The 57,671-nt window shown below is 41.3% G+C and carries 32 protein-coding genes (2 of these 32 running past the window's edge); 31 read left to right on the top strand and 1 reads right to left on the bottom strand.

The genetic code is table 11. The features are described from left to right. The 18 genes from B4A24_RS01005 to B4A24_RS00920 all read left to right on the top strand — a co-directional run. Nucleotides 1-2,248 carry the 3' portion of a DUF5703 domain-containing protein gene (locus B4A24_RS01005; protein WP_293941497.1) on the top strand. 77 nt of this gene lie to the left of the window's left edge, so only the last 2,248 of its 2,325 coding nucleotides appear in the window; its start codon lies beyond the left edge, outside the window; it ends in the stop codon at nt 2,246-2,248. 265 nt (nt 2,249-2,513) lie between these two features. Then, nucleotides 2,514-3,590, top strand: coding sequence for an L-rhamnose/proton symporter RhaT (gene rhaT / locus B4A24_RS01000; RefSeq protein ID WP_293941494.1), 1,077 nt, complete (start codon nt 2,514-2,516; stop codon nt 3,588-3,590). Between the two features lie 23 nt (nt 3,591-3,613). Continuing rightward, nucleotides 3,614-5,722: a bifunctional aldolase/short-chain dehydrogenase gene (locus B4A24_RS00995; RefSeq protein WP_293941491.1), complete on the top strand. Its 2,109-nt coding sequence runs from the start codon at nt 3,614-3,616 to the stop codon at nt 5,720-5,722. An 81-nt stretch (nt 5,723-5,803) separates the two neighbouring features. Further along, nucleotides 5,804-7,078 carry a sugar isomerase gene (locus B4A24_RS00990; protein ID WP_293941489.1) on the top strand — a complete coding sequence of 425 codons (1,275 nt, stop codon included), beginning with the start codon at nt 5,804-5,806 and terminating at the stop codon, nt 7,076-7,078. Nucleotides 7,079-7,092: 14 nt separating this feature from the next. Further along, on the top strand, nt 7,093-8,460 hold the full coding sequence (locus tag B4A24_RS00985) for an FGGY-family carbohydrate kinase (protein ID WP_293941486.1): 1,368 nt from the start codon (nt 7,093-7,095) through the stop codon (nt 8,458-8,460). Nucleotides 8,461-8,708: 248 nt separating this feature from the next. Next, nucleotides 8,709-9,776: a hypothetical protein gene (locus B4A24_RS00980; RefSeq protein ID WP_293941483.1), complete on the top strand. Its 1,068-nt coding sequence runs from the start codon at nt 8,709-8,711 to the stop codon at nt 9,774-9,776. A 267-nt stretch (nt 9,777-10,043) separates the two neighbouring features. Continuing rightward, entirely contained in the window at nt 10,044-11,351 is a 1,308-nt protein-coding gene (locus tag B4A24_RS00975; RefSeq protein WP_293941480.1) for a rhamnogalacturonan acetylesterase, read from the top strand. Between the two features lie 569 nt (nt 11,352-11,920). After that, entirely contained in the window at nt 11,921-14,341 is a 2,421-nt protein-coding gene (locus B4A24_RS00970; RefSeq protein ID WP_293941477.1) for an alpha-L-arabinofuranosidase C-terminal domain-containing protein, read from the top strand. Nucleotides 14,342-14,370: 29 nt separating this feature from the next. Further along, a complete protein-coding gene (locus tag B4A24_RS00965; RefSeq protein ID WP_293941474.1) occupies nt 14,371-16,767 on the top strand; it encodes a glycosyl hydrolase 115 family protein in 2,397 nt (798 codons plus the stop codon). A gap of 55 nt (nt 16,768-16,822) precedes the next feature. Then, the gene (locus tag B4A24_RS00960; RefSeq protein WP_293941471.1) at nt 16,823-17,764 is read left to right on the top strand and encodes a glycoside hydrolase family 43 protein; all 942 of its coding nucleotides are present in this window, start codon (nt 16,823-16,825) and stop codon (nt 17,762-17,764) included. Nucleotides 17,765-17,989: 225 nt separating this feature from the next. Beyond that, nucleotides 17,990-19,414, top strand: coding sequence for a sialate O-acetylesterase (locus B4A24_RS00955; RefSeq protein ID WP_293941468.1), 1,425 nt, complete (start codon nt 17,990-17,992; stop codon nt 19,412-19,414). Between the two features lie 473 nt (nt 19,415-19,887). Next, nucleotides 19,888-20,472 (top strand): RNA polymerase sigma factor, encoded by a 585-nt coding sequence (locus B4A24_RS00950; RefSeq protein ID WP_293941466.1) that lies wholly within the window; start codon nt 19,888-19,890, stop codon nt 20,470-20,472. A 56-nt stretch (nt 20,473-20,528) separates the two neighbouring features. Next, complete coding sequence (locus tag B4A24_RS00945) at nt 20,529-21,674, top strand: FecR family protein (protein ID WP_293941463.1); 1,146 nt, start codon at nt 20,529-20,531, stop codon at nt 21,672-21,674. A gap of 31 nt (nt 21,675-21,705) precedes the next feature. Beyond that, the gene (locus B4A24_RS00940) at nt 21,706-25,311 is read left to right on the top strand and encodes a SusC/RagA family TonB-linked outer membrane protein (RefSeq protein WP_293941460.1); all 3,606 of its coding nucleotides are present in this window, start codon (nt 21,706-21,708) and stop codon (nt 25,309-25,311) included. A 12-nt stretch (nt 25,312-25,323) separates the two neighbouring features. Further along, nucleotides 25,324-26,748 carry a RagB/SusD family nutrient uptake outer membrane protein gene (locus tag B4A24_RS00935; protein WP_293941457.1) on the top strand — a complete coding sequence of 475 codons (1,425 nt, stop codon included), beginning with the start codon at nt 25,324-25,326 and terminating at the stop codon, nt 26,746-26,748. Between the two features lie 20 nt (nt 26,749-26,768). Continuing rightward, on the top strand, nt 26,769-29,219 hold the full coding sequence (locus B4A24_RS00930; RefSeq protein ID WP_293941454.1) for a zinc-dependent metalloprotease: 2,451 nt from the start codon (nt 26,769-26,771) through the stop codon (nt 29,217-29,219). A 1-nt stretch (nt 29,220) separates the two neighbouring features. Continuing rightward, the gene (locus B4A24_RS00925; protein WP_293941451.1) at nt 29,221-29,763 is read left to right on the top strand and encodes a hypothetical protein; all 543 of its coding nucleotides are present in this window, start codon (nt 29,221-29,223) and stop codon (nt 29,761-29,763) included. A gap of 98 nt (nt 29,764-29,861) precedes the next feature. Next, a complete protein-coding gene (locus B4A24_RS00920; protein ID WP_293941448.1) occupies nt 29,862-32,723 on the top strand; it encodes a glycoside hydrolase family 2 protein in 2,862 nt (953 codons plus the stop codon). A gap of 191 nt (nt 32,724-32,914) precedes the next feature. On the opposite strand, the gene B4A24_RS00915 is transcribed toward B4A24_RS00920, so the two are convergent. Beyond that, complete coding sequence (locus tag B4A24_RS00915; protein ID WP_293941445.1) at nt 32,915-34,285, bottom strand: glycoside hydrolase family 28 protein; 1,371 nt, start codon at nt 34,283-34,285, stop codon at nt 32,915-32,917. Nucleotides 34,286-34,911: 626 nt separating this feature from the next. Here B4A24_RS00915 and B4A24_RS00910 point away from each other — a divergent pair. The 13 genes from B4A24_RS00910 to B4A24_RS00850 form a co-directional block, all read left to right on the top strand. Next, entirely contained in the window at nt 34,912-36,234 is a 1,323-nt protein-coding gene (locus tag B4A24_RS00910) for a rhamnogalacturonidase (protein WP_293941442.1), read from the top strand. A 38-nt stretch (nt 36,235-36,272) separates the two neighbouring features. Then, nucleotides 36,273-38,120 (top strand): rhamnogalacturonan lyase, encoded by a 1,848-nt coding sequence (locus B4A24_RS00905; RefSeq protein ID WP_293941439.1) that lies wholly within the window; start codon nt 36,273-36,275, stop codon nt 38,118-38,120. Nucleotides 38,121-38,181: 61 nt separating this feature from the next. Then, nucleotides 38,182-38,952, top strand: a complete 771-nt coding sequence (locus tag B4A24_RS00900) for a rhamnogalacturonan acetylesterase (protein WP_293941436.1) — start codon at nt 38,182-38,184, stop codon at nt 38,950-38,952. Nucleotides 38,953-38,960: 8 nt separating this feature from the next. After that, nucleotides 38,961-39,740 carry a rhamnogalacturonan acetylesterase gene (locus B4A24_RS00895; RefSeq protein ID WP_293941433.1) on the top strand — a complete coding sequence of 260 codons (780 nt, stop codon included), beginning with the start codon at nt 38,961-38,963 and terminating at the stop codon, nt 39,738-39,740. Nucleotide 39,741: 1 nt separating this feature from the next. Next, nucleotides 39,742-41,337, top strand: coding sequence for an arylsulfatase (locus tag B4A24_RS00890; RefSeq protein WP_286862093.1), 1,596 nt, complete (start codon nt 39,742-39,744; stop codon nt 41,335-41,337). Nucleotides 41,338-41,452: 115 nt separating this feature from the next. Then, entirely contained in the window at nt 41,453-42,607 is a 1,155-nt protein-coding gene (locus B4A24_RS00885) for a glycoside hydrolase family 88 protein (RefSeq protein WP_293941428.1), read from the top strand. A gap of 130 nt (nt 42,608-42,737) precedes the next feature. Continuing rightward, the gene (locus tag B4A24_RS00880) at nt 42,738-45,695 is read left to right on the top strand and encodes a sugar-binding domain-containing protein (protein WP_293941425.1); all 2,958 of its coding nucleotides are present in this window, start codon (nt 42,738-42,740) and stop codon (nt 45,693-45,695) included. A 38-nt stretch (nt 45,696-45,733) separates the two neighbouring features. Continuing rightward, nucleotides 45,734-46,045: an L-rhamnose mutarotase gene (gene rhaM / locus B4A24_RS00875; protein ID WP_293941423.1), complete on the top strand. Its 312-nt coding sequence runs from the start codon at nt 45,734-45,736 to the stop codon at nt 46,043-46,045. A 12-nt stretch (nt 46,046-46,057) separates the two neighbouring features. Beyond that, entirely contained in the window at nt 46,058-48,799 is a 2,742-nt protein-coding gene (locus tag B4A24_RS00870; RefSeq protein ID WP_293941420.1) for a glycosyl hydrolase, read from the top strand. 355 nt (nt 48,800-49,154) lie between these two features. Beyond that, nucleotides 49,155-51,368 carry a fasciclin domain-containing protein gene (locus B4A24_RS00865; RefSeq protein ID WP_293941417.1) on the top strand — a complete coding sequence of 738 codons (2,214 nt, stop codon included), beginning with the start codon at nt 49,155-49,157 and terminating at the stop codon, nt 51,366-51,368. A gap of 13 nt (nt 51,369-51,381) precedes the next feature. Further along, nucleotides 51,382-54,663 (top strand): SusC/RagA family TonB-linked outer membrane protein, encoded by a 3,282-nt coding sequence (locus B4A24_RS00860; RefSeq protein WP_293941414.1) that lies wholly within the window; start codon nt 51,382-51,384, stop codon nt 54,661-54,663. Nucleotides 54,664-54,673: 10 nt separating this feature from the next. Then, nucleotides 54,674-56,131, top strand: a complete 1,458-nt coding sequence (locus tag B4A24_RS00855; protein ID WP_293941411.1) for a RagB/SusD family nutrient uptake outer membrane protein — start codon at nt 54,674-54,676, stop codon at nt 56,129-56,131. Nucleotides 56,132-56,266: 135 nt separating this feature from the next. Then, nucleotides 56,267-57,671: the 5' portion of a fasciclin domain-containing protein gene (locus tag B4A24_RS00850; protein ID WP_293941408.1), read on the top strand. Its footprint extends 386 nt past the window's final position; the window shows 1,405 of its 1,791 coding nt (coding positions 1-1,405); its start codon is at nt 56,267-56,269; its stop codon lies off the right edge, out of view.

The raw sequence follows: 57,671 nt of genomic DNA, 5'->3' as shown, positions 1-57,671 counted from the left end.
CAATTGGAAGGATTACAATGTATCTTGGACCACACAGAGCAAAAATTCATCTGAATCCATGCCTGTAGGTGGTGGAGATATTGGATTGAACGTTTGGGTGGAAAACGGTGAATTATTTTTGTATCTGGGAAAAACAGGCGCATTTGACGAGAACAATACCTTGTTGAAGCTCGGCCGCATCCGCCTCCATCTATATCCCAACCCCTTTGCAGACGGAAAATTCCAGCAGGAATTGCAGTTGGATAAAGGTCATATTGTCCTGAGGGGCGAAAGCAAAGGCGTCAAGGCCGAAGTACTGGTTTGGGTAGATGTGTTTAATCCCAATGTACATCTCGAAGTAAGTGCCAATCGGAAGATCAAGGTGGAAGCAGCTTACGAGAGCTGGCGTTTTCAGGATCTGTTTCCTAAGAAGAAGGAAAATAATGCGAATTCTTGGAAGTGGGCACCGCCAAAACCAGTGGTGACGCATAAAGATCAGATTGTGGCAGAAGCAAACAATATTATTTTCTATCATCAAAATCAAGCGACTACAGCGTTTGACCTTGTCGTCGATCAACAAGGCCTGACAACCATTAAAGATTCGTTATATAATCCCTTGAAAAATAGGATTTCAGGCGGTCTTTTAAAAGGTGAGGGTTTTGAATACGTTGGCCAGCGTGCAGGCACCTATATGAATACGCCGTACCAATCTTGGATACTCAAAAGTAAAGTGGCAAAGACCAATCATGCGCTTCAAGTGACGTTGCATGTAGGGCAACAAGGAGACTTGCAACACTGGAAAACAGCACTGGAGGATCTGGCTACGCCCAAACCTACCTTTGTATCGCTAAAACGAGCGACAGAATCCTGGTGGAAATCCTTTTGGGATAGAAGTCATATCGTCATCCAGCCTGGCTTAACAGATCCCAATAATGAAGCTTGGCAAGCTGGTCGAAACTATCAGTTGTTTCGATTTATGCTGGCTTGTAACGCTTATGGGGACTATCCGACAAAATTTAACGGGGGGTTATTCACCTATGATCCTGTCACAATTGATAGTACGTTTACGTTCACACCGGATTTTCGTAATTGGGGTGGAGGTACGCACACGGCACAAAATCAGCGTTTGGTCTATTGGCCATTATTGAAGAGCGGCGATTTTGATCTAATGACGGCACAATTTAAGTTTTACCAACGCCTTTTGGGGAACGCCGAATGGCGATCCAAATTTTATTGGGGTCATTCCGGTGCAAGCTTTACCGAGCAGATTGAAAATTTTGGTTTACCCAATCCAGCAGAATACAATTGGAAACGGCCAAAAGATTTCGATAAGGGCCTAGAATATAATGCTTGGCTGGAATATGAGTGGGATACCGTACTGGAGTTCTGCATGATGATGCTGGAAACCGAACGTTACAATAAATCCGATATTCAGGCTTATATACCGCTAATCGAGAGCTGCCTACGCTTTTTTGACGAGCATTATCAATACCGGGCACGGCAACGGGGCAGCAAGGTATTGGACGATGCAGGTCATCTTGTCTTGTATCCAGGTTCCTCTGCGGAAACCTATAAAATGGCGTATAATTCGGCAACGACGATTGCGGCTTTGCAGCAAGTAACCAAAGGATTGCTGGCATTACCCGACACGTATGTCAATTCAGAATCACGTAGTTATTTTCAGGGTTTTTTGACCAGAATCCCGCCTTTGCCGCAACGTGAACTTGGAGGCAAAAAGATGTTGGCGCCAGCACAGCTATGGGCCCGGATCAACAATACCGAATCGCCACAGCTATATGGCGTTTATCCTTGGGGAATTTACGGTATTGGTAAACCCGACATGGATATTGCGCTCAATACCTATACGTATGATCCCGATGTGCTTAAATTCAAAAGTCATATCGGCTGGAAGCAGCATAATATCTTTGCCGCACGGTTGGGATTGACGGACGAAGCGAAGCAATTGACTGTCTCGAAACTCAAAAATGCAGAACGGCGATTTCCAACCTTTTGGGGGCCGGGCTTTGACTGGGTTCCGGATCATAACTGGGGCGGTTCGGGCATGATCGGTTTACAGGAAATGCTTTTGCAGGCAGTGGATGATAAAATTTACCTTTTCCCCGCATGGCCCAAAGATTGGGATGTGGATTTTAAGCTGCATGCTCCCGGGCAGACCACCGTCGAGGGGAGGTTAAAGGATGGTAAATTAGTGGATCTAAAAGTTTTTCCAAAAGAACGGGAAGCAGCTATTATCAACCTCTTGAAATAGGCTATTCGTGGATTGCTAAGGGTATATTATCGCTTATGAATTGATTTAAGCATTGCGAGCCAGAGCAAAAGTATACACTTTTGAATGCTTGAATCCTACATTGTAAAAAATACAAGGCTAAATAAATAAAACTGGGCTGTCCATTATTTTGGGGAGCCCAATTTGTGTTTTTGACCCCTTTATGGAAAGAAGGTCATAACAGTGCATAACAGTTCTAAAAAACCAATGAATTAACTTAGTTGCTAAGAACCTAAATAACGTTTATATGAATGCAGTTTTTGGAGTTATATTTCATTTCATAGGCGGATTCGCCTCGGGAAGTTTTTATGTGCCGTACAAAAAAGTAAAAGGATGGTCCTGGGAATCCATGTGGATTTTAGGAGGGCTTTTTTCGTGGATTATTGTGCCGCCTATAGCGGCGATGTTAACCATACCCAATTTTGCTGAAATTATTAAAAGTACAGATAACACCATATTAGGTTATACTTTTTTGTTTGGTTTACTTTGGGGAATTGGTGGATTAACCTACGGTCTTGGTGTGCGCTATCTCGGTGTTTCGTTAGGTAGCAGCATTATTTTGGGGCTTAGCATGGTCTTTGGTTCTTTGATGCCCAGCATCTATTATTTTTTCAATAAGGCCGAGGGCAAACATGGCATAGATTATTTTTTTACTACCCAATCTGGTATCTGCATTCTTCTTGGACTTTTGGTCTGTGTGCTTGGCGTCTATCTATGTGGTAAAGCTGGTGTTTCAAAAGAAAAACACTTATCCACATTATCCACAGAAAGCAAGTCTGATTATAATTTTGGTTTAGGGATCGTTGTGGCTATTGTTTCAGGAATATTGAGTGCTTGTTTCAATTTCGGTATTGAAGCAGGAAAGCCCATGGCTGATGTGGCAAATATATTGTGGAAGTCTACTAATCCAAATCAAGGCGAATTTCTTTATCAGAATAATGTCACTTACATTGTGATTTTATGGGGTGGTTTTACGACTAATTTCCTCTGGTGTCTTTACCTTTTGATCAAGAACAAAACGTTTTCGGATTATACGAAATCTGATGCACCTAAAGGCAAAAATTTCCTTTTATGTGCTTTAGCAGGAACGACTTGGTATTTACAGTTTTTCTTTTACGGTATGGGCGAAAGCCGTTTAGGTAATGGAGCTAGTTCTTGGATATTGCATATGGCGTTTATCATTTTGATATCAAATGCTTGGGGTGTGGTCCTCAAAGAATGGAAAGGTGTAGATCGGCCTACCTATCGTTCCATAATAGCTGGTATCGTGACAATTATCATCTCCATTTGTATCGTGGGATTTGCTAAAACATTAGAAAATTAATATTAAAACAAAATATAGAAGAAGTGAAAACGTACAAACATGTCAATTATTTATGGGACGATCAGAAAGCTCAAGCACTTAGTGGTGATGAGGTAGCTTTGTTGTTATATCGTTCAAATATTCTAGGTGCAGATTTAAGAATCACAAATTATGGCGGTGGTAATACGTCTTGTAAAGTTGTGGAAAAAGATCCGTTGACGGGCGAAGAAGTTGATGTGATGTGGATTAAAGGATCTGGTGGAGACATCGGAACGTTAAAAAAGTCAGGTCTTGCGGCTCTTTATTTGCAACGTCTCCGCAATTTGGAGAATGTTTATCGTGGTCTTGAACATGAAGATGAAATGGTTGAGTTATTTAACCATTGTATCTATGATTTAGCGTCAAAAGCACCTTCTATAGATACGCCTTTACATGGATTCTTGCCATTTAAACATATTGATCATTTACATCCCGATGCTGCGATTGCGATTGCTGCGGCCAAAGATGGTAAAAAAATTACGCAGGAATTGTTCGGCGGAACTATTGGCTGGGTAGATTGGCAACGTCCGGGATTCGATCTGGGGCTGCAATTGCGTGCCTGCTTGGAAGAAAATCCAGGTATCCGTGGTATTATGTTGGGTTCACATGGTTTATTTACTTGGGGCGATACAGCATACGAATGTTATATCAATTCCTTGGATGTAATCGAAGCTTGCGCGGAATATCTTGAGCAAAACTATGGCAAAAAAGCACCTGTGTTTGGTGGGCAGAACGTAACTAGCTTGAGCAAGGAGGAAAGAACGTCACAGGCAGCCAAACTCGCTCCGGTTTTACGAGGTTTCTGTTCAAGTGAACGTCACATGATCGGACACTTCACGGATGATGAGCGTGTATTGGAATTTATCAATTCAAACGATTTAGAACGTTTGGCTCCGCTTGGTACCAGCTGTCCGGACCACTTCTTAAGAACTAAAATTCAACCGTTGGTATTGAATCTGGATAAATCAGAAGATTTGGACAACGTGGAGGAACTAAAAGCGAAATTGACGCCATTGTTTGAAGCATACCGTGAAATGTATGCACAATATTACGAAAACTGTAAACATGAAAACAGCCCAGCTGTACGTGATAAAAACCCGGTCATTGTTTTGTATCCAGGTGTTGGTATGTTTGCTTTTGCCAAAGACAAACAAACGGCACGTGTAGCGGCAGAATTCTATACCAATGCGATCAACGTAATGAAAGGGGCCGAAGCCGTAAGCGAATACACTGCTTTACCTCGTCAGGAAGCGTTTGATATTGAATATTGGTTACTGGAAGAAGCGAAGCTTCAACGTATGCCAAAGCCAAAAGCTTTGTCTGGAAAAATTGCCTTGGTCACTGGAAGCGGTGGCGGTATCGGAAAAGCAATTGCCAAAAAGATGGCTCAAGAAGGTGCTGTTATTGTCTTAAATGATATCAATACAGAACGTTTGGAGTCGAGTAAAGCAGAATTTGTAGCCGAATTTGGAAAAGATGCAGTCATTGCTACGATCCTTGATGTAACCAATGCGGAATCTATTAAGGACGCCTTAAAAGATGCTGCTTTAGCATTTGGTGGTATCGATATTGTCGTAAATAATGCGGGATTATCGATTTCCAAGACAATCGAAGATCATACAGAGAAAGATTGGGATTTATTGTACAATGTATTGGTAAAAGGCCAATTCTTAGTTACTCAAGGAGCGACTTCACTCTTAAAAGGCCAAGCAATCGGTGGCGATATCATCAACATCGTCAGTAAAAATGCCTTGGTTAGTGGTCCCAATAATACAGGATACGGGAGTGCAAAAGCTGCACAATTGCATTTAAGTCGTTTATGTGCAGCAGAATTGGGGCCAGCAGGAGTACGTGTGAACGTTGTGAATCCAGATGCAGTTATTTCGGACAGTAATATCTGGGCAGGTGGATGGGCTGAAGGTCGTGCTAAGGCTTATGGCATCACGGTCGCTGAATTACCAGCTTACTATGCAAAACGCACGCTTTTGAATCAGATCATCCTTCCAGAAGACATTGCAAATGCATGTTTTGCTTTTGTCGGTGGATTATTGAATAAATCTACTGGAAATGTTCTAAACGTTGACGGAGGTGTTGCTATGGCGTTTGTACGCTAATTTTTATATCTTAGGTGTCGCGTTCAGAAAGGGAAAAGATGTGCGCGACACCTAGTATTTTTACACGATAACCATTAAATCATGATTTTAGATAAGAAAATTATAGATCAGCACAATAACCAATTAAAAGATAAGCATAAAAGAGCATTTGACTATGTGTCGGGAGATATTGCACAGGTAGATGAAATTCTGGATAAACTTCAAAAGTTTCAAATTGCCATACCAAGCTGGGCATTAGGTACAGGTGGAACTCGTTTTGGCCGTTTTTCCGGTGCTGGTGAACCGGCTACTTTAGAGCAAAAGCTTGAGGATGTTGGGTTGTTGCATGCACTTAACAAATCGAGTGGAGCAATTTCGCTGCACATCCCTTGGGATATTCCTTCAGATGCAGCGAAAATCAAAACATTAGCATCTTCCTTGGACATTGGATTTGATGCAGTAAACTCTAATACTTTTCAAGATCAGGCAGGCCAGGAGCATAGCTATAAGTTTGGCTCCCTACACCATGTCGATCCAAAAGTTCGTCAGCAAGCTGTAGATCATAATATTGAAGTAATCAACTATGGCAAAGCAGTTGGTTCTAAAGCGTTGACAGTTTGGTTGGCCGATGGATCATCCTTCCCCGGACAGTTGAATTTCAGAGAAGCTTTCCAAAATACCTTATCAAGCTTACAGGAAATCTACAAACACTTGCCGGAAGATTGGAAACTTTTTGTAGAGTACAAAGCATTTGAACCGTATTTTTATTCCATGACAATTGGTGATTGGGGACAATCCCTGTTGTTGGCAAACAAATTAGGACCGAAAGCATATACATTAGTTGATTTGGGACACCATCTCCCAAATGCAAATATTGAACAAATTGTTTCTTTATTGTTGATGGAAGGCAAATTGGGCGGATTCCATTTCAATGATAGCAAATACGCAGACGATGACCTGACTGCGGGTAGTATCAAACCTTATCAGCTATTTTTGATCTTTAATGAATTGATCGACGGTATGGATGTGAAAGGTATTGATCATGCGAGCGGACTGGGTTGGATGATTGATGCCTCTCATAATTTAAAAGATCCATTGGTAGACCTTTTACAGTCAGTTGAAGCGATTAAGATTGCATATGCTCAGGCTTTGCTGGTCGATCGTAAAGCGTTGAAACAGGCACAGCAAGCAAACGACATCGTGAAGGCGCAGGAAATCTTGCAGGATGCATTCCGTACTGATGTCAGACCGCTTGTTGCAGAAGCAAGGCTAAGAAGTGGCGCAGCCCTAAATCCAGTTCAATTATTCAACAAAGAAAATTTGCGGAATAAACTTATCGAGGAACGCGGGGTAAATTCTATAGCTACAGGTTTGTAATAGGGGAAAAAAGAATGAAGGGGAAACCAATACCAGTAGTCGCAATATTCGACGTTGGGAAGACGAACAAGAAATTATTTCTCTTTAACGAGCAGTATCAAATTGTATTTGAACGGTCTGCTCGTTTTTTGGAGACTGTAGATGAGGATGGCGATCATTGTGAGAATTTGGAGAGTTTGCGTCTGTCAGTATTTGATTCTTTACATGAAGTATTCCGAAAAGGGGAATTTGAAATTAAAGCAATTAATTTTACATCCTACGGGGCAAGCTTTGTGTACATTGATAAGGATGGACGCCCATTGACACCCCTGTATAATTATCTAAAAGAATATCCGAAAAAGTTATTGGAATCCTTTTATGCGCAATTTGGTGGTAAGGATAAATTTTCAATTGAAACATCATCACCTAGTTTAGGTAGTCTAAATTCAGGACTGCAGGTCTACCGTTTGTCAAAACTTAAACCAGCAGTATTTAAGGAAGTAAAGTGGGCGCTACACCTTCCACAATACTTGAGTTATCTGATCTCGGGGCAAGCTTATTCGGATATGACAAGTATTGGATGTCATACAGCGCTATGGGATTTTAGTAAAAATAATTATCATAAGTGGGTAGAAGATACAGGAATTATTGAAAAAATGGCTCCGATCGTTCAGGGAGATCGTCTTTACAGAGCGACATTTCCGGGCAGTGGTTATCTCGTAGGTAGCGGTTTGCACGACAGTTCGTCTGCATTGATCCCCTATTTATTGAATTTTCACGAACCTTTTATATTGATTTCGACAGGAACCTGGTGTATTTCTTTCAATCCGTTCAACATTGATCCGCTCACTAAAGAAGAACTTCACAGTGACTGTCTTTTGTATATGACCTATACAGGGAAACCTGTGAAAGCATCACGACTATTTGCAGGATATGAACATGAGGAGCAAATAAAACGTATTGCTAAAGCATTCCAGATTTCTACAGGTAAATTTAAGCAGATCGATTTGGATTGGGCCATAATAGAGAAATATCAAGCCTTGGATATTTCGGATGAATTGTCTGCCTTTTCCACGATTGATCTGAGTCATTTTGGCGATTATAGCGAAGCTTATCATGTGCTAATGATGCATTTGGTCAAGGCTCAAGTGAAGGCGACTACTCTTGTCATGAATCAAACCGGAGTGCAGCGAATATTTGTGGATGGAGGTTTTAGTCGTAATCACATATATATGGGACTACTGGCTCAAGCCTTTCCAAATAGTGAAGTGTTTGGAGCCTCCATGGCCCAAGCAACAGCACTTGGTGCTGCTTTAGTGATTCATGATCATTGGAATAGCCGGGCGATTCCAAATGATATTATAGAGCTAAGGTATTTTAGAACCAAACAGCAAACACATTAATGCGATGTTATAGTTGAATAGGATTTAGTTTTTTTATTAGTTATCGTTTGAGGTCAGGCAAATCGTTGTCTGGCCTTATTTTTAAAATATATAATTACAAAGTCATTCGCTTTCTCAAAAAATACTCAATAGTCATTGAAAGAAAGTGAATAAGCAAGATCAATGTATTTTAGGAAATGATAAACATTTCTAAAAAGTTAAAACGAATCACAGGTTTGCTGATGGTAAAATGTTAAATTTCAGAAACTATGATAAGGTCAACAATAGGTTATAGTGCTATTTTAATGCTGGCAAGCAGTTTGTTTACGAAAACTTTCTCGCAAACACAAAAAACGTTATTTGTCAAATCGGCTTATCCGACACCAGTAATTACAGAAGATCATCCGGATGTTTTGAAAAGCCAGAATAAAGCTGGTTTTGAAACAGGACAGATTGTAAAGATTGAAGGAACCTATCACATGTTTATTAATGAGATGTTCGATCGACCTCATAAGGACATGCGTATTGCTTATTGGACGAGTTCGGATGCAATACATTGGCAAAGACAGTCAACAATTGTGGAAAGTATTCTTGGAAGATCTCCATACAATCCTCGCTCTGAGGTATGGGTAACAGCGGTTGAATTCAATAAACAGGAGAATGCATGGAATATTTTTTATGTTTCTTATCGTGCTGGGGATAAAGAAAAAGGCGAAGTCCTCGATTTTGATTATGCCGGTCGTATTTGGCGGGCGAAATCAGTAATTCCAGGTAAGAAGGGTATTGCGGGTCCTTATGCTGATATGGGTATTGTGTTACAGCCGGACGAGAATAGTCAACCTTGGGAAGGTCAACAGGCAGTTGCAGCATTTAATCCGTACAAAGTCGGTAATACTTGGTATGCGTTTTATGATGGGCATACCCATATTCCAAAAGGTGATTGGCCGCTTGGAATGGCGACGGCTACGACACTCAATGGGCCTTGGAGGCGTATGCCTCTTGGTCATAATCCAATTCCAATATCTCCGATATTTAATGAAAACTTGCAGGTTACGGAACTAAAAAAGGGGCATTATTTAGCAGTTTTCGATTCGATGGGGGATCAGGAAATTGGCTATAGCCTTTCTAGTGACGGTATACATTGGACTTCAGAAAAGCGACTGAAAATCCAGACCAGTGATCATCTTTGGGCAGAAGATGGTGATCATGCTACCCGTACACCATTGGGTGCGATAGAGGAAGAAGACGGTACATTAACGGTATTATACACCGCGATGTATAAAAAGAATGGACGTACATTCTATGGATTGGGCAAATGTACCTTAGATTGGAAATAATATATTTATTGAGCGCAAACAAGTGTTGAACTATTTGAACGTAAAAATAAAAGGCTTCCAAACGGGAGTAAGGAAACCTTTTATTAAAACCTAAAATTATGAATAATTATATCAATTATTATATGATGGTTAAAGGTGCTAATAATTGTTCAATTAGCTGTCCTGAACTGTCGACAGATGCGTGAAATGATGGGTACAGGTAAGCACAGGGTAGTGGAGTGGAAATGGAAAACTATATTTGAGCGTCCTTAATTTGTAAACCTAAAGATGAAGAGATTAATCTTAGTGATCGGATTTTTTTTCCAGTTGTGGAGTCCTGTTTTGTTTGCCGAACAGATAGTAAGGGAATTTAGCTTTGGGAAAGCTAAAGGCGGTACCGCAATATCGTTGGAGAAAGCGCAGCCTTATCTGGAGGCTCAGGGGTATGGATTCGAGTTTTCGACAGAAAAGAATGTCGTTATCGATCACAAAAATAAAATGCTGTTAAGTAAAAAACCATTTTATTTCTCCGTGAAAGTTCCGGAAGGGAATTATAAGATTACGATTAGATATCAAGGTTTACAGAACAAATCTTATACGAGTACGGTACGGTCTGAATCCCGGAGATTACAAATTGAAAATCAGGAAGTTTTATCCGGTCAGTTGTTGGATAAAACCTTTGTTGTGCATATTAAAGATCCAAAGATCGGTTCTGGCGGTATTGTTGGATTGAAGAAGCCGCGTGAGCAGCAGAAATTGGACTGGGATGAAAAGCTGACTTTAGAGTTTCAACAAACAAATTGTATATCAAGCCTTCGTATAGAATCGGTTAATGCTATTCCTACAATATTCTTGGCAGGTAATTCTACCGTCGTGAATCAAGAGGATGAACCTTGGGCTTCGTGGGGACAAATGATTCCACGTTTTTTTGATGCGGAAGTTGCGATAGCCAATCATGCTGAATCGGGATTGGCCTTAAGTTCATTTCTTTCCTCAAAAAGATTGGACAAAATTCTTTCTATTGCTAAGGCCGGCGATTATTTATTTATCGAATTTGGGCACAATGACCAAAAGGAAAAAGGAGAAAATGCAGGTGCTTATAAAGGATACAGCGACCGATTACGCTACTTTGTGCGTGAATTTCGGGCGAAAGGTGGTATTCCCGTTATCTTGACTTCAACAGCAAGACGCTCATTTGATGAACAGGGACATTTGGTACACACTTTAGGAGACTTTCCAGATGCGGCACGAAAGGTCGCGGCCGAGCTCCAGGTACCTATGATAGACCTCAATAAGAAAACGAGTATGTTTTATGAAGCATTGGGTGTTGAGGGATCAAAAAGGGCATTTGTCCATTATCCGGCCCATACTTTCCCAAATCAACAGCATGATTTAGCTGATAATACCCATTTTAATCCCTATGGGGCTTATGAAATTGCAAAAATGGTGTTAACAGGAATTAAAGAGAATCAGTTGCCGATTACGGAACATATCGTCGATTTTCAAGGCTTTGATCCGCAGCAACCAGATGATTTTAACACTTGGTATTGGCCACCAAGTTTGATTAATAGTGTTGTAAAACCAGATGGCAATTAGTTTTGTATTGATATAATGACAAGGTCGGACAATATTTGTTCGGCCTTTTTTATGCGCTATTTGCTTCTTCTTGTATAGCATTCTTGCTAGAATCAATTTACATTTGAGTTGGATCGTTCATTTTTCCAACACGAGCGGGGATTTTTTCCTAAAAAACTCATCTCACATAGAAAATTGGGAACATCCCGTCTTCCCCAAAAAATAGAGCAGAAAATTATTGAACATGATACCACAGGATAGTCAACACCATAATATTTAATATAATTGTACCATATATACCGCTTGTCAGAGGCAATCAACAACAACCGAACCCATGCCAAACTCAATAAAAAGCCTAGTGGTAGATGATTAAAAAAATACAATCGTAATATGTCAGTGACGATTATTTCTTTTAATTGTGAGGTTTGTATTTTATAAATGTAATTTATACATTTATAGATATTTCTGATTAATTATAACCAATGAGAACTGATAACTTCAAATTAAGAGCCTATAATTTGTTTCTTACAAAATCGCTCTGCTTCTTTTGTTTATTCTGGATTTCCAATGTCAATGCTAATGTGCATAGGATGAAGGCGTCTGAACCGGATTCAGCCTATTTTTTTGCTTATGCAAAAGAAAAGAATGCTGGCAGGGACGGGCTATTATATGCCTGGAGTTTGGATGGTAAAAAATGGAATTCAATTGGGACAGATTTGGCTTTTGTGAAATCTGATTATGGTCGTTGGGGATCAGAAAAACGAATGATAAATCCGGTATTATTACCACGAAAAGGAGGAGGATGGACCTGTGTATGGCAATTAACCCCCGAAAATAATGGTCCGTATGCACATACTTATACAAATGATTTTTTCAATTGGGGTAGGCAAGACTATTATGTTGAATTAAACGACTTGGATAAATCAACTATATCTCTTGTGAAAAACAGGTTGTCTGTTCGTGAAGAGATTTTGCTTCATGGTGAGACGATGCAGGGAAGCAAGTTGAAAGTTGCGTGGTCTGTTATTAAAGAATTGATTAAACATTATGATCTTGCTCTGCTTAAGCAAAAGCAATGGTCCGAAAGAAGTATTGATGATGCCGCCCGTTTCCCTGGCCTAAAGCCATTGGATATTAAGTTGACGCCGAAAACAGAACAAACCAAGCCGATTAGTGATATGTTGGTGGGTGTATTTTTCGAGGATATTAATTACGCGGCAGACGGAGGTCTTTATGCAGAATTGATTCAAAATAGGGATTTTGAATATAAATTGAGCGATAAGCAAGGGCATGACAAAAATTGGAACGAAAAAACAGCTTGGTCAATTGATGGGGCAGGACAATTCAATATTGATAGTTTAAACCCCATTCATCCCAATAATAAACATTATGCTAGGCTGCGGGGGGCAGGTACATTAAGAAATATAGGGTACGATGGAATTGCCCTGGATAAAAACGAACGCTATGATCTTTCATTTTTTGCAAGAGGTACGTCCGGTAAAGGGCGCCAACTAAAAATTCGGATGAGCACGAAAGATGGAAAGATCCTGGATGAGAAATCTTTAACTGTTGACAGCAAAAACTGGAAGAAATATCAATTGATATTGATCCCTAATTCAACCTGTAAGGATGCTGTGTTGGAGCTTGTATTTACAGATCTACAACAATTGGATCTGGACCTGATTTCTTTATTTCCTCAGCATACATATAAAGGACGTAAAAATGGATTACGAAAGGATTTAGCGGAAGCAATTGCAGCGTTAAATCCTCGTTTTGTCCGTTTCCCGGGAGGCTGCTTGGCACATGGAGATGGGATCGAAAACATTTACCATTGGTCCAGTACAGTAGGGCCATTGGAAAGCCGCGTGCCGCAACGGAATATGTGGGGATATCACCAGACTGTGGGCTTGGGCTATTACGAATATTTCCAATTTTGTGAAGATATCGGGGCGCATGCTGTTCCGGTAGTCGCAGCTGGTGTGCCTTGTCAAAATTCGGGATCACATGGACATCCGTTGGGTGGCCAGCAGTGCGGTATCCCAATGGAAGATATGGATGATTATATCCAGGAAGTATTAAATTTGATTGAATGGGCCAATGGTGATAAAAATAGCACATGGGGAAAAGTACGTGCGGCAGCCGGGCATCCCGAACCGTTTCATCTAAAATATATTGGTGTAGGTAATGAAGACCTAATATCCAACGTATTTGAAGAGCGTTTTACCATGATCTACAATGCTATTCGCGAAAAATATCCGGATATACAAGTTATCGGGACAGCAGGTCCATTTTTCGAGGGCACAGATTATGTTGAAGGTTGGAAAATTGCCAATAAATTAAATGTGCCCATTATGGACGAACATTACTATCAGACACCAGGATGGTTTATTCATAATCAAGACTTTTATGACAAATATGACCGAAGTAAATCGCAAGTGTATTTAGGAGAATACGCGGCGCATATTCATGGGCGGGCGAGTACTTTGGAAGTGGCACTGGCGGAGGCAGCCTATCTAACAGCGTTGGAAAGAAATGGCGATATCGTTAAGATGGCTTCTTACGCGCCGCTGCTAGCCAAAGAGGACTATACCCAATGGCGCCCCGATCTTATTTATTTCTCTAATACCGATGTGACATTGACACCTTCCTACTATGTACAGCAATTATTTGGTCGTAATAACGGAACCGAATATGTTCCAGTAGAAGCAAGTTATTCTAATACTGCCATGGATGTACAAAAGCGTGTGGCATTTTCTATTGTCAGAGATCCGAAAGATCAATCGCTCGTTGTAAAAATGGTCAACATTTTACCTGTTACGGTTAATATACAATTGGATCTGAACAAGCTTAATTTAAAAGCTGAAACAGCGGAGGTTTCACAGTTAACTGGAAAATTGGATAGTAAAACTGCTAAACCTGAAGAGCGGACTGAAACAGTTGAAAAGCTTAAGCATCAACAATTGCCACCCTATTCGTTGACCATCATCCGAATTGAGTCTGCAGCGAAATAGCTTATTAAAAATATGATAAACCGTCTCAAATGAAGAAATTTTTATTGATCTTGATTCATTTTTGCTTGGCAATAGCGCCTTTGTTTGCCAGCGAAGTATTCCATCTGATCAAAAATAATCAGGCTGCTAATATCTATTACGGTGGCGGAAATCCTGTTATTGAAACTGCATTGGAACTGTTAGGGGTAGATGGCCAACATGTTGCCCGGTCAACTTTTAAGAGAATAGCACATCCCGATCCCGGAGCGATTATCGTTGGTCAATTAAATGATCCAGTAATTGGCAAATTAATAAAAGATCATCACATTTCTCTTTCTGATATGGCCGATAAATGGGAGGCTTTTTATTTGAAAGTCATTCAAATTGAAAAAGTGCCCACACTGTTAATTGTAGGAGCTGATACAAAAGGGACAGCATATGGGGTGATGGAGATTTCCAGAAAATTAGGTGTTTCTCCATGGTGTTGGTGGGCGGATGTACTTCCCCGTAAAAAATCTAATATTTCTCTGCCAGCTAATTTTGAAGACAAACAATTCCCGAAAGTGCAATTCAGAGGTATATTTCTGAACGATGAAGATTGGGGACTAACGCCATGGAGTAGTAAAACCTACGAGCCGGAGGCAAAGTTGGATGCAGGAATTGACCAAACAAAAGCAAAAAAAATGTCCACGATGGGACCTAAGACTTATGCCCGCATTTTCGAATTATTGTTACGGCTTCGGGCCAATTCGATCTGGCCAGCAATGCATGAGGTGACGGTGCCCTTCTATTTTGTCCAAGGAAATCGGGAAATGGCTGAAAAATATGGAATATATGTCGGTTCATCTCATTGTGAACCGCTTGCCCGAAATAGTGCAACGGAATGGGATATCGTTGGTAACGGACCATACAACTATTTAACAAATAAACAGGAAATACTGGACTATTGGTCCAATCGATTGAAGATACTCGGTCAATCGCATAACATATTTACGCTTGGTATGCGGGGGAAACACGATGGAGCAATGGAAGGGGTCAAAACAACAACAGCCTATAAAAATGCATTCAATCAGGTCATCAAAGATCAGACAGAACTGTTGAAAAAATATATCAATTCGGATCCAACGAAAATTCCTCAAGTCGTTATACCCTATAAAGAGGTGTTGGATGTTTACCGAGCTGGTATAGACGTTCCTGACTATACCACGTTGATGTGGTGTGATGATAATTATGGTTACATTACGCATTTCCCAGATGAAAAAGAGAAGAAAAGAAAAGGTGGGAATGGGCTCTATTATCATATATCGTATTGGGGAAGACCGCATGACTATCTCTGGCTATCGACAATGAGTCCGGCATTGATCTATCAGCAGTTGAGTACCGCATTTCAGCACGATATGAGGAAAATGTGGATTGTCAATGTTGGGGATATCAAGCCTGCAGAGTATCAGATAGAACTGTTGATGGACATGGCTTGGAATATCGATCAGGTTAGGGAAATTGGCGTTTACCAACATCTTGACCAGTTTTTACAGCGCGAATTTGGACGTAGTTTGTCAAAAAAAATATTACCTCTAATGCAAGAGCACTATCGGTTGGCCCATATCCGAAAGCCTGAATTTATGGGAAATACACGGACAGAAGAGCGGGATCCAGCCTATAGAATCGTGAAGGATCTTCCGTGGTCCGAACAAAAAATTAAGAGGCGATTATCCCAGTATGAAAGTATTCAAAACACCGTTACGGCAATCGATAAGACTGTTCCGGTAGACCGAAAAGATGCGTATTTTGAATTGGTACTGTATCCAATTGTTGCGACAGCAAAAATGAACGAGAAACATCTTTATGGGCAGTTGGCGCGCCATGGCAAAGCGGAGTGGCAAAAAAGCCACACGGCATATGATAAAATCGTTTCCTTAAGTGCACAATACAATTCATTGAATAACGGTAAATGGAAGGGTATGATGGATTATAAACCAAGAAACCTTGCTGTCTTTGATAAGGTTATAGAAGAAAAAGCAGTCGTTCCGATAGTTTATGATAATCAGCCTGTCAAGCGAATTTTTGGTAAAGATTTAAAAGGTTCGTTAGGGTATGAAGGCTTAGGTTATGAAGGAAAGGCAGCAGCGATTCCATTGGGAGTAGATGCCAGTTATCGGCTCAAGGGATTAAAGGGAGATTCTGTGACCATTGTTGTCCACTTACTGCCTACTCACCCTGTTTCTTCAGATGATTTGCGTTTTGAGATTTCTTTGGGGCAAGAAAAATCTTCGCCCATTTCTTACAAAACAATTGGGCGTAGTGAAGAGTGGAAAGAGAATGTCTTGCGCAATCGAGCCATTCGAGAGATTAAATTTAAAATAACTAATTTACAGCAAGATATATTGCGTATAAAGGCACTTGATGAAGGAGTTATAGTCGACGAAATCGCGCTATATTTGAATTAAATACGAGTTGCTAACGTATTGCCGAGGCTTGCCATTCAATCATAATGATATAAATATGAAAAAACAACTTCTTATCTCTTTGTTCTTACTATTGACTTGCCATATTAAGGCGCAGTCCCCTGTTTATCTTTTCTCCTATTTTATAGGGAATGGTGCAGATGGATTACATCTTGCCTATAGTTTAGATGGACTCCAATGGGAGCCCTTGAATCAGGGGAAACCTTTTCTAAAACCTACTGTCGGAAAAGATCAATTGATGCGTGATCCCAGTATTTGCCAAGGCCCTGATGGGACTTTTCATCTCGTATGGACTACCGGCTGGTGGGATAAAATTATCGGATATTCCTCCTCTAAAGATCTTGTGAATTGGACAGTACAAAAATCAATACCCGTCATGATGAATGAACCCGAAGCAAAAAATGCCTGGGCTCCAGAACTTTTTTACGACAAAGCAACGAAAGAATATTATATCATTTGGGCTACGACGATCTCTGGTAGACATAAAGAAGTACTGACCAGTGAAAGCGAAAAAGGATTAAATCACCGTATGTACAGCGTAACTACAAAAGATTTTAATAAGTTTTCAAAAAGCAAGCTTTTTTTTGATCCAGATTTTAGTGTCATTGATGCGGCCATTATACAATCGCCGAATAAGGAATATGTCATGTTTTTGAAAAATGAAAATTCTAACCCCCCTGAAAAAAATATACGCATTACTAAAACGAAGACTCTAACCAAAGGTTTTCCGATTGCTGTTTCTAAGCCGATTACGGGCGATTATTGGGCCGAGGGACCAGCTCCATTGCAAGTTGGACAATATATGTATGTCTATTTCGACAAATATCGTGATCATAAATATGGTGCTGTGAGAAGCAAGGACGGTATTAACTGGGAAGATGTCTCTGATCAGGTCAGTTTTCCGAAAGGGATTCGTCATGGGACAGCTTTTACCATAAATCAAACGGTTTTGGCAAACCTATTAAAGATAAACCGATAATTAAATACGTTATATCCTGACCGTATAGTTGTTAACAGTGCAGTACAGGTTGCAGCGCTATAAATAGATGGTTAATTTCAGATAACGAATTCAATACTTACGAAGATACTTATATATACGTAAATAGTTATATTAGAGAACATTCATCACGGTTTTTGCTAGATTCAAAACTACTTATTGAAGGTTCCTCTCGACTTTAAGAATAAAAAATCCAATAAAAATCAAATGAAGAAAATTCTCTTTTCCATGTTTTTGGCAAGTATTGTGTTGGGTACACAAGCCAAAGTCAAACTGCCCCATGTTTTTGGTTCAAATATGGTACTTCAGCAAGATAAACCAGTGGTTATATGGGGGCACGCGGATCCTCAGGAGAGCGTTGAAGTCAAATTGAAAGGTTTAACAAGAAAAACAGTGGCGGATCAGAAAGGAACATGGAGAGTTACCTTTACAGCACAAAAGGCAAGTTTCGATGCATTTACGATTGAAGTGAAGGGGGATAATACACTCTTGTTGGAAAATGTTGTGGTTGGTGAAGTCTGGTTATGTTCGGGGCAGTCCAATATGGAGTATACGATGCAATTACGTAAGGGGTATAAGAAGCCTGCTGTTGGAGTTGATCAAGCGGAGGAAGAATTGCGGCAGCCTGAGAATTCAAAAATTCGCTTATTCCTTGTTGCGAAAAAGAAGGGGGAACAGACGGATGTGGAGACCAATGGATGGGAAATTGCTGGTCCGAATTCGCTTGCACAATTTTCAGCTCCGGGTTATTTCTTTGGAAAGACGTTGCAACAACAGCTGAATGTTCCTGTGGGGCTGATTAGTTCATCTTGGGGTGGCAGTAGGATAGAGCCTTGGACACCCTTGGAGGCCTATCAAAACTCAAGTACGTTTAAACAGGAGACGCAAAATGGTGAAACGAAAATTGAAAATGCTGTTGCTGGGGAGATGTACGAAGCGATGATTCGTCCATTGGCGCCTTTTGCCATGAAAGGCTTTATCTGGTATCAAGGTGAAAGTAATCTGATGTTTGAGGATACACGTTATTATGCAAAACAAAAATTGCTAATTGATACCTGGCGTAATAGCTGGAAGGACAAGAATATGCCTTTCTACTATGTTCAGATTGCACCTTATTATTATAGTAAGAGAAATGATAAAATGAAACATAATGCAGGCGCATTGCCTTGGTTTTGGGAGATCCAGACAAAATGTATGGACATTAAACATTCGGGAATGGCTGTAGTTACGGATTTAGTCGATGACCTTTCTGATATACATCCCTCCTATAAATGGGAAGTAGGACGCCGCCTGGCATTGTGGCCTATGGCTTTTGACTATGGCCTGAAAAATACTGTTTTTTCGGGACCACAATATAAAAGCAAAAAGATCGTAGAAGATCACATTATTTTGAATTTTAAGCATGTTGGCAGCGGATTACAGTGTAAAGGGGATCAATTGACCTGGTTTGAGATCGCAGGACAGGACGGCAAATTTGTACCCGCTGAAGCGAAGATCGATGGCAATCAAGTGATTGTATCTGCAGTATCGGTAAAGTCTCCAAAACAGGTTCGCTTTGGCTGGAATGAAACAGCTCGTCCCAATTTTTTTAATAAAGAAGGATTACCGGCATTGCCTTTTAGAACAGAGTAGTGTATTTTTGTTCTTTTTCTATTGAAGTACGCTACTTTTGAAGTTATCAAGTTGTTACTGAAATTACGAAGTTGTAACTATAGTTGTCATCCAGTAATAGACGGTTGTTATAAAAAAAGGTTTTCAAACGGGGAGAATGAAAACCTTTATAATAACCAATTAATCCTAAATTTATGATAAAAAATATGATGCTTTTTTATGGGTTTTTCTTTACTATAACTGGCGTAGTGTCATGTAAAGTATTCACCATTGAAATTGGGAAATAACCAATTTAATACGACAAGTTTAGGTATACGGAATGAATTTGTCATCCTGTGCTGTTCTGCTTGTGTGAATAAATCAAAATGACCTAAGATGAATTTAATATATTCGTTTGAAAGTCATTGGCGTTTATATTAAGTTGAAAATTTGTAAATTTGGTCGCTGGTTAAGTGTTTAAACAGCATACTACCTTTCCTTTTGAAAAGTTAACAATGGATGCTACCGCAGAAAATAAGCTAATGATTTCGCTTTCCCATGGAGACGAGCACTCTTTTTTTGCTTTATACGAGCGTTACAGCCATGCCCTATTTTCCAATGTTTTCAGAATGGTTAAAGATAGGCAAATCAGTGAAGAGATTGTACAAGATGTATTCCTAAAAGTCTGGCAAAAGAGATCCACTATTGACCCCACTCGAAGTTTTAAATCTTGGATTTTTACGATTGCAAAAAATGATGTTATTTCTTGGTATAGAAAATTAGCTAAGGAAACTGCACTGCAGGAAAATTTATATCAACATTTCGAGCAGCTCTACGTTATGGACAAAGAGGGCGATATGCGAGAACAACAGTCCGCATTATTAGAAAGAGCGCTCAATACCTTAAGTGAGCGCAGGAAAGAAATCTTTGTTTTATGTAAAATAGAACAAAAGAGTTACGAAGAAGTTGCTAGAAAATTGAATATTTCCGTATCTACTGTGAGTAATGCCATGGTCAAATCCAATCAACATATTCGCCAATTTGTGCAGGATCACTATGATGAGATTTTAATCATTCTTGTTACGTTCTATTTTTTTTAAAAAAAATACGATAGCGATAGTGTTTTTGCTAATAAGTTGCGTATTAACTTATAGATATGGCAAAAAAAATAGAAAATATTTACAAGAGCTATTTGAATGGAAGTATTAATCGTGTTGATCTCGATACGCTGCTTCTATATTTTGAGAAAGCCAGTGATGATGAATTGAATGCGCTTACTTCCTTCGCTATTGACGATTTTGAGGCAGATCACGTCCAAGAATCTTTTGCTGCGCATATCCCAGTCATTAGGCAACGATTGGAAAATAAACTGAATGAATCCAAAAAGCAGCCTATCCGTTTAAGATATAGAAAGAGCTGGTGGGCGGCAGCGTCCATTCTGTTTGTGGCGGGATTGGCCACATGGTTTTATGCGAAACAAAATACCAAGCATTCCGATGTGATAGCCCCTTCGGAACCTATTTTATATGTTAAAGATAAATCTGGTAAAGAAATAGCCATTTTGCCGAAAACAGACTCGATTTGGGCAGTAGGCGATATTGCATTTTCTCGGATCGACAGTCAAACTGTAAAAGTAATCGCAGTAGGTAAAAATCCAAGTTTGCAAACGATATATACTCCCAATTCGGACTTTAGGCTAGTTTTGGAAGATGGCAGTAAGATTACCATGAACGCTGCATCCACCTTACGGTTTCAGCTCCCCTTTACCCCCGCTAAAAGAGAAGTTTCTTTGGAAGGAGAAGGTTACTTTGAAGTCGCCCATGATGCGCGAAGACCATTTAAAGTAAATGCTGGTGCTGCAAAAATCGAAGTATTGGGGACTGTATTTAACGTGCGAAATTATGCGAGTGATGGGCGAGTTACCACATCTCTCATGTCTGGACGGATAGCCTTAAGTAAATCGGGGACCTCCGAAAGAATTGTCCTCCGTCCCGGCGAAACAGCTGTAACCGATCAGAAAGGAATACATATCGAAAATTTGGCTCCTAAGCAAGCTGTTGCTTGGACGATTGGATACTTTGATTACCGGGATCAGTCACTTCGCCTTATCTTGTCAGATATGTCCAGGTGGTATGGCGTAGATATCGATACCATCACGCTACCTACTGATCAATCGATCTATATGAAGGTCCGAAAAAATATTCCATTACAGGAAATGTTGAATCTATTGAATGAAGCAAGTGGTCTGAATTTTCAATTGAACAATAAAAAAATCACATTAAAAACTACTCATAAAAAATAACAACTAAATAGTACATTTACCTTACTCTACCATGTCACACCTAACCGAAAAGCAACCGGTATTTTTGCGGAAATACCTGAGTTTGGTTGCTGGAATTGCCTTGATGAGCATGATTGACCCCTATGAATTACATGCGCAACAGGTACAATTGAATTTTAAAAATGCCGATGTCAAAGAAGTGATTACAAGTTTATCGGATCACTACGGCTATGAATTTGTATTTGACGGCAATCTGCTCAAATCGGCGCACCCGATCAGTGTTAATCTGAAACTATCGAGCGTCGAAGATGCTTTATCCATTTTGTTTAAGGATCAGCCCTTCGGCTATCGTTTGGAAAACAAACGGATTATTCTCTATCGTAAAGCTGTGTCAACCATTAGTCAGCTTTTACGCGGAAAAGTAATAGACAGTTTGGGTAATACTATTCCCGGCGTGTCTATTCATAATTTACAGGATGATAGCCAGACGATGAGTTCCGGAGATGGTGATTTTGAATTGAACGTTGCTAGCTCAGACATCCAATTGTCTTTTAGGCATGTTTCTTTTAATGAAAAGGTCATGCACTTCAGTCCGGAACAAATTGCTCGGCCCGTCCGTGTGATGTTGAGTGCAAAGGAGTCGATGCTCAACGAAATTATGATAACGGGATATCAACGCATCAGCAAAGAACGTAGTCCTGGAGCTTATACCGGTATCAGCAATGATCAATTGAACAAACAGATTAATACCGATTTGACTTCCGCGTTAGAAGGTCAGGTAGCTGGATTGACCTATATCAAAAATCCAACGCGCTCCGGTGCAGACAGCCCCGTACTTCGGGGCATTGGCACCTATTCCAGTCAGGTGACCACCAATCCACTCATTGTTGTCGATGATTTGCCGACGGAGTTTACCTTGAACGATATTAATCCCTATGACGTTGAGTCCGTTACCGTTTTGAAGGATGCGACAGCAGCGTCCATTTACGGTGCCCGTGCGGCCAATGGGGTTATCGTCGTGACCACCAAAAAAGGGAAAGGGCAAGGTGTTTCCGTGAACTTTAATGTGGACCAATTCATCACGCAGAAACCGGATATTTCCAAAATGCACTATGCGCGTACATCGGATTTAATCGATTATGAAATTGATGTATATAAGAAGGAGTTATCCCGTTATGCGAACAGTGAATCGCTATTTAATTACTATGGAAAGCTGGGAAGTGGCAGTCTAAAATATTATTCACCACTGTATGACCTATTTCGAAAAGAATCCATTGGTGCGATTAGTCAGCAAGAACGCGAGACAACGATCAATTCATGGCGGAGCAACGATTATATCAAGGAGTTTACGGACAATGTTTGGCAGAATGAAACACGTCAACGTTATAACGCGAGTATCGCCCAAAACTCCAGTAAGAGCAATACCTTTGTTTCTTTTAATTACGATAAGGGTAAGGGACAGGCGGTCAATGAAAAGAATGATAAATTCAACCTTTATTTGAAGTCGGGCTTTAATTTGACCAAATGGTTGTCTGCAACAGTGGGACTGAATGGTACGTATACAGTAAATAAAGAAACCGACGGCGTTTACAATAATGTGTTCTTGCAACCACGTTATGCTCGCATCAAAGATGAGGGTGGCAACTTAGTCTATACGCCGTACGTTGAATTGCCCAGTTCAGTAGGACCAGGCTCTGCCATTAACGGCGAAACGGCGGAACAAATTGCTGCAAATGGAAATCTAAAAAGTACATCCTTTAATGTGCTTGAGGCATTAGGAGAGGGCATTGAAAGTAACAAAAGTTTAGGCCTTCGTGCTTTTACATCGTTGCGGGCCAATATTTACAAAGGACTTTCTTTTCAGACACAGTTTTCATATGAACTGGGCCAAGCAGCACGTGAAAGCTTCTACGATGAAGATAGCTACATGATGCGCGTTGCGTCAAATGCGATGGTCAGTTACAATGATGCGACGGGTATTTATACCAAGAATTTACCTGCTGGAGGACGTTACTATCAATTTGAGAGCAAACGCTATAGTTACACCTTTCGGAATCAGTTTAACTACGATAATACCTTTGGACAATATGGTCAACATCAACTGACAGCATTGGCCGGATTCGAGATGCGGCAGTCACATGTACCACGCTCAATTGAACAATTGCTTTTAGGGTACAATCCAGTAACATTGACTTCGACCACAATTGATTGGGCAACCTTAAGTAAAACAGGAATAACGAGTTATGTGTATGGGGGAAACAACCGATTATCTGATTTGAATGGCGGGGCGCAAACAGAAACTTTACATCGATATACTTCGCTTTATGCTAACGCAGGTTATACATATAATAATAGATTTAACTTGACTGGAAGCATACGGGTAGATCAAGCAGATCTATTTGGTGTAGATCCAAAGTTTAAATATCGCCCTTTATGGTCCGTCGGAGCGGGCTGGAATGTCAGCAACGAAAGCTTTATGAAAAATGAAGACTGGTTGAATTCACTCAAACTGCGGGCGACATATGGTATTACCGGTAACGTGGATCAAGCCAGTTCCAGCTATGGAACTGCAACGTGGAAATCGGATAAACTTTTCCCCTATTTGCAGTATTTGGAACAAAGGTCACTGCCAAACCCCATGTTACGCTGGGAAAAAACAACAACAACCAATTTAGGGATGGATTTTTCGATTTTCGACAACCGGCTTTCGGCTAGTATCGATGCCTATAATCGATATAGCTCGGATTTATTGATTAATTCTGTTCTCGATCCTACGGTGGGGGCCAGTTCACGTGTGATTAACAATGGTGCACTACGCAATAAAGGGATTGAGTTTAATATCAATGGTGTGTGGTTGAAAAAGAAAGATTTTACGGCGAGTACACAGCTGGTATTTTCCTTTAATAAGAATAAGGTGGAGAAAGTGAATGGCTTAACTTCTACAGCCCAATCCTATGTCGGTTCACCAAGTAATTACTTTTTTGAAGGAAGTAGCTATAATTCAATCATGGCTTTTCGCTATGGAGGCATGGTGAATGGCTATCCTTATTTCTTGGATCAAAACGGTGAATCAAATGTTGTCTTTGATGAGAACGGTACACCGACGAGCATCAAAGAAATTACCTCGCCGGAGGCACTGGTGAATATGGGGACCTTGTTTCCTAAATATACAGGTTCTATCAATCAACGTTTGCGCTATAAAGCATTTGATCTGTCTGCGATGTTCATTTTTTCGGGCGGACATAAACTGCGTAAAGATGCGATCGACTTAGCAAGTGATAAGCTGACAAACGCGGGTTTGGTCAATCGATGGGCCGAAGGTGCAAATAATGATTATCCAAGATTACTGGTTGATTATCCAGACAAATTACGTACCGATGCGAGCAAACTATCTACCTTATGGCGGAACAGCGATAAGCAGATTGTTTCTGCAGATTACATGAAGCTGCGAAATGTGGCGGTGGGTTATCAATTACCAAAACAATTAGCGCAGAAAGCGGGGATGCAAAACGTCAAATTAACCTTGCAGGTGAATAATTTGTGGACCTGGACTGCGGCTGGTGATGATATCGATCCAGAAGCCTATTCGCTCAATAGCGGAACACGTAATTTGCCGCTGGCTAAATCATTCCTCATGGGGCTTTCATTAACTTTTTAATCTGAATCTACGATGACTTTTAAAACTTTAGCGGCGGCATTTGTGACTCTAGTGGTCTTTTCCGCCTGCGACAAATACCTCGATATAACACCAAAAGGCTCACAATTGGTGAGCACCGCTCAAGATTATTACGATTTGGTCGCTTATCCCAATAGGGGCTATCCGATTAATAACTTTCAATATTTGGTCGATGACCAGTATATGAAGGAATCCAATGTAATCGGTTTGACGCCTAATATGAATACCATTAACTTTTTGTTCCAAGAACAAGAGGATCGGGTAAGCCGCATCACCGCATCTAGCTTTTACAATCAATGTTATAAATATATTGCACAGTGGAATATGATTATTTCTTTGGTTGATGAAAGCACAGGAGATAGTCAATTAAAGACCCTGGCCAAGGCTGAGGCCAAGATGTTTCGGGCCTTTGATTATTTCCATTTGATTAATGTCTACGCAAAAGCCTATGACGCGAAGACCGCTTCTCAGGATGGCGGTGTCTGCATTATGGATAAATATGACCTTGAAGCTAAGCCGGCAAAATCAACGGTACAGCAGGTATACGATTTTATCCAAAAGGATATTGAGGATGCTTTGCCCTATTTGCAGGAGAAACCTACGAATCCCTATCATCCGTCACTGGCCTTTGCTTATGCATTGAAGGCGAAGGTGCATCTTTTCAAAAGAGAAGTTGTTGAAGCGCAAGCTGCTGCAGAAAAAGCCTTGCAGCTTAATGGACAGCTAATTGATCTTGTTCAGTATGAAAAGTTAGGGGGGCCGAGCAAGACGCCTATAATCGCTGAAAATAACCCGGAAGTATTAAGCTATATGTATGTGAATGGCTATACGGAGATGAATTTTGGTTATAGCTATATCTTAAGCCCAGAATTGACAAGTATGTTTGACAAGGAAGACAAACGCTTTAGTCTATTTTATACGACCTCAAATGCCAGTTTTCTGGATATTGGCGCTGGAGCAAGTTACTACAACGTGAAATACACTGCTTTTTTCTTCCCCACAGTGGGACTGAAAACACCGGAGATTTATCTGATGTTGGCCGAATGTTATGCCCGTCAGGATCAATTTGCCAAGGCTATTAACATGTTGAATACCTTACGTAAAACCCGGATCGAAGGCGATAAAGCAATACTGGTGGTTCCAACGACCCGAAAAGAAGCGATGAATCTAGTGATAAACGAACGCCGTCGGGAATTGCCAATCGGTTACCATCGTTTTTTTGATTTGAAACGCTTGAATCTTGAACCTGATTATGCCAAAACGCTTGTTCGTGTGTTCCCGATTGTCAATAAGACGGTGGAGCAAAAGACCTATACATTGGCCCCAAATTCACGAATGTATATTATTCCATTTCCATTGGATGCCATGAAGTTAAACCCAAACTTACGGTTGAACACTGATGAAACTGTACCGTTTTAATATATGCTATTACATTACACATGAAAAACAAAATTATCTATAGTACCCTTGCCTTGCTTTTGTCTGGCGGTATGGTTCAAGCCCAACAGAGCCTGAGCAAGACAGACACCGTAAAATCAAAAAATGACCTGAATGAAGCTTACAGCAAGATTTTAAATAAGAAAAAAAATGCCCGGTCTGGGGTTTTTAACGTCGTAGAGTCGGAAAAGAAATGGTATTTGGAAATACCGGACAGCTTGTTGAACCGTTATTTTCTGACGGTAACACGTTTGGTTTCAGCCCCACAGGGCTTCTCCATGTATGGTGGTGAAAAGCTAAATGAGCAAACACTTTATTTTGAAAAAGGCTTGGGGGACCGTATACAGTTGCGGGCAACAATTTATAAACAAGATGCCCCAGAAAACGATGCCATACGGACCGCTTTAGTGCAGTCTCAGGAAGATCCAATCATCGCGATTTTAGATATCAAAGGACTTAATGCGGCAAGCAACGGCTATCTTATTGATGTGACAGATCTTTTTCGGAAAGACAATGCCGCAATTTCATTTGATAGTAAGATAAAAAGCGAAAATAAGCTGTCCTCATTGGCGGATGACCGATCTTTCATTACAGACATGAAGGTCTTTCCCATCAATTTGGAAGTAAAAACAACAAAAACCTATTCGTCGACATCTGGCACACCAGCGGCAAGCTTGACTGGGGCAATGACTTTTACAACCAATACCTCCATGGTACTGCTTCCAAAGGAGCCGATGAAAAAACGGATTTTCGACGAACGTGTAGGGTATTTTGCGAACAAGTATATCCTATTCACAGATAAAGATCAACGTTCTAAAGCATTAAATTTTATACAGCGCTATCGCCTTGAACCCAAAGCGAAAGACGTATCACGTTATTTAAAAGGTGAGCTGGTTGAGCCCCAAAAGCAGATCGTGTATTATATTGATCCGGCAACACCTAAAAAATGGCGTCCCTATTTGATTGCGGGGATCAATGACTGGAACAAGGCATTTGAACAGGCGGGATTTAAAAATGCGATCGTAGGCAAAGAGTGGCCCGAGCAGGATACGACCATGAGCCTTGAAGATGCGCGTTTTTCCGTTATCCGTTACTTCGCTTCTGAAAAAGCAAATGCTTATGGGCCGCGGATCTCAGACCCTAGAAGCGGTGAGATTATTGAAGCGCATGTCGGTTGGTATCATAATGTCATGAAGCTCGTCCAGCAGTGGTTTATGGTACAAGTGGGACCATTAAACAAAGCTGCTCAAAAAATCCAGCTGGATGACGAAGTGATGGGGCAGTTAATTCGCTTTGTTTCCTCACACGAAGTGGGACATAGCTTGGGGCTACGGCATAATATGGGGGCGAGCAGCCAAACGCCGGTGGAGAAGTTGCGCGATAAGAAATGGGTTGAAAAACATGGACATACCGTTTCGATCATGGATTATGCCAGATTCAATTATGTCGCCCAGCCAGAAGACAACGTTGCGCTTGCCGGAATATACCCACGCGTAGGCATGTACGATAAATGGGCTATTCAATGGGGGTATCAATATCTTCCACAGTTTGCGAGTGGTGAAGAAGAGCGTGGTTATCTTACAAAACAGGTGACAGATAGTCTGATGGTCAACCCAAAGCTATGGTTCGGTGGGGAAGGAAACAATGAAGATCCCCGTAGTCAGAAGGAAGATCTGGGCGACGATTCTATGTTGGCGAGTACCTATGGTATCAAAAATCTGAAAAGAGTAGTTACTCATTTGGTAGATTGGACTCATGAGCCTGACGATGATTATAGCAACCTAAAAGATATGCATAAAGCTGTCCGCGGGCAATTTAATCGCTATTTATATCATGTGCTAAAAAATATCGGAAGTCAAGAGATTACGAATAAAGTCCGGGGTCAAAAAGGAGCCGTCTACGCAGCTGTTCCCAAAGAAAAGGTAAAAGCAGCAGTACACTATGTAAATGATAATGTATTTGTGCCGCCCTTGTGGTTGTATCCTGACAATATACAGTCCCTTATTGGAATAGACGCCAATAAAGAAATCAATGATCAACAAGAGCAGATGCTCAACATGCTGATGAGTCCCGGTTTGCTTTATAATGTTTATGTCAAGTCTCTAAGCAATGAAGATCCTTACACCTTGAATGAATATTTGGAAGACGTTGGTCATGGAGTATGGACATTGCCCGGCGGGGATCTTCGTATTGATGCCTTCAAACGTGGCCAGCAACGCTATTTTCTGGAGCGGGTAAATCAAGTTGTCAATCCGAAAATCGGACCAGGGTCGGATATCATTACGCAGGCGCAGCGCAGTGACGTGCAACTCTATGTCAGAAATTATTTGCCTAGTTTGATTGAGCAGATCAATCTGCTTAATGCCAAGCAAACAGGTCAACTCAATAAACAGCATCTGAATTTTATGCTGCAAGAAATTAAACGTATTCAAAATCAAATAAACAAAGATTAAAATGAAAAGTAGATTTAAAAAAATATATGTGGCATGTGTGATCGGCTTCATGCTGGTTTCTTGCCAATTAAGCCAAGGGCAGGATAATGCACAAGCACAGCGCGACAGATTATTTAAGGCCTACATGGAAGTTAAAAAGGATATTACAAATGAGAATTTTGCCGGTGGTAAGGAGCATGTAGTTCAGTTAGAAAAAGAAGTACAGAGCTTTCGGTTAAAAGGTCTGCAGCTTGACGATATGATACGCCTCAAGAAGGTCAGTCAGACCATGAAGGCAGATGCTGCCGGCTTGAAATCTGCGCAGGATATGAAGGCAATGACTGTTTCCTTCTCTGCAATTACGCAATCCCTATTTACCATAATGGAAACGATGAAATGTACAGATGAAGCCATCTACTTACAATATTGTCCGATGGAAAAAGGTTATTGGTTAAGTTACGACAAGGAGATTGAAAATCCTTACGCAGCTTCCATGCGTAATTGTGGACAATTGGTTAAGGGCATGACGACAGAAGATTATCCCAAGCCCGTAGCCTGTCATTAAGGATCTTCAAAGAAATTACAACAATTCAGGTAAGTTCAGGACACTAAAGTGTCCTGAACTTTTTATTTTAGGAGCTTGCAAACTCAATGAATAAACCTATGCTTAAAATTCGAATAGCCTTCCTTACATTGCTGTGTGTTACGACCGTCCTAATGGCCTCAGCACAGACGCAGAAAGAAATACATTATCTTTCGGGAACAGACAATATTCACACGGTCAATTGGGACTTCTGGGTCACAGGTGGACGTAAAGCAGGGAAATGGGATAAGATTGCGGTGCCGAGTCATTGGGAACAGCAGGGATTTGGGGCTTACAATTATGGTCGGGATTATGTGACCTATGGAAAGAATTTTGTATTTCACGATGAGAAAGGTCTGTATCGGCATCAGTTTACTGTTCCAAAGCATTGGAAAGGGAAGAAAATAAGCTTGGTTTTTGAGGGGTCGATGACGGATACTGAAGTCAAGATCAACGGTCAGCTGGCCGGAGATATCCACCAAGGTGCTTTCTATCGGTTTAAGTACGATGTTACCGACAAGATCACCTTTGGCAAGGCTAACATATTAGAAGCCACTGTATCGAAGATGTCTTCCGATAAATCCGTTAACAATGCGGAGCGTCTGGCGGATTATTGGATTTTAGGCGGTATTTATAGACCGGTGTACCTTGAGGCGACGCCACAGGAACATATCAGCTGGACAGCTATTGATGCAAAAGCAGACGGAACTTTTCGAAGCAACGTGTATTTGGAAAGTTGGTCTAAGGCCAATAATCTATCGGTAGAGATCAAAGATTTGAAAGGTAATCTGATCGCAGCTCAGAAATTTCCGATTACTGCTAAGGATTCAGTGAAATTGGTTGAGATGAAAGTAGAAAAACCGCTGTTATGGACAGCGGAGACACCAAACCTATATCAGGTCACTTACACGCTATGGAATGGCAAGAATAAAGAATATCAATACCAGGATCGTTTTGGTTTCAGGACGATAGAAGTGCGCGAGGGGGATGGCATCTATGTCAATGGGGTGAAAGTGAAAATGAAAGGTGTCAATCGTCATGTATGGTGGCCCGAAACCGGACGTTCGGTGAACGCCCAATTGGATCTGAATGATGTTAAATTGATCAAGGAAATGAATATGAATGCGGTGCGCTGTTCGCATTATCCGCCAGATCGGTCATTTTTAGCTTATTGCGATTCACTGGGCTTATATGTGTTGGATGAATTGGCCGGGTGGCAAAAGGCATACAGTACCGTTGTAGGTAAAAAGCTGGTGCAAGAAATGGTTATCCGCGATGCCAATCACCCTTCTATCATACTTTGGAGCAACGGTAATGAAGGTGGGCACAATAAAGAACTCATAGACGAGTACAAAAAATATGATCTCTCCGCACGAACAGTGATCCATGCACACCATAGACCGGGGAATGCAATCAATGGAATCGACTGCAACCATTATGAAGACTTTTATTCGACCAAAAAAATTCTGGAAGGTCCTAATATATACATGCCGACCGAATTTCTCCATGCACAGGATGACGGTGGTGCTGCTGCAGGATTGGCGGATATATGGGAGTTGCACTGGAATGCCAAATTAGGTGCAGGCGGATTTATCTGGGACTTTGCAGATGAGGGTATCGTACGGACAGATTTCAATAATGTGATTGATGTCAACCGGGTAAATGCCCCGGACGGAATCCTTGGACCACATCGTGAAAAAGAAGGAAGTTTCTATGCCATTCGGGAGATCTATGCACCTGTGCATATTACGATGAAGAAATTACCTGCTGATTTCAATGGAACTATTCCAGTAGAAAATCGTTTCCACTTTACCGATCTAAAAGCGTGTCAATTTGAGGGTAAACTGATTACTTATCAACAGCCCTATGCGGATGAATCTGGCATGGATTCGGTGCTAAACCTAAAAGTAAACAGTCCTGTAGTGGCTCCTACGCAAAAGGGGGCTTTGCAATTGAATCTGCCTGGTGACTGGAAGCAGTATGATGCGCTGGTATTGACAGCTACTGATCCACAGGGTGCGGAAATTTATACCTGGACATGGCGGGTAAAATCCAATCAAACATTGACTACTGAAATCCTACCTTTGAAATCTTCTGCGGATGTTGAAGCGAAAGAAGACAGTGTGAATTACATCCTTAAGGCAAATGGAATAACCGCTTTTGTTTCTAAAAAAACAGGATTATTGGTTGATCTGGCCAATGATTATAGCATGAAATTGGCTTTCAATAACGGTCCGGTGCTGATCGATGGTCAGTCAGAGCTAAAGAGCGCTAAACGTTGGCGAGAAGGGAAAAATGAGGTGGTCGAGTTTATGTTTGATGGTAATCTAAGCTTTATCCGTTGGACGATGCGTCCGGATGGTTGGTTGAAACTCGATTATGCCTACAACATGAAAAAAGCAGTACCTTATGCGGGAGTAAGCTTCAACTTTCCTGAAAACTATATTATCGGAGCCAAATGGTTGGGAAATGGTCCTTACCGCGTATGGAAGAATAGGTTGCAAGGAGTTACGCTAAATACATGGGAAAAAATGTACAACGATGGAAAGGCTGGTATTGGGCCATGGACATTTCCTGAATTTAAAGGCTACTTTTCGGATGTCAGTTGGGTACAATTCAATACCGTGCAAGGAAAGTTTTTGGTCGCAACAGATCAAGATGATCTATTTCTTCGGCTGTTCGAATTTTATGGAATTTCAGGTCCCAAAGGATATCCGCAATTGCCTACTGGAGATATTTCCTTTTTGGACGCTATTCCGCCTATTGGAACAAAGTTGGCCCTAGGGATCAATGGTAATGCAGCAGTGAATGGACCTGCAGGAGAGCCGAATCAAATGGATAAAAAAATAGACCGGACACTCTATTTTTACTTTGGTACACCGAAGGGAGAAAAAGAAAATACCCAATTCGTGATGCCTAAAGTAAATGTATTGACTGATTAATGTACTGGTTCATACATAAAAAAGGGCTTTTCTATTTAATAGAAAAGCNNAAAAAAAAAAAAAGGCTTTTTTTTTTAAAAAAAAACCCCCTTTTTTATGTATGAAGATTTATTGTATCAGGTTTATTGAATGATTTCATGGTGCGAATCTCTTTAATGAGGAGAGATTGGAAACCAATTCAGTATGGCCTGTTATTCTTTGTAGGAGAAATCCTTAACATATTGATTTTGGACTGCAGTTGAGGTTATTTTTTTGAGTCGTACATTCTTCAATTGAACCGTCTGAATGGAAAGTTCCGAATTGCCGTTGATTTTTGAAATAAATTGACCCACCTCCGCTTGGATGTTCGAAAGATAGATATTCGATATTGGCGTTAGTTTTTTTACTTTGGTTGGAACCAGGTTGCGCCATTGATAGAGCACATCTGTATCTATCCCTAGGATTCCCTCTTTTACATTTTGGGCTTTGATATTTGAAAAATAAATGTTTTTGACATAGCCGCCCATACGTTCATTGGTTTTGATGAACAGTAAATGCATGAGTTTCTCATTAGGCAATACTGTACAATTATTTACATAGATGTTTTCGATGCCACCCGATAGCTCACTCCCGACGGCAAGTAGTTGGTGACCGTCACGGATTTCACAATTGCGGATGACGACATTTTTTGTTGGTGTTTTTAATCGCCAGCCTTCCGGATTCCGGCCCGATTTCAATGCAATAGCATCATCACCTTGGTCAAAAATACAATTCTCAATCAATACATTCTGACTCATTTCTGGGTCGATCCCATCATTGTTATGACCATGGGCATAGATGTCGATCCCACGTACAAGGACATCTTTCGTTAAGTAGAGGTGTAAGGTCCAAAAAGGACTGTTTCGGATTTTGATATCCTCTACCCGAACCTGTTGGCAACGGTTGAATTGAATAAATTGCGGTCTAAGGTTGGATGTATCATTGACCATAAGGCGTTGTTCGACAGGTATCCCTTCTTGCGCCCAATTATAGAGATTTTTGATACTCTCCATATGTGGTTTCGGTCTTGGAAACCATTTCTCCCAAACAGTAAGATCCGCTTTTATGGTTCCCTTGCCGGTAATGGCAACATTGCTTGCTTCATAAGCATAGATCAATGGAGAATAGTTATAACACTCCAATCCTTCCCAACTACTGTGAACGGCAGGTAAATAGTCCTTTGGATCTCCAGAAAACAGTAGTGTTGCTCCCTCACTGACATGTAAGTTGACGTTACTTTTTAAGTGTATGGCCTTGGTGAGCCACTCGCCTGGGGGAATAATGACATTCCCTCCAGCTCTTGTCGCCAGATCAATTGTTTGAGCTATTGCAGTGGACGTACTTTCCTTATCGCCTTGGCGTGCACCAAAATCGCGGATATCGTAGTTTTTACAATGCTCGAAATTGGGAACCTTAAACGTTGGGATTTCAAAAGGAGCCTGAATGTTGATCTCTTCCTGTGCGAGCTTGCCTGTTTGTGCAAAGCTTAAGCCAACGAAGGATATTGATAATAAAATGATTGTAAAGATTGATTTAAATGTCATAATTGATCCGTAATGTATTCTGAAGGAGGTACTAGCGCTAATTGCTCCAAAACAATAATTGTTAAAAATAAAGAACAATCATAGGAGAACCTAATTTTGCAAAGCAGGACAGTACAAGGTGGTGTGCTGCATAAAAATAGGGAGGTACATATACAAAGTATTTTGAAAGGGCACTGATTTCATGTTGGAGACGCTTTCTTGCGGATAAGTTATGGACAAATTCCTACCAACTCCTGACTGCAAGCGAGTTGTTAAAACGACGTCAACATGGTATCTCAACAATTAAAAGGTGGACTCAACGTGGACTCACTATGGACTCAAGGTGGTTTCAGTCAGGAGTTGATGATAAGTTAGTAGGGAGTTGGTGATAGGGATTCTATAACAAATATATTACGAAAAGCTTTGAATCCTTGCTATTAGGCTCACTGTCAGGAAAAATGAGTGCTTGCTGACTGTGTATCTGGTTTGTTCAGGATACTACAGGACAGCTCTTCTTAAAAATGTTGATACTTTTAGATTAGCTACTCATTAAGCATATTTTAATGCGCTAATCAATCTTTAAAAGCCTTCCAATACATGAATTTTAATTGTTGGGCTAGGGAAAACATATTTATAAACTAAATATTATGAAAAAATTCTTTCGATTTTTACAGTTACTAACATCAATTGCGGTTTTGTCAAGTGCGCAGGCGCAGGATAAGTTCCCAGATAGAACAGTAATCTCAAAGTGGTTTGAGACGATAAAATCGACCAACATAGAAACGCTCGGAAAGAAATTTTTGATCACGGATTTTGGTGTAACGACAGATAGCACCATCGTGCAAACGGCCAAAATCCAGCAAGCAATTGATAAAGCCTATGCCAGTGGTGGGGGAGTGGTCGTTGTACCTAAAGGTATCTATTTGAGTGGGTCATTATTTTTTAAACCAAAGACACATTTGTATCTAGAAGAAGGTGCTGTACTGAAGGGAAGTGATGATATCGCAGATTTTGCATTGGCTGAAACCCGTATGGAGGGGCAAACAGTAAAATACTTTATGGCACTCGTCAATGCAGATCAGGTGGATGGATTTACAATTTCAGGCAAGGGTACACTCGATGGGAATGGGTTACGCTACTGGCGGTCTTTTTGGCTTAGACGGCAGTTTAACCCAAAATGTACAAATATGGACGAGATGCGCCCGCGTTTACTTTATGTGTCCAATAGCAAAGATGTACAGATTTCGGGCATTCGCTTGATCAATTCACCGTTTTGGACCTCCCATTACTATAAATGTGAAAACCTCAAATTGATCGGTTTGCATATTTCAGCACCAAAGGAACCTGTCAAAGCGCCTAGTTCTGATGCGATTGATTTGGATGTCTGCCGTAACGTATTGATTAAGGATTGCTACTTGTCCGTCAACGATGATGCGATCGCATTAAAAGGTGGGAAGGGTCCGAATTCCGATAAGGATTCTAACAATGGTCCGAACTCAAATATCATTATTGAAAATTGTTTTTTTGGATTTTGTCATAGTGCACTGACGTGCGGAAGTGAATCTATTCATAGTTACAATGTGATTTTTAGAAACAACACGCTGGATAAAGCGCGTAAGCTGTTGCAGCTTAAGATGCGCCCGGATACACCACAGGAATATGAAAATATTTTGATTGAAAATGTAAAAGGAAATGTCAATAGTATGTTGTTTATCAAACCCTGGACCCAATTTTTTGATTTGAAGGGCGAGAAAGATATCAAAATGTCCTATGCGAGAAATATTGTGCTGCGTAATATTGATCTGGATTGCGACATTGTTTTTGATGTTCTCAATTCGGAGCAATATGTACTGTCGGATTTTACATTTCAAAATATGCATGTCCGTGCCAGTAAAGATCCTGTTATTCACAAGGAGTACATTAAGAATTTTATCCTAAACAATGTAACGGTTAATAATAAAAAGCAATAATATGTACCAGCATATTGCTGTGATGTAGACCTTGAATGATGAAAACAAAACTTATTCTTTTGACAGGAGCACTGATCGGTTCTCTTGCCGTTTCAGGCCAACGCAAAATGGAGTTTTTGGATCGAGGAATGGTTGGTGTAAAAACTACGGATAACTCCGTGTTTTTGAGTTGGCGTTTGCTGGGTACCGACGATTTTAACACGGCCTTTGCTATTTATAGGCAGGAAGGAAATGGTATACAGAAAAAATTGAATAATGCACCTTTAACAAAGGGTACCAATTTTTTGGACGATCATGTTGACCTGAGTAAAGATGTAACCTACACCTTGGATATTGTGGCGGGTGGAAAAGAAAAGGAAGTTGCTAAACTTACTTTATCCAAAGATCAAAAAGTACAGCAATACTTGAATATTCCGTTACGCACCCCCAAAGGTTATACGCCAGGGGATGTTTCTGTAGGCGATTTAGATGGCGATGGGACGTATGAACTTATTGTTCATCAAACTGGTGTTGGACATGATAATGCGCACAATGGCATCACTTCAGAACCTATTTTTCAGGCATATAAACTGGATGGTACCTTTCTATGGGAAATCAATTTGGGTAAAAATATCCGGGAAGGAGCACATTATACCCAATTTATGGTGTATGACCTCGATAGTGATGGCCGTGCAGAATTGGTTTGTAAAACTGCGGATGGTACTAAAGATGCACTGGGACATGTTATTGGTGATCCAAAAGCCGATTGGCGTGATACCGTATCAAGTTCAAGAACTGTAGGCCGCATATTGAAAGGACCTGAATATTTAACCGTATTTGATGGGCTGACGGGTAAGGCGCTAAGTACCGTGGATTATCTACCTGAACGTGGGGATCTGCGTTCGTGGGGAGACACGAATGCCAATCGTAGCGATCGATTTCTAGCTTGCGTAGCATATCTGGACGGCATACATCCGAGTGTCGTGATGACGCGAGGGTATTATGAACGAACGGCCTTGGCGGCATGGGACTTCAAAGATAAAAAATTAGTGAGCCGCTGGGTATTCGACAGCAAAGTTCGTCAAGATCCTTATTCCGGTCAGGGGTATCACAATCTCACGGTTGCTGATGTAGACCAAGACAGTAAAGATGAAATTGTCTTTGGTTCGATGGTTATTGATGATAATGGTAAAGGTTTATATAGTACAGGATTGGGGCATGGCGATGCCTTACATGTGAGCGATCTCGATCCTGATCGTCCAGGACTGGAAATTTTTGGAATTCATGAACTGAAAGGGGGACGAAAAGGGACGGGGGTAGCCTTGTTGGACGCCAAAACGGGAGCAATGCTCTTTAAAAATGCAATCAATAAAGATGTCCCTCGTGGTGTTGCTGCAAATATTGATTCCGATCATAGAGGCGCGTACCTGTGGTGGCTAGGATCTGCAGCGATGTATGATACCAGAGGAAATATCGTCGGGCAGGCTCCGAGATCGACCAATTTTTTGATCTGGTGGGATGCTGATTTAAGCCGTGAGCTTTTAAACAGCAACTATATTGAAAAATACCAAAGCGGGAAAACGGAACGAATCTTTACAGCTACAGGAACATCGTCGATCAATGGCACTAAAAGCACACCCAACCTGAGCGCCGATATCTTTGGCGACTGGCGTGAAGAATTGGTCTTGCGTTCAGAAGATAACCAGAATCTCCGTATCTATACAACGACGATCCGAACAGAGCAACGCGTATATACACTCATGCATGATCCACAATATCGCTTGAGTGTAGCATGGCAGAATGTAGGCTATAATCAACCACCACATACGGGCTATTACCTTGGTGTAGGAATGGATCGTCCGGTTAAACCGAATATTCAGCTGGTCAAGTCCGCCCACAAGAAATAGAAGGGTTGGAAGTGCACGATTTAAATGGGTAGATTAAAAAGAAATAGATAAGTTAGCACACATGAAGCATACAATAAAATGGATAGGAATGGTATTGGTAGCCTTTCTTTTGATATCCTTCGCAAAACAACAAAATAAGCCTACGATTTATCTTATAGGTGATTCGACTGTGAAGAATAGTAATAAGGAGTATTGGGGCTGGGGAACATTGCTTCCTGAACTGTTGGATACTACACGTGTCCGAGTAGATAATCATGCGATGGCAGGGCGTAGCACAAGGACATTCGTCAAAGAGGGAAGGTGGGCAAAAGTTGACTCATTGTTTAAACCTGGTGATTTTTTATTGATTCAGTTTGGCCATAACGAAGGAAGTAAGCCTGATACGAGCAGACAGGGGTATCGCGGCGTACTGCGGGGGATTGGTCAGGACTCTATTGTATTGGATTGGGGAAATGGGAAGAAAGAGACCGTACGTACTTACGGTGAAAACCTACGTCGTTTTGTGATTGAAGCAAAGAAAAAGGGTGTAACACCGATCTTGTTATCCATGATTCCGCGCAACCAATGGGATGATCAAGGTAAAGTGAAGCGGGCAGATAAGGATTTTGGATTGTGGGCAAAGGAGATCGCGAAAGAACAGGACGTCGCTTTTTTGGATCTTAACAGTATTACTGCAGATAAATATGATCGGCTTGGCCCTGAAGCGGTAAAATCCGGCTATTTTCCGGGGGACCATACCCATACGAATAAAGATGGCGCGCGCGAAAATGCTTTATCAGTTGTCGAAGGATTTCGTAGGATTAAAAGTCAGCTAGTACAATATATTAAATAATAAAGAAGATGAAATTGAAATTGTTGCCATGGGCTGCGGTCCTTTTTGCTGTAATCAGCATGTCCTTTTTGGGACAACAGCATAAACCAACCTTGTTTATTATTGGTGATTCCACGGTAAAAAATGGGCAAGGAAACGGTTCAAACGGACAGTGGGGATGGGGAAGTTTTATTGGCCAGTATTTTAAATCGGATAAAATCAACGTCAAGAACCGTGCATTGGGCGGAACGAGTACACGAACATTTTATAACAACCCAAAACTTTGGCAGAAAGTGCTGGATAGCATACAGCCAGGTGATTTTGTTCTCATGCAATTTGGACATAATGATTCGAGTCCCATTGTGGATACGTTACGGGCTAGGGGGACGATAAAGGGGAATGGTGACGATTACCAAGAAGTGTATAATCCGTTATTGAAGCAACATGAAGTCGTGTATAGTTATGGTTTCTATTTACGACGCTTTGTGAAAAATATTCAAGATAAAGGGGCGACAGCAATTATCTGTTCGCCAATTCCGCGCAATGCTTGGGAAGGAAATCAGGTTCGTAGATCAGATTATGCGCTATGGGCTAAGGAGGCTGCGCAACAGGCTGGGGCATTTTTCATTCCATTACAGGAACTCGTTATTGCTCAGTATGAAACATTTGGAAAAAAGAAAGTAGAAACGGAATTTTTTGATCCGAAGGATGCGACTCACACGATTAAAACGGGGGCCTTGCTGAATGCCAAATTAGTCTCCGAACAATTGAAAGCACAGCCCAAAATCGGGCTAAAGAAATTTATGTAGTATGATGAAACCAATATTTACGCTGTGTCTCTTTTTTCTGTTGACACGATTGACACTGCATGCGCAGCAACGGCCAAATATTGTTCTGATCTTGGCAGATGATATGGGATATTCCGATTTGGGTTGTTTTGGCTCTGAAATTCAAACCCCAAATCTGGATAGAATGGCAAAAGATGGAATTAAGATGACCAACTTTTACAATGCTTCGCGTTGCTGTCCATCCCGAGCTTCTTTATTGACAGGTTTATATCCACATCAGGCAGGGGTTGGCGATATGATGAATAAGCGTCCTTTTCCAGCCTATCAGGGGTTTCTAAATAAAACTTCAGTGACTTTGGCCGAACTATTAAAAGGCGCAGGCTACGGAACCTATATGGCTGGGAAATGGCATGTGGGGCAGGAAAAAGAAAACTGGCCTTTACAACGTGGATTTCAACGGTATTATGGACTGATTGATGGGGCAAACAGCTATTTTGAAAACCGACCTTATCGGCCCAACCAAAAATTGACGATAGCCTTGGACAATGAAGCGATTGTTCCGCCAGCAGATTATTATAGCTCGGATGCCTACACGGATTATGCGATGACTTTTATTGGCGAGCATCTAGACACTAAAAAAGAGAACCCCTTTTTCCTGTACTTAGCTTTTCAGGCTCCACATTGGCCTTTACATGCCAAACCTCAGGATATCGCAAAGTACCGCGGTAAATATATGGAAGGATGGGATGCTGTCCGTGAAAGGCGTTTTGAAAAACAGCAGCAGTTGGGCTTACTGCCACCAACGACCAAATTGTCTCCAATGGATACCGCATTGCGAAAATGGAACGATTGCAGCTGGGAAGAAAAAGTAAAATGGGATGAAAAGATGGCTGTATACGCGGCGATGGTCGACGAATTGGATCAAAATGTAGGGCGATTGGTTGATTATCTCCAGTCGAAAGGACAATTGGAAAACACTGTTTTTATCTTTCTTTCCGATAATGGAGCGAGCAATGAAACAATAACCAATACTGGATTCACAGCTGATATTAGGGCTGCCAATGAATTTCCGGCCAGTCACCCACGTTCTTTTACCGCCTATGGAATAGAAGGTGCCGCGGTCAGTAATACGCCTTTCAAAAAATTCAAGCATTGGGAGTTTGAAGGAGGCAATGCAACTGGTTTTATCGCCTATGGGCCAAAGTTCCTGCCACAGGGAAAACAGTTTGATCTGCCGGCCCATTTGATCGATATCATGCCAACCTTGGCGCAGTGGTCGGGTGCAAACTACCCAAAGAACTACGCCGGTAACACGATCAAACCAATGGAAGGAATGTCCCTGCTTCCTATTTGGATGGAAGGACAGCGGTCTGCGGACAGGGAGATTTGTTTTGAACATGAGGGCAATAAAGGGGTGCGCAAAGGAAAGTGGAAACTTGTTTCCTCCTACCCTGAAAACAAATGGTATTTGTATGATGTCGAAAAAGATAGGAGTGAAACTATAGACTTATCGGCTACTTTTCCGAAAATATACCACGAAATGGTTCAGATCTATGAAAATTGGGCAAAAAGGGTCGGTGTGATACCCTACGAGCAGCTCGCTCAAAAACCTTCATGACTTCACAGACACCAACAGCAATGAAAGCGAAAGAAGGTTCTTTCTGGCCAATAAGATCAGACACTTTCAGAAAAAAAAGGGAACTCCCGTTATGAATAATTATAGCAAGAAAAACATGAAAATATTTAATACGTATACAGCAACTTTACTGATTGCGTTTTTCCTTTCGGCCTGTTCATCGACAAAAAAAGTAGTCGAACAGAAGAAGGAAATCACCGCTGGGGATGTACTTCAATCCTTGCAACTGACCAATCGCTATTTCATGAATAAATGGACAGACACGGGCAAACCCATCTATACCAACCGTTGGCGGCCAAGTAATATCTGGACCAGAGCCGTTTATTACGAAGGTCTCATGGCACTGTATCAGATTGATAAAAACAATGACTACTACAATTACGCGGTGGATTGGGGAAATAAACATGAATGGGGTATGCGCAATGGTGTAGAAACTCGAAATGCCGATGACCAAGCCTGTGGGCAAACTTATCTTGACCTCTATGAGATTGAACAGAAACCTGAGCGTATCCAGCAGATTAAAGCGAATATAGATTACATTATCAAATCTGGCAAAGTAGACGATTGGACCTGGATTGACGCGATACAAATGGCCATGCCAATTTATGCCAAATTGGGTGTAATGACCAAGGATCAAACTTACTTTGATTACATGTATAAAATGTATCATCATTCAAAAACGCAAGAAGGTGGTGGCCTGTATAACAAGGCCGACAAACTTTGGTGGCGCGATAAGGATTTTGTTCTTCCTTATAAAGAACCAAACGGTGAAGATTGCTATTGGTCACGTGGTAATGGATGGGTCGTGGCGGCTTTGGTCAGGGTACTTTCGTTAATCCCAGAAAACGAAGTACATCGTGCGGAGTATATGGCGGATTATAAAGCCTTGATGGAAGCGCTTGTTCCTATTCAAAGACCGGATGGATTCTGGAATGTCAGCCTGCATGATCCCACTAATTTTGGCGGGCGTGAAACTTCAGGAACGGCATTATTTGTTTATGGTATGGCCTGGGGTATCAATAATGGTCTCCTGGATGCTAAAATATATCGACCTGTTGTAGAAAAAGCGTGGAAAGCAATGACAGCAGAAGCGGTACACCCTTCAGGCTTCTTAGGCTATTTACAAGGAACGGGAAAAGAACCTAAAGATGGTCAACCTGTCAGTTTTTCCAGTCAACCGGATTTTGAAGATTACGGTTTGGGTTGTTTTTTATTGGGAGGTACAGAGGTTTATAAAATGTTGTCGAAATAAGTTGTCTCATTATTCATTCAGTGTGTAGCCAATAACTTAATTAATCAGCGCCCATCATGGAAATGGTACACAGTTATGCTATAGATAAAAGAAATTACTCGATCTCACATTAGCCATAAAAAAATATAAAATGAAAAGAGTATTATTTATTTTTTGTTGCCTTCTGCTTTCATTTGGTACCTATGCTCAAGCAGGTCGGAAAACTTTAAGTTTTAATGCGGATTGGCGTTACCACATTGGCGATGTCAGCGATGCTGCTACTGCTGGATTCGATGACCGGGAATGGAAACAAGTTGTCTTGCCTCAAGCTTGGAATGAAGATGAAGCTTTTGCAAAAGCGATACATGACCTTTCTGCAAATATTGTTTGGTATCGGAAGAAATTTCGTATTCCTAAGGGCATTACTTCTGATAAGGTATTTTTAGAATTTGAAGGAATTCGCTTTGGGGGAGAGTTTTACCTTAACGGGAAATTTATTGGACGGCATGAAAATGGTGTCATGGCCGCCGGATTTGATCTATCAGATCTGATTGATCGTGATCGCGAAAATATCTTGGCGATACGCATTGACAATAGCTGGAGCTATCGGGAAAAGGCGACAAACAGTACTTATCAATGGAACGATAAAAACTTTAACGCAAATTATGGTGGCATTCCAAAAAATGTATGGATCCACTTTGCTTCCAAGATCTATCAGACGCTACCCTTGTATTCCAATTTAAAAACTACGGGTGTTTATGTCTATGCGAAGAATATGAACATCCCTAAAAAGACATTGGATCTTTTTGTTTCTTCGGAGGTGAAAAATGAAACCGATAAATCGAGTTTAGTCAACTTTGTTGCCGAAGTACGTAATGCCGATGGGAAGTTGGTGAAAACTTTTTCAAAAAAATTCAATCTCCCAGCCAATCAAACACAACAATTGACCATGAATTCAGCCTTGAATCAGGTTAATTTTTGGAGCTGGGGGTACGGCTATCTCTATACAGTTACGACAAAAATCTTGCGGGATAATAAAATCATCGATGCTGTGCAAACGAAAACAGGGTTTCGAAAAACAGCTTTTAAGAATGGAATGGTGTATCTGAATGATCAAGTTTTGATGATGAAGGGCTATGCACAGCGTACAAGTAATGAATGGCCTGCTGTCGGCTTGTCTGTAGCACCTTGGTTAAGTGATTTTAGCAATGGGCTGATGGTCAAAAGCAATGCGAATCTGGTTCGATGGATGCACGTAACCCCTTGGAAACAGGATGTTGAATCCTGTGATCGCGTGGGACTAATGCAAATGCTACCTGCCGGAGATGCCGAAAAAGATACCCAAGGCAGACGCTGGGAACAGCGGACAGAACTGATGCGTGATGCAATTATCTATTATCGAAACAGTCCCAGTGTTCTGTTTTATGAATGTGGAAACGAGTCTATTTCTGAGGAGCATATGGCAGAGATGAAAGCTATCCGGGATCAATACGATCCAGCTGGCGGACGGGCAATTGGTTCGCGTGAAATGTTAGACAGTAAGCTAGCTGAATATGGTGGTGAAATGCTATACATTAATAAAAGTGTCCGTCACCCGATGATTGCAACGGAATACATGCGCGATGAAGCCTTACGTAAATATTGGGACGAATTGAGCTATCCGTTTCACAAGGATGGTGAAGGTCCGCTTTACAAGGGTGTTGACGCCAGTGACTATAATAGAAACCAAGATAGTTATGTCGTGGAGACGGTCCATCGTTGGTGGGAGTATTGGAAAATGCGTCCCGGTACTGGTGATCGCGTAAATTCAGGTGGCGTCAATATTATTTTCTCGGATTCCAATACTCATTTTCGAGGAAAAGAAAACTATAGACGCAGTGGCGAGGTAGATGCCATGCGTATTCCCAAAGATGCTTACTTCGCCCATCAGGTCATGTGGGATGGTTGGATTGATCCAGATCCAAAGGGATTACATCTTGTTGGCCACTGGAACTATGCTCCCGGAACGAAAAAGGATGTATTAGTCGTCTCCGCTGCTGATCGTGTTGAATTATCCGTAAATGGCAAGATCCAAGGTGAAGCAGAAAAACGCTATAATTTCCTATACCGTTTTCCTGCAGTTGACTTTGAGGCCGGTGTATTGACTGCGAAATCATTTACGAAAGACGGAAAGTTGTTGAACAAAAAAGAACTAAGGACAGCAGGCGAACCTTATAAAATCCGTTTGACAGTGCAACATGGTAAAAATGGTTTATTTGCTGATGGTAACGATATGGTACTGGCGGAAGTTGAAGTGCTTGACAAGAATGGCGTACGTTGCCCATTAGCATCAAACAGGGTTGATTTCAACTTAGATGGACCGATGGATTGGCGCGGTGGTATCGCACAGGGACCCGATAATTATATTTTGGCCAAATCACTTCCGGTGGAGGCAGGTATAAATCGTGTATTACTTCGTACACAGTACGATAAATCGGGTCGAGTGCTGTTGAAGGCGACAGCTAATGGTCTTTTATCAGATTCAGTCGCCTGGACGGTGCAACCTATCAAAAAGACGGAGAATTATTTTGTAAAAGAATCTGCTGAAAATTTACCTTCCTTTTTAGAGCGGGGGCCAAGTCCAGAAAAACCTACTCTGGTACAGCTGAAAAAAAGCCTTAAAATCCGTGCGGCTACCGCTGGTGCCAATTCAGAGAAGGCAGCACAATCCTACGACGACAATGAACTGTCGGATTGGGTCAATGATGGACAGTTGGGCACAGCATGGATAACATACATTTTACAGGAAAAGTCCGACATTGATGAGATCGATCTGAAATTAAATAATTTTAGATCAAGATCCTACCCGCTACAGATTTTCGTAGACGACAAACTTGTTTTTGATGGAAATACGGATATTACTTTAGGCTACTGTACACTTTCGTTTCCGCGTACTAGGGGCGAAAAGGTAACCATAAAACTTAAAAATGCGCCTTTTACTGCAAAGGAAAACAATCAGGTAGAAATGGGCGGTAAAAAGCTTGATGATGGCGTGGCACGTAATGATGCCAATGCCAAAGGGACCTTGAGTATTATCGAAGCCGATATACATCAGGTGTTGGTTAATTAGGATTATACAGTAACACTAAAATAGTTTAATAACTCGAAATGGAGAAAATAGCATTTAAGATGAAATTAAAACCAGGCATGTCTGCGGAGTATCAGCGGAGACATGATGCGATCTGGCCGGAATTAACAACCTTATTGCGCGAAAATGGCGTGTCTGATTATAGCATTTTTTTGGATGAAGAGACGGATACCTTATTTGCTGTTCAGTACCTTGCAGGGCATTCCTCGCAAGAATTGGGCAAAGAAGCTATTGTTCAGAAGTGGTGGGATTATATGCATGATATCATGGAAGTAAATCCGGATCATTCCCCAGTTTCGATAAATTTGAAAAAAGTATTTCACATGGATTAGGCCAATTTTAACATGAAGAAAATCTATATATCGTTAATGCTTGCCTGTAATCTGTTGGCTTTCGGTCGAACGATGGCACAGGATTTATGGCCAGCAGTTACCAAAGAAATGAAACCCTGGACGCGTTGGTGGTGGCTCGGTTCAGCAGTGGACAGACCTAACCTCGAACGGGAACTAACCTTATTTGACAAAAGTGGGTTTGGCGGTGTTGAGATAACGCCTATTTATGGTGCTAAAGGTTTTGAATCCAACTATTTGACCTTCCTTTCTCCCCAATGGATGAATATGCTGGGTGTAACAACGGATAAGGCAAAAACCTTGGGGATGGGGGTGGATATTAATTTGGGAACAGGTTGGCCTTTTGGTGGACCTCAAATCAAGGAGAAAGATGCCGCCACGAAATTGATCCTGGATGAATTTGAATTGAAAAAAGGTGAAAAAATTACTTTCCCTTTGAAACCAAAAGACCCCAAACAGCGTTATTTTTTCCTGCAAGCTTTACGCGCATTTAAATCCGATAATAGCGAAATTAACCTGGATGATTACAGTTCACATAGCGATGGAACTTGGGAAGCACCGACCGACGTACGTTTATTGGCTGTATTCTCAGGAAGAACGGGGCAAAAAGTGAAACGTGCTGCACCGGGTGGAGAGGGGTATACTTTGGATCACCTCGGACAGCATTCTGTCGCATCTTATTTCAATAGATTTGCCGAAGTATTTAAGGATAAACAATTGAATGTCCGCGCCTTTTTTAACGATAGTTACGAGGTATATGGGGCGAACTGGACAGATGAATTTTTACAATCGTTCGAACGAATAAAGGGATATAAACTGCAGGATAATCTTTTGGATTTTGCAGGAAAGGGAGGAAATGAAAATAAAACAGCACGTCTAAAATCTGATTATCGTGAAGTTGTAAATGCGTTACTGGCCAACAACTTTTTGATCCCATTTACAGATTTTGCCCATCGCTATCAAGCGATTTCAAAAAATCAAGCGCATGGATCTCCAGGAAACCTGATTGATTTATATGCCGATACAGATATTCCCGAGTGTGAAACCTTTGGATCCAGTAGTTTTGCTATTCCCGGATTAAGACGTGACACTGCCGATATTCGTAATGTAGACCCGGATCCAATAATGGCTAAGTTTGCAACCTCAGCAGCAAATGTGTATGGGAAGAAATATACTTCTTCGGAGACGTTCACTTGGTTGACGGAACATTTTAAAACCTCCTTGTCACAAACGAAACCCGAAGTTGAACAATTATTCCTGGCGGGGGTGAATCATGTGTTCTACCATGGGACAACCTATTCGCCTAAAAATGTTCCCTTTCCGGGTTGGTTATTCTATGCGTCTGTTAACTTTGTTCCCCAAAATTCATTCTGGGATCACCTATCCGGTTTGAATCAATATATTACACGTGTCCAATCCATTCTACAGTCCAGTCGTGCCGACAATGAATTGTTGGTGTATTGGCCCATTTACGATATTTGGAACAATGCCAAGGGGATGGATAAAGCGTTGAAGGTTCATGATGTTGACGAGTGGTTGCACCCAACGCAATTTTATAAACAAAGTGTTCAACTACAGAAACGTGGGTATAGCTTTGATTTTGCAACAGATAAAATTCTGGCGGGAACAACTGTAAACGACGGAAAACTACAAACTTCGAAGGATGCGATCCCGTATCGAGCGATTTATATCCCTGCCTGTCATTATTTTTCGGAAGTGACGCTTCAGAAAATTTTAGAAATGGCGAAGCAAGGAGCAACTGTCATTTTCCAACAATTACCGCAGGAAGTACCTGGGTATAATCAATTGGATGAACGCACTGCGCTATTCAATAAATTAATTACATCGCTTGGTTTTGAAAAAGATAAGGCGAACCAGTATACGGCTTTTGGAAAAGGTAAAATCTATCTGACGACGGATGTCAATTCAGCCCTCGAAACAGAACAGATAGCACCCGAACGAATTAACCAAGCAGGACTGAAATTCTCGAGAAGAGTCTCTGGTAAGGATACATATTATTATTTGGTCAATCACAGCGAACGGACCGTGGATCGTAGTATGACGCTAAATGCACAGGCTAAATATTATTCTTTGTTGGATCCGCAGACGGGAAGAGTATTTAAGTTACCATCAACGGATGGTAAAATACGGGTGCAGATTCCTTCGGGTTATTCCTGGATCATTTTGGCTTCTGAGCAACAAGCCGCGGAACCATTCCGCTATCAAGATGAATTGAGTCAAGTGACTCAATTGGATCATGATTGGAAAGTTAGCTTTATTTCAGGAGGATCTGTTTTACCGCATGCTAGAAAAATCGGTCGACTGTCATCCTGGACGGAATGGGGCGATAAGGATGCGATCAATTTTTCGGGTGCCGCGGCGTACGAGAAAACGTTTTCCATCGAGAAGGATCAATCGAAATCTTATCTGTTGAAGCTTGGACGTGTTGCTGAAAGCGCTCGTGTATTTATCAACGGGCAGGATGTAGGTATTTTATGGTCAATACCCTTTCAACAGGATATTACCAAGTGGTTGGTCAATGGAGAAAATAAAATCCGTATCGAGGTTGCTAACCTAATGGCAAATCGTATTCGTCAGCTGGATCAGCAAAAAATTGCCTGGCGTAATTACCATGAAATAAACTTTGTCAATATCAACTATAAAAACTTTGATGCCAGCGATTGGAAACCAATGGAAAGTGGTCTGATCGGTCCTGTGACTTTGTGGAGTTATTAATTGCGGGCCGGGACATTCAGACTGCTTAAACAAATAGAAGCAAACGCAATCGTTGTTCCATTTTATTTCCAGAAATCTGTCAATTGAATATGGCGCTATTATTCCNNGGAATAATAGCGCCATATTCATTATATAGTGCGTGACTTTAGTTGTCAATTCCCTCCCGCTCCTGCTCAGGATGGGGCAGGATGGTTAGTAGAACCATATGTTTTATCTTCGAAGTGCCAATTGTGAGCTACAGAAAATAAAAGAGCTATAACCTATCACAAGTATTTATTGCCGTATCATTTTTTAGCGTTACCAATTATTAACAAAGTTACCAGTCAATTTTTTATTGAACCAATATATCTAAATTATGTTATCATCCAGATTTACATTACTATGGATCAGCTTGCTGGCCCTCACGGTTTCCTGTCGGAAAGAGGCCTTTGATGCTTATTATGGCAGACCGGATTGGTTGGCCAGCCCAATTTACCAACAATTGGATTCCATGGGCGATTTTAAAAATTTCCTTAACTGTATTCAGTTGTCAGGCTATCAGAACACACTGGGGACAGCGGGTTCATGGACGGTATTTGCACCGACGGATAAAGCCTTTGAACAATTTATGAATGAACAGGGAATCGCAGATATGACCAAGGTTAGTCCTGAGCTTGCGGAGAGGATCGTCCGCTCTTCGATGACCTATGATGGCGAGCGTATCGAAAAACTAAGCGATTTCTTTTCTAAACAAGGGTGGCAACCAGGATTGGCTTTTAGACGTCGTTCTGTGTATTATGATTTTGTGGAGAGCGAAGATTTGGGAAATGGCAAAATTCGCAAATTTGTCTCGACCAATCGTGGTTCAGATAAGTTATATGTGCCGATAGAAAACAATAATAAGCACCTGACCTATTTCTTTGATGCCTATATGGCACAGCGGGGCTTAGGAAAGTCAGATTATACTGTGTTTTATCCCAACTCTACCTATAGCGGACTGAATGTCGGTGCTGCAAATATTGATCCGAAACGCAATAATATTGCAGCAGAAAATGGTTATATCCATGTTGTCGACCGAGTATTACTTCCGGAGAAAAGCATTGATCAATATTTGACTAGAAGTGATGAGTATTCATCTTTTAAATCGATTTTGGATTTGTTTGCAACTTATACCTACAACGCGGATCTGACCCGTAAAAATGAAGTGTTAACAGGAAGCAAAGATTCTGTTTTTGTTAAAAGTTATACGGGGGTGGGGCTGGCTCTTAACAATGAGAACTACACGAAGGAGGATGCTAACGATGCACAGATCAATAATTTTTCGGTCACTATCCCAAGTAATGAAGCCGTTGATAAATATGTCAGGGGTATGTTGCTCCAATATTATCCGAAAGGGTCTACGCTCAAGGATTTGTATGCAACAAATAGCGGTGTCTTGGTTGAATTTATTAATTCACATCTCTATAATACGCAATTATGGCCATCCCAGTTTACAAATCAACAAAACTTTCTTGGTGAAAGTACCAAGCTAACTAAAGCGAATATTAAAGAAACCAAATTATTGAGTAATGGTACATTCTATGGCGTAGATGTTTGTCAAAAGGCTAATGTATTTCAGTCGGTATATGGCAGTGTACTGCTAAACCCAAAGTACAGTTTAATGCGACGTGCGATTGAACGTATGGGAATGAATCTGACGCTTAAAATACCCACCTTACGCTACATGCTTGTTTTGGTCTCCGATGATAATTTATACAAGATGGGGTTTGATTACGATGCATACAACACGACTGATCCAATTCGCTATAAGGGTGGGAATGGTACACCTGAGATGCGTGAGGTCTTAAATGCGCATATTATTCCTTTAAATAACGATCCTATTCCAGATCTAAGTGGTACTGGAGTGCTGGAAAGTTACGCCGGAGAATACATCAAATATGATCATATGATGTTATCATCGAGCGGCACCTTAGACAGTGTTGCCAACAAGCAAGCGCTGAAAATTGATTCAACGAGCACGGGTACGAACTTGTCAGGGCCACTAAATGGCGTTTCAGTCTATCTGGATGGCGGGTTGACCTCGTCAAATACGAATATCGGTTTCTTTTTGCAAAAAATGGGGGCAGACCAAGTCAGTTCACCATACAATGCATTCTACAATTATTTGATCAAAAGTACGCTGTATTCTGCAACCGATGGTGTAGTCAAAGGAATTGAGTTGGGACTCAACTACAGTATGCTGATTCCGAACAACGCGGCAATTGCCGCAGCAATCGCAGAAGGCGATCTGCCGTCAGCAAATGCTCCTACCTCGCAAGTTGATATCGATAAGGTAACTCGGTTTATCCAGTACCACATTACGCGCAATTCTTTTGCGATCGATGGCAAAAAGACCGGTTATTTTCAGACCTTATGTAAAAATATCGATGGCGATGCACAGTCGGTACAAGTGGTGCTCAATCAAAAGAATAAGCTTCAAGTAATGGATAATGCTGGACGTGTTGTCGATGCAAATATAGCTCAAAGTAACCTTTTGGGACAGCGTGTGGTCATTCATTCCATCAGCAGTTATCTTAAACACGGCTTATAACCCTAGACCTCCTATGAAGATAAAACAAATTAAACTTTTAGTTCTGCTGATCGGCTTTTTTGCAGGATTTCAGTATAGTGCGTATGCACAAAATGCGTCACTTTTAATTGGAAAAGTGACGGAGAAGAAAACCAACCAACCTGTGGTTGGCGCTACAGTCGTGCTAAAGGATAACGAGAACCGGACTATCGTGGGTACGGTAACTGATGTGGAAGGGAATTATAGTCTCCGTGCCAATATGAAGGGGTTAAAATTAATGGTGAGCAGCACAGGATATAAATCGTCCGTACCCACCTTAGTCGGTGAGCGTAAAGCGATCAATGTACAGGTTGAGTCAGCACAGCATACAATTGAAGAAGTCACTGTCTCACGCGGTAGACCCGTAAACGATGGAATGGGGATGGGGATTTCCAAAGCACGTAATACGGCCGCGATCTCAACAATTAGCATGGAGGAAATGTCCGAAATGCAGTCCGCATCCGTTGATCAAGCCCTACAGGGGCGTTTGCCAGGGGTGGATATTACGACCGTCTCCGGCGATCCTGGAGCAGGGATGCAAATCCGAATTCGGGGTACTTCCTCCCTCAACGGAGCAACAGATCCACTGATCGTGGTAGATGGTATGCCCTACGATATTACAGTCCCTGATGATTTTGATTTTGCGACATCCGACGAAAATTCTTACGGTCAGTTGCTCAATATTGCTCCTTCAGATATTCAGGATATCTCGGTATTGAAGGATGCAGCGGCGACAGCGGTATGGGGATCACGTGGTGCCAATGGCGTATTAGTTATCAATACCAAACGGGGTACTGTAAGTGCACCTTCCTTCGGGTATACGTTTAAAGGCTCGTTTTCAAAACAACCGCAGGCGATACCGCTGTTAAATGGCGATCAATACACGACTATGCTTCAGGAGTCTTTCTACAACGCGGGACGTGTATTTTCGACAACAGAGAATGCGCAACAGTTTCAATACGATCCAAACGACACCTATATTTACCATAACTACAGTAACAATTCCAATTGGATCGATGCGATTACACAATTAGGCTATTTTCAGGATCACAATATTCAGGTACGCGGCGGCGGTGAGAAAGCACGTTACATGACTTCAATCGGTTATTTTAATCAAGAAGGTACTACAATCGGTACCGGTCTCGATCGTTTATCTGCCCGAATCAACCTCGATTATCTGGTCTCCGAAAGGATCAGCTTTCAGTCAGATGTATCCTATAGCCATGTCTCCAACGATAATATCTTTTATAAAAATGTAAGGGATGTTGCCTATCAAAAAATGCCAAATCAAGCGATCTGGGAATACGATGAGTATGGGCGCCTGACAGGTAACTTATTTAATCCGGCGCAGACTGCCCAGGGATATTTCCGACCTGCGGAGGCAGACAAAAACGCTTCCGGTACTTATAACGCACTGTCGATGGTCAAAAATGCCATCAACAAGCAGCTGGGCGATATCTTGAATACCCGATTTAATATCGACTATAAATTGATACCAAATGTACTGCGGTTTTCGAGTAACCTTGCGCTCAATATCCGCAATAATAAATCGAAAAATTTCTTACCTCAATTGGCTACTGGTAGGCCGTTTACTGAATATTCTGTAAATAGAGCGTCTGATTCGGATTTGGACGAATTTTCACTCAACACGAAGACGAGCCTATTGTATACGCCACAATTGGGTAAAAAACATTTGTTTACAGCGAATATGTCTTTCCTGACTTCTGATTATCGGAGTACCATTCAGGGGTTGAGTTCGACAAACACGGCGTCTTCTTATTTGCAGGATCCGACGGTACCTTCTCGGACATTGACGGGTGATGCCAAATCGATCACGACACAAACTAGATCCATCGGAGGCTTGATCCAGGCCAACTACATGTTGTTGGAAAAATATGTGGTCGCGGCTAGCGTACGTGGAGATGGCAACTCTAGATTTGGTCCGGACAATCGCTATGGTATATTTCCGGCCTTTTCAGCGGCTTGGCAAATCGGTCGGGAAAATTTTCTGAAAGATATCCGTCAGATCAAGGATGTTAAATTGCGGGCGAGTTGGGGGCGTAGCGGTAATGCGCCACGCAGAGATTATAGCTACATCAATGTATATAAAACCTATGACTATGCTTACCTAGGCGAGAATGGGGTCTACTCGAGCAATCTTGAACTCGCAGATCTGAAATGGGAAACGGTGACCCAGCAAAACTTGGGATTGGACGTGGATATGTTTGACTACCGTTTGACTTTTGGTGCCGAAGTATATAAAAAGAGAACCACAGATCTGATGATGGACAAGATCCAGATTCCGACCTACAATGGTTTTAGTGAAATCAGTATGAATGTGGGAACCATGGACAACGACGGATGGGAGGCATCCTTGAACGTAGTACCTGTCCGCAACAAGAAATGGGACGTCAGTTTTAATTTCAATATTGCACATAACCAAAACGTGATCCGAGAGATTTCACCTTTATACCCAAGGGAAAATGCCAAGTCATCCTTGAAAAACAAAACATTTTTCGCTTACCTACAAGAAGACAATCCTTTTGGTTCCTTCTATGGTTTCCGTTATCAGGGCGTATATAAAGACAAGGAATCAACTATCGCGACCGATGCACAAGGTAACCAGATTGTTAGTCCAGACGGTGATGTTGTATATATGCGGTTTAACTACCCAACCGTTGATTATGTATTTCAACCGGGTGATGCCATCTATGAAGATATTAACCATGACGGCGTGATCGATCAAAAGGATATTGTTTACCTCGGAAACAGCAACCCCAAACTTACGGGTGGCTTTGGTTTTAATGTAGGGTATAACAAACGCTTGAAATTAAGTGCCTTCTTCAACTATAGACAAGGTATTGATATGATCAACGGTACACAGATGAATACGACAGATATGACAAGCTACAACAACCAGAGTACTGCGGTATTGCGTCGTTGGCGCAAAGAAGGCGATGTAACGGATATTCCGAGAGCCTTGTATGGCACAGGCTATAATTCCTTGGGATCCAGTCGCTATGTGGAAGATGCATCTTTCATACGCTTACGTACCGTTACCTTGAAATATGACTTTGCACAAGAATTCTTGAACCGTCTGCGGATCGGGGCATTGAGTACGTATATAACAGTTGAAAATCTTTTGACCTTTACCAAGTACACTGGACAGGATCCTGATGTGGCTGTGAAATTAAAAGATGCCTTTACGGTATTGAAAGACGATTCCATGACGCCACCGCTAAAGACGGTGACACTGGGTATCACTGCACGTTTTTAATTGAAAAATGATGAGAAAGATAATTATAATGAGCCTTCTTGCGCTATCTAGCGTATCGCTCAATTCATGTAATAAATGGCTTGATCTGCAGCCACAAGACGGTATTACCAACGTCGAGTTTTGGAAAACTAAGGAAGATGTCCATGCAGGTCTGATTGGAATTTATTCATCATTAAATGGAGGGGGGGTAGAAAAAAGCCTTTTCCTTTGGGGGGAATTGCGGGCGGATTTGGTGGGTTTAACCAGCTATGCGAGTGATGATAACCGTTTTGTCAAAAATTATAATATTCTGAGCACCAATACGATCTCTGATTGGAGCGCCGTGTATACTGCAATCAATAATTGTAATCTCTTGATCGACAAGGCACCACAGGCAAAAGAATCTGATCCTACTTTTACTGATGCTGAATACAATGATGCCGTCGGCGAGGCACTCGCTATTCGGAGTTACTTATATTTTTATTTGGTACGTACCTTTCGTGATATACCTCTAAAATTAAAAGGTATTGCAAAAGATACCGACATTGTCCCTACTACCCAATCCACCGCAGAGGAGGTTTTGAAGCAAATTGTAGCGGATTTGATCAAAGCTCAGGGAATGGTGCCGGAATATCTTGTGGAGTCTGTAGATTATAACGCAACAAATACAGGAAGGGTGACCAGATCGGCGGTCACTGCGATGCTGGCCGATGTATACCTTTGGTTGGAACAATACGACAAAGTCGAAGTAGAGACGGCCAAAATATTAAATACTGGTCGCTATCGGTTAAATGGGATAGCTACGGTTTCTATTTTTGACGGCGGAACAGCGGAGACCATCTTTGAGATTAGTCATAAGGGTTCTCAGGTAAATCCCATGTTTGACTTGGTTTTGGCCGACAAGAAACCTTTTATGGCCAATGTAGACCTGTTGAATTCTGAAATTTTTCCAGCAAATGCGGATGTAGATGCAGATCTGTCCGATTCACGTGGTGAAGGAGGTTTATATTTACCTGCAGGTAGTATTGTCAAGTATGGCTTGGAAACACCGGACTATTTTAACTTTCAAATTTATCGGGTTTCCGATGTCATGCTAATGCGGGCAGAGGCGCTGGCTGAATTAAACAGGGGGTCAGAAGCATTGCAATTGATTAATGAGCTGCGGACAAAAAGAAAGGCTATCGCTGCATCTGATGCTTTGGTCGATGAAAATGATACCGAGAGTATCATTTTCTATGTGTTTGATGAACGAGCCCGTGAATTGACTTTTGAGGGTAAGCGCTGGTTTGACCTTTTGCGTCTAGCAAAAAAGGATAATTATGCCAATTTAAATGTTTTGGTAGACCTCGTGACGAAAACTGCGGATTCCAATGTACAGCAATCGGCTATCAGTAAGGTTAGAGATATCAATAGTCACTACCTTCCAATCTTGGAGAACGAGTTATTTAAGGATAAATCACTAAAACAAAACCCATTTTACCTAAAATAAGACTGATGAAATATCCACGATTGCAAAGTATAAACTCGAATGAAAATAATGTGGATATTCCATATGGCCTTAAAAAAGCAAACCGAGCTTGCGAGCTCATGAAATAATTATTTACATATGAAAAAGCAACTGAATATGTCATTTTGGATAATTGGTGCATTGTTTGCGCTGATTATCGGTCTGATTCAGGCCTGCCAGAAAGAAAATTACCGCACAACCACGACTGATGAGGTGAATATCACCGGTTATCTCGAACAACATGCGGATGATTATTCGCTATTGACCGATATTATGTACCGTTCGAAAACAGCGGGCTATCTAGGAGCCTACGGTACCTATACGCTCTTTGCGCCAAATAATGCAAGTATCACAACTTGGATGAAGGATAATGGCAAATCAGCATTAACCGATTTTACCGATGCTGAGTTGTTGGACTTTATCAAATACCACGTCGTACGTGATACGGTAGGTACGCTCCGTTTTTCGGATGGAAAGATTAAAACACCGAGCTTGTTTGGTGAGTATCTGTACACAGATGTGCTTCGGGGAAATTATCGAATCAATAAATCTGCCATGGTTACCAAATCGAATATTTTTTGTGGTAATGGTATTATCCATGCGATCGATAAAGTATTGACCCCACCGGTACAGAGTATTGCCGAGATGGTTGCCAATAATCCACGATATCGTATTTTTTCTGCCGCACTAAAAGAAACTGGATTTTATGATACATTGTATTATAAGCGTGGAATGGAAATAGCTGCTAACAAGCGATTTCAAACCCTAATTGTCGAGTCAGATTCAGCCTTGAATACTTTAGGGATACACGATATTTCTGATTTAAAGGCGAAATACTCCCAGACAGGTAACCCCAAGAATCCAAAGGACAGCTTATGGTTATATATGGCTTACCATATCACTAATGATGCGAAGTTTTTGGAGGATGTCGTGGCTGGTGGAACGCTCTATACCTTGGCACCAAAAGAAATTATTACCACCAAATTGTTTAGTACGAGTGTTTTGTTGAATGAAGGAACTTTTAACGGAATCTTCGAACCAGGGGCGGAATTAAACCGGACCTACAGTGATCTTATGGCTTCCAATGGCGTGATCCACGAAAGCAAACAGGAAGTTAAGATAAAAGTGCGGCCGCAAGTACCGGTTTATTTTGATATAGCGACCTCGCCTGAATTACTCTCTTCGCTGGGTAGTGCCTATCAAAGTACAGCCAAGCCCTTGGTTGCCAATGGTCAGCCAATTGCAAATTCAATTGGTTTTAATAATCTTACTGTATTAACGATCGGAACCAATGCCTACACGTATTATAAAGCGTTGGAATCTAAACGTCCGTATGCAAATGGTGATTTGTTAAGTTTATCCTTGTGTTTCAATAATGCCAATCGTGCGAAATGGATCGAATTCAAAACCCCTTATTTGGTCAAAGGCCGTTATAAAGTCTGGATTTGCTATGCACAACATGGGGACGCGCCTGAGATACAGGCAACTTTCAATCCAGGGAAAGCTGATGAGCAGATTTTGC

It is taken from the genome of Sphingobacterium sp. UBA7249 (assembly GCF_002472835.1).
In the GTDB taxonomy this organism is placed as follows: Bacteria; Bacteroidota; Bacteroidia; order Sphingobacteriales; family Sphingobacteriaceae; genus Sphingobacterium; species Sphingobacterium prati.
Note: the sequence above shows the minus strand (reverse complement) of the source record. Positions and strands in the feature narration are given on the sequence as shown.

What these genes read in the sequence shown, in the direction of transcription:
- rhaT (WP_293941494.1), top strand. Translation starts at nt 2,514, where the DNA reads ATGAATGCAGTTTTTGGAGTTATATTTCATTTCATAGGCGGATTCGCC.
- B4A24_RS00990 (WP_293941489.1), top strand. Translation starts at nt 5,804, where the DNA reads ATGATTTTAGATAAGAAAATTATAGATCAGCACAATAACCAATTAAAA.
- B4A24_RS00985 (WP_293941486.1), top strand. Translation starts at nt 7,093, where the DNA reads ATGAAGGGGAAACCAATACCAGTAGTCGCAATATTCGACGTTGGGAAG.
- B4A24_RS00980 (WP_293941483.1), top strand. Translation starts at nt 8,709, where the DNA reads ATGATAAGGTCAACAATAGGTTATAGTGCTATTTTAATGCTGGCAAGC.
- B4A24_RS00975 (WP_293941480.1), top strand. Translation starts at nt 10,044, where the DNA reads ATGAAGAGATTAATCTTAGTGATCGGATTTTTTTTCCAGTTGTGGAGT.
- B4A24_RS00970 (WP_293941477.1), top strand. Translation starts at nt 11,921, where the DNA reads ATGAAGGCGTCTGAACCGGATTCAGCCTATTTTTTTGCTTATGCAAAA.
- B4A24_RS00965 (WP_293941474.1), top strand. Translation starts at nt 14,371, where the DNA reads ATGAAGAAATTTTTATTGATCTTGATTCATTTTTGCTTGGCAATAGCG.
- B4A24_RS00960 (WP_293941471.1), top strand. Translation starts at nt 16,823, where the DNA reads ATGAAAAAACAACTTCTTATCTCTTTGTTCTTACTATTGACTTGCCAT.
- B4A24_RS00955 (WP_293941468.1), top strand. Translation starts at nt 17,990, where the DNA reads ATGAAGAAAATTCTCTTTTCCATGTTTTTGGCAAGTATTGTGTTGGGT.
- B4A24_RS00950 (WP_293941466.1), top strand. Translation starts at nt 19,888, where the DNA reads ATGGATGCTACCGCAGAAAATAAGCTAATGATTTCGCTTTCCCATGGA.
- B4A24_RS00945 (WP_293941463.1), top strand. Translation starts at nt 20,529, where the DNA reads ATGGCAAAAAAAATAGAAAATATTTACAAGAGCTATTTGAATGGAAGT.
- B4A24_RS00940 (WP_293941460.1), top strand. Translation starts at nt 21,706, where the DNA reads ATGTCACACCTAACCGAAAAGCAACCGGTATTTTTGCGGAAATACCTG.
- B4A24_RS00935 (WP_293941457.1), top strand. Translation starts at nt 25,324, where the DNA reads ATGACTTTTAAAACTTTAGCGGCGGCATTTGTGACTCTAGTGGTCTTT.
- B4A24_RS00930 (WP_293941454.1), top strand. Translation starts at nt 26,769, where the DNA reads ATGAAAAACAAAATTATCTATAGTACCCTTGCCTTGCTTTTGTCTGGC.
- B4A24_RS00925 (WP_293941451.1), top strand. Translation starts at nt 29,221, where the DNA reads ATGAAAAGTAGATTTAAAAAAATATATGTGGCATGTGTGATCGGCTTC.
- B4A24_RS00920 (WP_293941448.1), top strand. Translation starts at nt 29,862, where the DNA reads ATGCTTAAAATTCGAATAGCCTTCCTTACATTGCTGTGTGTTACGACC.
- B4A24_RS00915 (WP_293941445.1), bottom strand. Translation starts at nt 34,285, where the DNA reads ATGACATTTAAATCAATCTTTACAATCATTTTATTATCAATATCCTTC.
- B4A24_RS00910 (WP_293941442.1), top strand. Translation starts at nt 34,912, where the DNA reads ATGAAAAAATTCTTTCGATTTTTACAGTTACTAACATCAATTGCGGTT.
- B4A24_RS00905 (WP_293941439.1), top strand. Translation starts at nt 36,273, where the DNA reads ATGAAAACAAAACTTATTCTTTTGACAGGAGCACTGATCGGTTCTCTT.
- B4A24_RS00900 (WP_293941436.1), top strand. Translation starts at nt 38,182, where the DNA reads ATGAAGCATACAATAAAATGGATAGGAATGGTATTGGTAGCCTTTCTT.
- B4A24_RS00895 (WP_293941433.1), top strand. Translation starts at nt 38,961, where the DNA reads ATGAAATTGAAATTGTTGCCATGGGCTGCGGTCCTTTTTGCTGTAATC.
- B4A24_RS00890 (WP_286862093.1), top strand. Translation starts at nt 39,742, where the DNA reads ATGATGAAACCAATATTTACGCTGTGTCTCTTTTTTCTGTTGACACGA.
- B4A24_RS00885 (WP_293941428.1), top strand. Translation starts at nt 41,453, where the DNA reads ATGAAAATATTTAATACGTATACAGCAACTTTACTGATTGCGTTTTTC.
- B4A24_RS00880 (WP_293941425.1), top strand. Translation starts at nt 42,738, where the DNA reads ATGAAAAGAGTATTATTTATTTTTTGTTGCCTTCTGCTTTCATTTGGT.
- rhaM (WP_293941423.1), top strand. Translation starts at nt 45,734, where the DNA reads ATGGAGAAAATAGCATTTAAGATGAAATTAAAACCAGGCATGTCTGCG.
- B4A24_RS00870 (WP_293941420.1), top strand. Translation starts at nt 46,058, where the DNA reads ATGAAGAAAATCTATATATCGTTAATGCTTGCCTGTAATCTGTTGGCT.
- B4A24_RS00865 (WP_293941417.1), top strand. Translation starts at nt 49,155, where the DNA reads ATGTTATCATCCAGATTTACATTACTATGGATCAGCTTGCTGGCCCTC.
- B4A24_RS00860 (WP_293941414.1), top strand. Translation starts at nt 51,382, where the DNA reads ATGAAGATAAAACAAATTAAACTTTTAGTTCTGCTGATCGGCTTTTTT.
- B4A24_RS00855 (WP_293941411.1), top strand. Translation starts at nt 54,674, where the DNA reads ATGAGAAAGATAATTATAATGAGCCTTCTTGCGCTATCTAGCGTATCG.